The organism is Kitasatospora sp. NEAU-69 (assembly GCF_057158765.1).
The window spans coordinates 1-56662 of record NZ_JBWXUE010000033.1; the positions used below are offsets into that span (position 1 = coordinate 1).

General features: G+C 72.3%; 54 protein-coding genes and 1 pseudogene (1 of these 55 cut by a window edge). 13 read left to right on the forward strand and 42 right to left on the reverse strand.

The features are described from left to right. The first annotated feature begins 210 nt into the window (after nucleotides 1-210). Both AC060L_RS29755 and AC060L_RS29760 read left to right on the forward strand, forming a co-directional pair. The gene (locus AC060L_RS29755; RefSeq protein WP_483802048.1) at nucleotides 211-1260 is read left to right on the forward strand and encodes a C40 family peptidase; all 1050 of its coding nucleotides are present in this window, start codon (nucleotides 211-213) and stop codon (nucleotides 1258-1260) included. Nucleotides 1261-1352: 92 nt separating this feature from the next. Beyond that, the gene (locus AC060L_RS29760; protein ID WP_483802049.1) at nucleotides 1353-1826 is read left to right on the forward strand and encodes a DIP1984 family protein; all 474 of its coding nucleotides are present in this window, start codon (nucleotides 1353-1355) and stop codon (nucleotides 1824-1826) included. Between the two features lie 334 nt (nucleotides 1827-2160). Here AC060L_RS29760 and AC060L_RS29765 read toward each other — a convergent pair whose 3' ends face one another. After that, nucleotides 2161-3102 carry a LysR family transcriptional regulator gene (locus AC060L_RS29765; protein WP_483802050.1) on the reverse strand — a complete coding sequence of 314 codons (942 nt, stop codon included), beginning with the start codon at nucleotides 3100-3102 and terminating at the stop codon, nucleotides 2161-2163. Between the two features lie 153 nt (nucleotides 3103-3255). Here AC060L_RS29765 and AC060L_RS29770 point away from each other — a divergent pair, with 153 nt between their 5' ends. From AC060L_RS29770 to AC060L_RS29780, 3 genes are read left to right on the forward strand one after another with little or no spacing between them, the layout of a single operon-like run. Next, the gene (locus AC060L_RS29770; RefSeq protein WP_483802051.1) at nucleotides 3256-4146 is read left to right on the forward strand and encodes an NAD-dependent epimerase/dehydratase family protein; all 891 of its coding nucleotides are present in this window, start codon (nucleotides 3256-3258) and stop codon (nucleotides 4144-4146) included. A 20-nt stretch (nucleotides 4147-4166) separates the two neighbouring features. Further along, nucleotides 4167-5090 carry an aldo/keto reductase gene (locus AC060L_RS29775; protein ID WP_483802052.1) on the forward strand — a complete coding sequence of 308 codons (924 nt, stop codon included), beginning with the start codon at nucleotides 4167-4169 and terminating at the stop codon, nucleotides 5088-5090. A 58-nt stretch (nucleotides 5091-5148) separates the two neighbouring features. Beyond that, on the forward strand, nucleotides 5149-6030 hold the full coding sequence (locus AC060L_RS29780; protein ID WP_483802053.1) for an alpha/beta fold hydrolase: 882 nt from the start codon (nucleotides 5149-5151) through the stop codon (nucleotides 6028-6030). 45 nt (nucleotides 6031-6075) lie between these two features. On the opposite strand, the gene AC060L_RS29785 is transcribed toward AC060L_RS29780, so the two are convergent. From AC060L_RS29785 to AC060L_RS29795, 3 genes are all read right to left on the reverse strand, one after another. Further along, nucleotides 6076-6741, reverse strand: a complete 666-nt coding sequence (locus AC060L_RS29785; RefSeq protein WP_483802054.1) for a TetR family transcriptional regulator — start codon at nucleotides 6739-6741, stop codon at nucleotides 6076-6078. Beyond that, nucleotides 6738-8399: an MFS transporter gene (locus tag AC060L_RS29790; RefSeq protein WP_483802055.1), complete on the reverse strand. Its 1662-nt coding sequence runs from the start codon at nucleotides 8397-8399 to the stop codon at nucleotides 6738-6740. Before AC060L_RS29790 ends, AC060L_RS29785 begins: the two co-directional genes overlap by 4 nt. A gap of 103 nt (nucleotides 8400-8502) precedes the next feature. Continuing rightward, nucleotides 8503-9129, reverse strand: a complete 627-nt coding sequence (locus AC060L_RS29795) for a PadR family transcriptional regulator (RefSeq protein ID WP_483802056.1) — start codon at nucleotides 9127-9129, stop codon at nucleotides 8503-8505. A 96-nt stretch (nucleotides 9130-9225) separates the two neighbouring features. On the opposite strand from AC060L_RS29795, the gene AC060L_RS29800 reads away from it, so the two are divergent. Beyond that, nucleotides 9226-10473, forward strand: coding sequence for an FAD-dependent oxidoreductase (locus AC060L_RS29800; RefSeq protein WP_483802057.1), 1248 nt, complete (start codon nucleotides 9226-9228; stop codon nucleotides 10471-10473). Between the two features lie 76 nt (nucleotides 10474-10549). On the opposite strand, the gene AC060L_RS29805 is transcribed toward AC060L_RS29800, so the two are convergent. The 3 genes from AC060L_RS29805 to AC060L_RS29815 all read right to left on the reverse strand — a co-directional run bounded on the left by AC060L_RS29805 (nucleotide 10550) and on the right by AC060L_RS29815 (nucleotide 12352). Next, a complete protein-coding gene (locus AC060L_RS29805) occupies nucleotides 10550-10906 on the reverse strand; it encodes a hypothetical protein (protein ID WP_483802058.1) in 357 nt (118 codons plus the stop codon). Nucleotides 10907-10983: 77 nt separating this feature from the next. Further along, nucleotides 10984-11181: a type II toxin-antitoxin system HicA family toxin gene (locus AC060L_RS29810; protein WP_483802059.1), complete on the reverse strand. Its 198-nt coding sequence runs from the start codon at nucleotides 11179-11181 to the stop codon at nucleotides 10984-10986. Between the two features lie 130 nt (nucleotides 11182-11311). Continuing rightward, a complete protein-coding gene (locus tag AC060L_RS29815; RefSeq protein WP_483802130.1) occupies nucleotides 11312-12352 on the reverse strand; it encodes a nitronate monooxygenase in 1041 nt (346 codons plus the stop codon). Nucleotides 12353-12611: 259 nt separating this feature from the next. Between AC060L_RS29815 and AC060L_RS29820 the strand changes: the two genes are divergently transcribed. Then, complete coding sequence (locus tag AC060L_RS29820) at nucleotides 12612-13568, forward strand: hypothetical protein (protein WP_483802060.1); 957 nt, start codon at nucleotides 12612-12614, stop codon at nucleotides 13566-13568. 26 nt (nucleotides 13569-13594) lie between these two features. Here AC060L_RS29820 and AC060L_RS29825 read toward each other — a convergent pair whose 3' ends face one another. Then, nucleotides 13595-14239 (reverse strand): response regulator, encoded by a 645-nt coding sequence (locus AC060L_RS29825; protein ID WP_483802061.1) that lies wholly within the window; start codon nucleotides 14237-14239, stop codon nucleotides 13595-13597. Beyond that, nucleotides 14236-15549 (reverse strand): sensor histidine kinase, encoded by a 1314-nt coding sequence (locus AC060L_RS29830; RefSeq protein WP_483802062.1) that lies wholly within the window; start codon nucleotides 15547-15549, stop codon nucleotides 14236-14238. The genes AC060L_RS29825 and AC060L_RS29830 overlap by 4 nt, the downstream gene beginning before the upstream one ends. 218 nt (nucleotides 15550-15767) lie before the next feature. On the opposite strand from AC060L_RS29830, the gene AC060L_RS29835 reads away from it, so the two are divergent. After that, complete coding sequence (locus AC060L_RS29835) at nucleotides 15768-16841, forward strand: FtsX-like permease family protein (RefSeq protein ID WP_483802063.1); 1074 nt, start codon at nucleotides 15768-15770, stop codon at nucleotides 16839-16841. Continuing rightward, nucleotides 16838-17554 (forward strand): ABC transporter ATP-binding protein, encoded by a 717-nt coding sequence (locus AC060L_RS29840; protein WP_483802064.1) that lies wholly within the window; start codon nucleotides 16838-16840, stop codon nucleotides 17552-17554. Before AC060L_RS29835 ends, AC060L_RS29840 begins: the two co-directional genes overlap by 4 nt. Here AC060L_RS29840 and AC060L_RS29845 read toward each other — a convergent pair. From AC060L_RS29845 to arc, 26 genes and pseudogenes are all read right to left on the reverse strand, one after another. After that, nucleotides 17537-18133, reverse strand: coding sequence for a Uma2 family endonuclease (locus AC060L_RS29845; protein WP_483802065.1), 597 nt, complete (start codon nucleotides 18131-18133; stop codon nucleotides 17537-17539). The genes AC060L_RS29840 and AC060L_RS29845 overlap by 18 nt on opposite strands. A gap of 102 nt (nucleotides 18134-18235) precedes the next feature. Then, nucleotides 18236-18949 carry a GntR family transcriptional regulator gene (locus AC060L_RS29850; protein ID WP_483802066.1) on the reverse strand — a complete coding sequence of 238 codons (714 nt, stop codon included), beginning with the start codon at nucleotides 18947-18949 and terminating at the stop codon, nucleotides 18236-18238. 72 nt (nucleotides 18950-19021) lie between these two features. Continuing rightward, nucleotides 19022-20002, reverse strand: a complete 981-nt coding sequence (locus tag AC060L_RS29855; protein ID WP_483802067.1) for an ornithine cyclodeaminase family protein — start codon at nucleotides 20000-20002, stop codon at nucleotides 19022-19024. Then, nucleotides 19999-20970, reverse strand: coding sequence for a proline racemase family protein (locus tag AC060L_RS29860; RefSeq protein ID WP_483802068.1), 972 nt, complete (start codon nucleotides 20968-20970; stop codon nucleotides 19999-20001). Before AC060L_RS29860 ends, AC060L_RS29855 begins: the two co-directional genes overlap by 4 nt. A gap of 29 nt (nucleotides 20971-20999) precedes the next feature. Further along, nucleotides 21000-22370, reverse strand: a complete 1371-nt coding sequence (locus AC060L_RS29865; protein WP_483802069.1) for an aldehyde dehydrogenase family protein — start codon at nucleotides 22368-22370, stop codon at nucleotides 21000-21002. Then, the gene (locus tag AC060L_RS29870) at nucleotides 22367-23371 is read right to left on the reverse strand and encodes a proline racemase family protein (protein ID WP_483802070.1); all 1005 of its coding nucleotides are present in this window, start codon (nucleotides 23369-23371) and stop codon (nucleotides 22367-22369) included. The genes AC060L_RS29865 and AC060L_RS29870 overlap by 4 nt, the downstream gene beginning before the upstream one ends. A gap of 219 nt (nucleotides 23372-23590) precedes the next feature. Next, nucleotides 23591-24454, reverse strand: coding sequence for a dihydrodipicolinate synthase family protein (locus AC060L_RS29875; RefSeq protein WP_483802131.1), 864 nt, complete (start codon nucleotides 24452-24454; stop codon nucleotides 23591-23593). A 208-nt stretch (nucleotides 24455-24662) separates the two neighbouring features. Next, nucleotides 24663-26129 (reverse strand): FAD-dependent oxidoreductase, encoded by a 1467-nt coding sequence (locus tag AC060L_RS29880; RefSeq protein ID WP_483802071.1) that lies wholly within the window; start codon nucleotides 26127-26129, stop codon nucleotides 24663-24665. Further along, the gene (locus AC060L_RS29885; RefSeq protein WP_483802072.1) at nucleotides 26110-26424 is read right to left on the reverse strand and encodes a (2Fe-2S)-binding protein; all 315 of its coding nucleotides are present in this window, start codon (nucleotides 26422-26424) and stop codon (nucleotides 26110-26112) included. Before AC060L_RS29885 ends, AC060L_RS29880 begins: the two co-directional genes overlap by 20 nt. Nucleotides 26425-26484: 60 nt before the next feature. After that, the gene (locus tag AC060L_RS29890; RefSeq protein ID WP_483802073.1) at nucleotides 26485-27636 is read right to left on the reverse strand and encodes an NAD(P)/FAD-dependent oxidoreductase; all 1152 of its coding nucleotides are present in this window, start codon (nucleotides 27634-27636) and stop codon (nucleotides 26485-26487) included. Nucleotides 27637-27823: 187 nt separating this feature from the next. Beyond that, nucleotides 27824-28732 (reverse strand): twin-arginine translocase subunit TatC, encoded by a 909-nt coding sequence (tatC, locus tag AC060L_RS29895; protein ID WP_483802074.1) that lies wholly within the window; start codon nucleotides 28730-28732, stop codon nucleotides 27824-27826. A 112-nt stretch (nucleotides 28733-28844) separates the two neighbouring features. Next, nucleotides 28845-29162, reverse strand: coding sequence for a twin-arginine translocase TatA/TatE family subunit (locus AC060L_RS29900; protein WP_483802075.1), 318 nt, complete (start codon nucleotides 29160-29162; stop codon nucleotides 28845-28847). Nucleotides 29163-29380: 218 nt separating this feature from the next. Then, nucleotides 29381-29554 (reverse strand): hypothetical protein, encoded by a 174-nt coding sequence (locus tag AC060L_RS29905; protein WP_483802076.1) that lies wholly within the window; start codon nucleotides 29552-29554, stop codon nucleotides 29381-29383. A 49-nt stretch (nucleotides 29555-29603) separates the two neighbouring features. Next, nucleotides 29604-29945, reverse strand: a complete 342-nt coding sequence (locus tag AC060L_RS29910; protein ID WP_483802077.1) for a hypothetical protein — start codon at nucleotides 29943-29945, stop codon at nucleotides 29604-29606. A 1-nt stretch (nucleotide 29946) separates the two neighbouring features. Next, the gene (locus AC060L_RS29915) at nucleotides 29947-30915 is read right to left on the reverse strand and encodes a helix-turn-helix transcriptional regulator (RefSeq protein WP_483802078.1); all 969 of its coding nucleotides are present in this window, start codon (nucleotides 30913-30915) and stop codon (nucleotides 29947-29949) included. Further along, nucleotides 30912-31919 carry a helix-turn-helix transcriptional regulator gene (locus tag AC060L_RS29920; RefSeq protein ID WP_483802079.1) on the reverse strand — a complete coding sequence of 336 codons (1008 nt, stop codon included), beginning with the start codon at nucleotides 31917-31919 and terminating at the stop codon, nucleotides 30912-30914. The genes AC060L_RS29915 and AC060L_RS29920 overlap by 4 nt, the downstream gene beginning before the upstream one ends. A gap of 187 nt (nucleotides 31920-32106) precedes the next feature. After that, a complete protein-coding gene (locus AC060L_RS29925; protein WP_483802080.1) occupies nucleotides 32107-32478 on the reverse strand; it encodes an FKBP-type peptidyl-prolyl cis-trans isomerase in 372 nt (123 codons plus the stop codon). Nucleotides 32479-32674: 196 nt separating this feature from the next. Further along, the gene (locus AC060L_RS29930) at nucleotides 32675-33991 is read right to left on the reverse strand and encodes an FKBP-type peptidyl-prolyl cis-trans isomerase (RefSeq protein ID WP_483802081.1); all 1317 of its coding nucleotides are present in this window, start codon (nucleotides 33989-33991) and stop codon (nucleotides 32675-32677) included. 238 nt (nucleotides 33992-34229) lie between these two features. Then, nucleotides 34230-35213 (reverse strand): FKBP-type peptidyl-prolyl cis-trans isomerase, encoded by a 984-nt coding sequence (locus AC060L_RS29935; RefSeq protein ID WP_483802082.1) that lies wholly within the window; start codon nucleotides 35211-35213, stop codon nucleotides 34230-34232. A gap of 182 nt (nucleotides 35214-35395) precedes the next feature. Next, a complete protein-coding gene (gene pafA, locus AC060L_RS29940; protein ID WP_483802083.1) occupies nucleotides 35396-36757 on the reverse strand; it encodes a Pup--protein ligase in 1362 nt (453 codons plus the stop codon). A 162-nt stretch (nucleotides 36758-36919) separates the two neighbouring features. Then, nucleotides 36920-37729 carry a proteasome subunit alpha gene (gene prcA / locus AC060L_RS29945; RefSeq protein ID WP_483802084.1) on the reverse strand — a complete coding sequence of 270 codons (810 nt, stop codon included), beginning with the start codon at nucleotides 37727-37729 and terminating at the stop codon, nucleotides 36920-36922. 37 nt (nucleotides 37730-37766) lie between these two features. Then, nucleotides 37767-38609: a proteasome subunit beta gene (gene prcB / locus AC060L_RS29950; protein ID WP_483802085.1), complete on the reverse strand. Its 843-nt coding sequence runs from the start codon at nucleotides 38607-38609 to the stop codon at nucleotides 37767-37769. Nucleotides 38610-38677: 68 nt separating this feature from the next. Beyond that, nucleotides 38678-39154 (reverse strand): annotated as a pseudogene (locus AC060L_RS29955) (endonuclease VII domain-containing protein); the annotation flags it as partial. 6 nt (nucleotides 39155-39160) lie between these two features. Continuing rightward, nucleotides 39161-39379, reverse strand: coding sequence for a ubiquitin-like protein Pup (locus tag AC060L_RS29960; RefSeq protein ID WP_483802086.1), 219 nt, complete (start codon nucleotides 39377-39379; stop codon nucleotides 39161-39163). Nucleotides 39380-39615: 236 nt separating this feature from the next. Continuing rightward, nucleotides 39616-41127, reverse strand: coding sequence for a depupylase/deamidase Dop (gene dop / locus AC060L_RS29965; protein WP_483802087.1), 1512 nt, complete (start codon nucleotides 41125-41127; stop codon nucleotides 39616-39618). A gap of 117 nt (nucleotides 41128-41244) precedes the next feature. After that, nucleotides 41245-43011: a proteasome ATPase gene (gene arc, locus AC060L_RS29970; RefSeq protein WP_483802088.1), complete on the reverse strand. Its 1767-nt coding sequence runs from the start codon at nucleotides 43009-43011 to the stop codon at nucleotides 41245-41247. A 255-nt stretch (nucleotides 43012-43266) separates the two neighbouring features. Here arc and AC060L_RS29975 point away from each other — a divergent pair, with 255 nt between their 5' ends. Continuing rightward, nucleotides 43267-43569: a ferredoxin gene (locus AC060L_RS29975; protein ID WP_483802089.1), complete on the forward strand. Its 303-nt coding sequence runs from the start codon at nucleotides 43267-43269 to the stop codon at nucleotides 43567-43569. Between the two features lie 28 nt (nucleotides 43570-43597). Here AC060L_RS29975 and AC060L_RS29980 read toward each other — a convergent pair whose 3' ends face one another. The 3 genes from AC060L_RS29980 to AC060L_RS29990 form a co-directional block, all read right to left on the reverse strand. Further along, nucleotides 43598-44230 (reverse strand): hypothetical protein, encoded by a 633-nt coding sequence (locus AC060L_RS29980; RefSeq protein ID WP_483802090.1) that lies wholly within the window; start codon nucleotides 44228-44230, stop codon nucleotides 43598-43600. A gap of 200 nt (nucleotides 44231-44430) precedes the next feature. Beyond that, nucleotides 44431-45387: a tRNA (adenine-N1)-methyltransferase gene (locus AC060L_RS29985; RefSeq protein WP_483802091.1), complete on the reverse strand. Its 957-nt coding sequence runs from the start codon at nucleotides 45385-45387 to the stop codon at nucleotides 44431-44433. A gap of 49 nt (nucleotides 45388-45436) precedes the next feature. Then, nucleotides 45437-46678, reverse strand: a complete 1242-nt coding sequence (locus AC060L_RS29990) for a site-2 protease family protein (protein ID WP_483802092.1) — start codon at nucleotides 46676-46678, stop codon at nucleotides 45437-45439. 174 nt (nucleotides 46679-46852) lie between these two features. Here AC060L_RS29990 and AC060L_RS29995 point away from each other — a divergent pair, with 174 nt between their 5' ends. Then, nucleotides 46853-47782 carry a RecB family exonuclease gene (locus AC060L_RS29995; RefSeq protein ID WP_483802093.1) on the forward strand — a complete coding sequence of 310 codons (930 nt, stop codon included), beginning with the start codon at nucleotides 46853-46855 and terminating at the stop codon, nucleotides 47780-47782. Continuing rightward, nucleotides 47783-48454 carry a response regulator gene (locus tag AC060L_RS30000; protein WP_483802094.1) on the forward strand — a complete coding sequence of 224 codons (672 nt, stop codon included), beginning with the start codon at nucleotides 47783-47785 and terminating at the stop codon, nucleotides 48452-48454. An 87-nt stretch (nucleotides 48455-48541) separates the two neighbouring features. Here AC060L_RS30000 and AC060L_RS30005 read toward each other — a convergent pair whose 3' ends face one another. From AC060L_RS30005 to metH, 3 genes are all read right to left on the reverse strand, one after another. Further along, nucleotides 48542-50164, reverse strand: coding sequence for an ABC transporter substrate-binding protein (locus AC060L_RS30005; protein WP_483802095.1), 1623 nt, complete (start codon nucleotides 50162-50164; stop codon nucleotides 48542-48544). 331 nt (nucleotides 50165-50495) lie between these two features. Beyond that, entirely contained in the window at nucleotides 50496-51218 is a 723-nt protein-coding gene (locus AC060L_RS30010; protein ID WP_483802096.1) for an HAD family hydrolase, read from the reverse strand. A gap of 92 nt (nucleotides 51219-51310) precedes the next feature. Further along, nucleotides 51311-54832, reverse strand: coding sequence for a methionine synthase (gene metH / locus AC060L_RS30015; protein ID WP_483802097.1), 3522 nt, complete (start codon nucleotides 54830-54832; stop codon nucleotides 51311-51313). Between the two features lie 239 nt (nucleotides 54833-55071). Between metH and AC060L_RS30020 the strand changes: the two genes are divergently transcribed. Continuing rightward, complete coding sequence (locus AC060L_RS30020; protein ID WP_483802098.1) at nucleotides 55072-56181, forward strand: hypothetical protein; 1110 nt, start codon at nucleotides 55072-55074, stop codon at nucleotides 56179-56181. A gap of 163 nt (nucleotides 56182-56344) precedes the next feature. Here AC060L_RS30020 and AC060L_RS30025 read toward each other — a convergent pair whose 3' ends face one another. Next, nucleotides 56345-56662 carry the 3' portion of a mycothiol-dependent nitroreductase Rv2466c family protein gene (locus AC060L_RS30025; RefSeq protein ID WP_483802099.1) on the reverse strand. It continues 309 nt past the right edge of the window, so only the last 318 of its 627 coding nucleotides appear in the window; its start codon lies beyond the right edge, outside the window; its stop codon occupies nucleotides 56345-56347.

Genomic DNA, 56662 nt, shown 5'->3' on the forward strand with positions numbered 1-56662 from the left:
CGGCCCCGGCCGCCCTCGCGGCCGCACCAGCAGCCCCGCACCCCGCCACCCCGTCGGCAAAACTCAACACATAAGGGACAGCCCCTCGGCTACACAGCCAAGGGGCGACCTTTAATTTCAAGCTAAGACAAGCGGTATATGGTCTGACGTCATGCCTTCGTCCGGTCCGACTCATTCGACCGAGCGACCCTCGGGAAGAATGGAGCCGCCGTGGCGAACCACCGCCGACCGAAGCAGCCGAGTCATGCCCGGGTCGTCGTGCTCACCGCCGCCGCAGCAGCCACCGTCGCCCTCTCCGCGCAGGGCGCGTGGGCCGATCCGCAGCCGTCCACCAATGACGTGAAGACGCAGATCGACGGCCTCAACGCGCAGGCGGAGAAGGCCACCGAGCAGTACGACGGCGCGCAGGAGAAGGCGAACGTGCTGCGCCAGCAGGCCTCCCAGCTCCAGGACGAGGTGGCCCGCTCCCAGGAGCGGGTGGACCAGCTGGAGCAGGGGCTGGCCTCGGTGGCCGGTCAGCAGTACATGCAGGACGGGCTCGACCCGTCGGTGCAGCTGATGCTCAGCGCCAGCCCGTCCGGCTACCTCGACCAGGCCTCCTCCCAGGAGCAGGCCGACATCAGCGAGTCCGAGGAGCTGAAGGGCCTGCAGCAGGCGATCCGCAGCCTGAACCAGCAGAAGCAGGACGCCACCGCCACGCTCGCCGAGCTGGACTCCACCACCGCCACGCTGAACGGCGCCAAGGCGCAGGTGCAGGCCAAGCTCCAGCAGTCGCAGTCGCTGCTCAACTCGCTCACCGCGAGGCAGCGGGCCGCGGTGCTGGCGGCCCAGCAGCAGGCCGACGGCGGCGAGGTCTCCCGCAGCAGCACCCGAGCCGACCTCGCGGCCCTGCCGCCGGCCTCCGGCCAGGCGGGCACCGCGCTCCAGGCCGCGCTCAGCCGGATCGGCGACCCCTATCTCTGGGGCGCCACCGGCCCGACCACGTTCGACTGCTCGGGCCTGATGATGTGGGCCTACGAGCAGGCCGGCATCCAGCTGCCGCGCACCTCCGAGGAGCAGGCCACGGTCGGCTCCTCGGTGCCGGGCCTCGCCGCAGCCCAGCCCGGCGACCTGGTGATCTACAACGCTGAGGACGGCCCCGAGGGCCACGTGGGCATGTACATCGGCAACGGCGAGGTGGTGCACGCCCCGCACGCCGGCGCCGACGTGCGGATCATGCCGGCCAACGCGCTCCCCATCGCCACCATCCGCCGGATCTGACGGCCCGCTCACCGCGCCCTCGGTCGTCAGCCGTCCGGCAGCGACGTGCATACTTACCGGACGATCATGAGGACGGCAGAGGTGATGGCACGGTGAAACTGGCTGAAGCGCTCGCGCAGCGCGCGGCTGCGGTGCGGCGGGTGGAGCAGCTGAAGGCGCGTGCCGTCGGCAGCGCCCGCTACCAGGAGGGCGAGGAGCCGGCCGAGAACGCGGCGGAGGTCCTGGACCAGGCCACAGAGGTGCTGGACGAGCTGGAGCGGCTGATCCGTCAGATCAACCGGACCAACTCCACCGCGGTCATCGAGGGCGGCGGCACACTCACCGACGCCCTCGCCCGCCGGGACGTCCTGCGGCTGCGCCACTCGGTGATCACCGCGGCCGCCGACGCCGCCTCCGGACGCGACCAGCGCGGAGGCGTACGGCAGTTGCGGTCCGAACTCAGGATCATCTCCGCCCTGCCGGTCGCCGAGCTCCGCGCCCAGGCGGACCTCCTGGCCAAGGAGATCCGCGAGGTGGACACGCTGATCCAGCGCAGCAACTGGGAGATCGACCTCATCGAGGACTGACAGACTGTCAGAACTGGCAGGGCTGTCAGGGCTGACCCCACAAGCCGGGTGTGGGAAGCAGGTAGTCGTCACGGAGGCGTGCACACACCGCGGTCGGCGGTTTATCCGACCACTGGCGCGTGAAGAGCAACGCACGGGGTTCGAGTCCCCACCGATAAAATGCAGCTCAGCATCGCGTACAGGTGACAGAGCACACCGCACAGCTCACCACCACGTGCAGATCCGGACGACGAGGGCGGGAACGGGGCGCCCCACACCCGGTGCGAGGGCCGTGCACACCAGCACGGCCCTCGCACCATTCCACCCCCGATCCACCTCCGAGCCACTCCGGAAGTCAGCCGACGAGCCGGGCCGCCAGCTCCTCGGCCAGCCGGGCCACCGGCCCGCGACGGCGGCGGGCGAGGGCCAGGCCCAAGTGACGGCGCGGACTCGGCTCCGCGAGCGGCAACGCGACCAGCTCCGGGTGCCGGCCCAGGGCGTTCTCGGGGAGCAAGCCGAGCTCGGGGAGCAGGCCGATCTCGGGGATCAGGGCGATGCCGACACCGGCGCGGACGAGCGACTGCGCGAACTCGTAGTCCGTCGCCGTGCACGCGATCCGCAGCTCCACGCCCGCCAGTTCGGCGTGCCGGGCCAGCTGGCCGGCGGACTTGCGGCAGCCCAGGATCCAGCGCTGGTCGGCGAGTTCGGCCAGCCGCAGCGGCTCGGGCCGGTCCCGGTAGCGGTCGGCGGCGGGGTGACGGCGGGGCAGCACGAGCCGCAGCGGGTCGGCGCCGAGCGGCGTCCAGTCCAGGCCGGAGCGGTCGCCGGGCCGCGCGGGCGGCGGGCCGTCGAGGTGGTAGGCGAGCGCGAGGTCGGCCCGTCCCTCACGGACGGCGGGCAGGCTCTCCTCCGGTTCAGCCTCCAGGATCGTCAGCTCGACCTCCGGGTGGTCGGCGCCGAACCCGGCCAGCGCGGCGGGCAGCAGCCGCCTGCCGCCGCTCGCGAAGGTGGCGATCGTGAGCACGGCGCGCTCGGTGCCCAGCCGGTCGATCCGCTGCTGGGTGTCGGCCAGTTCGGCGGCGATCGCATCCGCGGCCTCCACCAGCAGGCGGCCCGCGTCCGTCAGCGTGACGCCGCGCGTGGAGCGTTCGACCGCGGGCGCGCCGAGGCTCCGCTCCAGCGCGGCGATCTGCTGCGAGACGGCCGAAGGCGTGCAGTGCAGCACCAGGGCCGCCTGGTTGAAGCTGCCGTGCTGGGCCACCTCGCGCAGCACCGCCAGCCGCTGGACGTCGATCAACAGTTCTCCTAATGACGAGGCTCCCTGATCGACACTACCGATAATGATCACGGCCGAACAGACTGATCCCGAGACGCCGGCGGACCAGCCGGCGGACCAGCCGGCGAACCGGCCGGAAACGGGATTCGGAAGATTCGGGAGAGGGGCCACGGCATGGACGTGTGCGTGATCGGCGGAAGCCGCCATTTCGGGCGGCGACTGATCGGGGAACTGTCGGACGCGGGCGCGGCGGTGACCGTCGTCAACCGCGGCTCCTCGCCCGTACCGACGGGCGTGACCCACCTGCGCGCCGACCGCGACGACGAAGCCGCGCTGCGCGCCGCGCTCACCGACCGCTCCTTCGACGTCGTGATCGACCAGGTCTGCTACTCGCCGCTCCAAGCCGCCATCGCCGCCCGGGTCTTCGCCGGCCGCACCCGGCGCTACGTGCTGACCTCGACGACCGAGGTCTACGCCGAGCTCGGCCGGCCGGGCGGGGCACCCCTCGCGGAGGGCGCCGTGGATCCCTCGACCTGGCCGGTGGACCTCGAACTCCCCTGGGCGGACCAGCTGTTCCGCTCGGACCACTACGGCGAGGGCAAGCGCCAGGCGGAGGCGCTGCTCACCCGGCAGGCACCCTTCGAGGTGGCCACCGTCCGCACGGCGCACGTGCTCGGCGGCGCGGACTTCACCGGGCGCCTCGCGCACTACGTCGAACGGATCGAGCGCGGGCTGCCGGTGCTGGTCCACGCCGCACCGCAGCCCGCCTCCTTCATCCACGAGCCGGAGATCGCCCGCTTCCTGGCCTGGGCCGCCTCGGCGGACTTCACCGGACCCGTCAACGCGGCCTCGCACGGCACGCTGGACGCGCGCGAGCTGTGCGCGGCGATCGGCCACGCCACCGGCACCGACCCGGTGCTGCTCACCACGACCGACAGCGCAGTCTCACCGTTCTCCTTCGCCGACTGCTACGCCATGGACACCGGCCGGGCGACCGGCCTGGGCTTCCGGTTCTCCTCGGTCGCCGACTGGCTGCCGCTGGTCGTCAAGGAGGCCCGAGGATGATGACAGGGATGACGATGAGGATGCCGACAGCTGCGACCACGCCGCGCACCATCGGCGGCATCCCGGTGGGCGCCATCGGCCTCGGCGCGATGCCGCTCTCGGTCGAGGGCCGCCCGGACGAGGCCCAGGCGATCGCCACGATCCACGCCGCACTGGACGCGGGCGTGCGACTGATCGACACCGCCGACTCCTACCACTGGCACGCCGACGAACTCGGCCACAACGAACGGCTGATCACCCGCGCACTGGCCGCCTACGGCAGCGGCGCGGCCGAGGTCCTGGTGGCGACCAAGGGCGGCCGGGGCCGGCCCGGCGACGGGTCCTGGACGGTCAACGGCCACCCGCAGCACCTGCGCCGCGCGGCCGAGGCCTCGGCCACCCGGCTCGGCGTGGCCACCATCGACCTCTACCAGCTGCACAAGCCCGACCCGGCCGTCCCCTTCAGCGACTCGGTCGGCGCGCTGCGGGAGCTGGCCGACGCCGGCACGATCCGGATGGTCGGACTCTCCAACGTGGACCGCGAGCAGATCCGCACCGCGCGGGAGATCCTCGGCCCATGTCTGGTCTCGGTCCAGAACCGCTTCTCCCCTGCCCACCAGTCCACCCGGGACACCCTCGACCTCTGCGCCGAGCTCGGTCTGGCCTTCCTGCCGTGGAGCCCGCTCGGCGGGATCTCGCTCAGCGCCGTCGATGATCCGGGAACGGCCGTACCACCGCCGCAGACACCGTTCCACGACCTCGCCCGGATCCACGGCGTCAGCCCACAACAGGTCTGCCTGGCCTGGCATCTCGCCCAGTCCCCCGTCGTGATCCCGATCCCGGGCGCCCGCCGGCCGGCCTCCATCCGCGATTCGGCCGCGGCGGCCGGGCTGGCCCTGTCGCCGGCCGAGCTGCACCTGCTGGACGGTGCCGCGCCCGGCCGAAACCCTGCCGCGCCCGCCTGAAACCAGCCCCATCAGAATCGGGGTGCGCTGCGGCGGCCGGTACTGGGAGAATCCGCGCATGCCGATCGTTGAAGTCTCGCCCGGAGTGTCCATCGCGTACGAGACCTTCGGCGACCCCGCCGACCCGCCCGTCCTGCTCGTGATGGGCCTCGGCGCTCAGCTGCTCGGCTGGCACGAGGACCTCTGCCGCGAACTCGCCGCTCGCGGCCGCTATGTGATCCGGTACGACAATCGCGACTGCGGGCTCTCCACCAAGTTCGACGACCACCCCGTCGACACCGGCCGGTTCTTCACCACCATCGGCTCGGGAGACATCGCCGCCGCGCTCGCCATGATCCCCTACACGCTCCAGGACATGGCCGACGACGGCCTCGGCCTGCTCACCGCCCTCGGCATCGATCGCGCTCACGTGGTCGGCTCCTCGATGGGCGGGGCGATCGCCCAGACGATGGCCATCGCCCGGCCCGAGCGGCTGCTGACGCTGACCTCGATGATGTCCGCCACCGGCGAACCCGAGTATGGCCGGTCCACTCCCGAGGCCCTGGCGGTGGTCTCGGCTCCGAAGCCGACCGACCGCGAGGGCTACATCGCGGCGGCCGAGCAGGAGCTGATCTGGGCCTCCAAGCGCTACGGCGACGCCGCCGTCCTGCGCGAGCTGGCCGCCGCGAGCTACGACCGCGCGTACTACCCGGCCGGAGCCGGCCGCCAGCTCGGCGCGCTGGTCCTCGGCGGCTCACGGGCGGACGCGCTCCGCGAGCTCACGGTGCCGACCCTGGTGATCCACGGCCTGGACGACACCCTGATCGACCCGAGTGGCGGGGAGCGCACCGCCGAACTCGTGCCCGGAGCGAAGCTCATGCTGCTCCCGGACATGGGTCACGACCGCCCCCGCGCACTCTGGCCCGAGCTCATCGACGCCCTCGCGAAGCACACCGGCTGACGGCTGCCCGCGCCGATCTCTTCGGGGCCGCCCGCTACCCGAACGCTAGACGCCCTCTCCGTGAGCCGCCAGGCCGCGCTGCAGGACGGCGAGCGCCTGGTCGAGCAGCTCGGCGAGATCGTCCCGCCCCTCGGAGTCGGCCCAGTACAGCGAGGTCTCCGTCATCGTGGCGGCCAACGCGGCGGCGCCGACCCGCAGTTCCAGCGTGGGCGCCGCCAGGCCGGCCCGCTCGGTCATCAGGTCGAGCAGCAGCTTCCGCACCCCGGCGGTGTCGGACATCCTGGCCCGCAGTGCGGGGACGTCGGCGGCGAGTCGCATCCGGGCCAGCAACTCCTCGCGGTCCTCCTGCTGGATCCGGCGCACCAGGCCGACGAGGACCGTACGACACGAGGTCAGGAACGGCTCGTCCGCAGGGCGGGCGCGCAGGCCCGCGATCATCACCGCGTCGTACTCGTCGGTGAGGATCAGGTCCTCCTTCGTCGCGAAGTAGCGGAAGAAGGTGGACGGGGAGACCTCGGCGGCGGCGGCGATCTGGTCGACCGTGGTGGCGTCGTAGCCCTGTTCCGCGATGAGCCGGAAGGCCTCGTGGCGCAGGGTCTGGCGGGTCTTCAGCTTCTTGCGCTCGCGCAGCGACAACGGCGCCTCGATCAGCTCCGCCACCGAGGCGGCGGATGTGGCGGAGGCGTCCGTTGTGCTGCGAGCTCTGGTCATACGACCGATTCTCCGCGACCGGCGTGATCCACCACCACCGGGCCCACCGCATCGGTCACATCCGCCGCAGCCACGCCATCGGCCACGTCCGCCGCATCGCCCACGTCCGCCGACCGCGTCGATCCCGCCGCACCGGGCAGGTGCGGCATCCGGGCGGCGACCAGCACGGCGGAGAGGATCGCCACCACCCCGGCCACCAGCAGCACCGTGTCCATGCCGTGGACGTACGCGGCGTGCGCCGTCCCGGCGAGGCCGGGGCTGCCGAGCTTCGCGGCGACCGCATCCGCAGCGGTCACCGACTGCCGGGCGGTGGCCGCCGCGCCGGCCGGCAGGTCCACCGTCGTCAGGTGGGACCGGTAGCCCGCGGCGAGCACGCTGCCGAAGGCCGCGACGCCGATCGCCCCGCCGACCTGGCGCAGCGTCTGGATCATCCCCGAGCCGACCCCGGCCTTCGCCGGCGGCAGCGCGAGCAGCGCCGATCCGGTGGCCGTGATCAGCACCAGCCCCAGGCCCGCGCCGAAGAGCGGCAGCCAGATCGCGGTGAAGCCGTAGCCGTCGGCCGGGCCGGTGCGGCTGCCGAGCAGCAGGGCTGCGGCGAGCAGGGCGAGCCCGGCCGTGACGACCGCGCGCGGGCCGGTCCGCTCGACCAGCCGTTCGCCGAGCTTGGCCGCGACCATCAGCCCGAGCATCATCGGCATGATCCGCAGCCCGCTGCCGAACGCGTCAGCGCCGAGCACGTTCTGGAAGTACGGCGGCAGCACGAAGAAGGCGCCGAGCAGCACGACCGAGACCAGCGTGACGGCCACCGCCGACCAGCGGAACATCGGGTCGGCGAGCAGGCCGAGGTCGAGCATCGGGTGCCGCTGCCGACGGCTGCGCCGTACCAGGGCGAGGACGGCGAGCACCGAGCCGACCAGCACCGCCACCACCAGCGGGTCGGTCCAGCCGCGCGAGGCGCCCTCGATGATCCCGTACGTCAGCCCGGCGAGACCGCCCGCCGCCAGCAGCGAGGCGAGCAGGTCGATCCGGGGCGCGGCGGGGTCGCGGGTCTCGGGGAGCAGCAGGGTGCAGGCGACCATGCCGATCAGCACCATCGGCACGTTGATCAGGAAGATCGACCCCCACCAGAAGTGCCGCAGCAGCAGCCCGCCGATGATCGGGCCGAACGGCACGCCCAGCGCCGTCATCGTGGAGAGGATCGTGTTGGCCCGGCGCTGCTCGCCGGCCGGGAAGAGCGCCGGGATGGTCGCCAGCGCCATCGGCATCACGGCCGCGCCGGCCAGGCCCATCGCGGCGCGGGCGGCGATCACCGTCCCGGGGCTGTCGGCGAAGAGTCCGACGGTGGAGGCGAGGCCGAACAGCCCGAGCGCGACGGTCAGCGTGCGGCGCCGCCCGAAGCGGTCCCCGATCAGCCCGGCGGGCAGCATCACGGCGGCGAAGAGCACGGTGTAGGAGTCGACGATCCACTGCTGCTGCCCGGTGGAGGCGTGCAGCTGATCAGCCATGGTGGGCAGCGCCACGTTGAGGATCGTGGTGTCGAAGCCGATGACGAGCACGCTCAGCGCGACCGCGATCAACGCGATCCAGCGCCGTTGGTTCACAGCGGTCGGGCCGGCAGGGCCGGCCGGACCGGTCGTAGCACTCGAAGCAGCGAGCATGGCAGCCCCCTTGAGAGATAGTGTCAAATGACAGTAGCTCTCAAAAGATGCCGAGTGTCAATATTCAGCTGTCCGGGCCCTCCGCCCGCTCACCGCCCCTTACTCACTCGCCCGCCTCCCCCACCTCCGCCTCCCCGCCCGCGAACGCGCTGACCAGCTCCTCGACCGACCAGGTCAGCCGCCCCTCCCGCAGGTCCGCGATCACCGCACGCAGCCAGCGCACCTCCGCCGCCGTGACCTCGCGCAGGTACTCGACCTCCAGCATCGCGACCCGGGGTACCCCACCCGCGCTGTCGGCCAGCATCGCCTCGAAGGCGTCGAGCTTGCCGGTCATCACGCGCAGCCGCCGCTCCAGGACATCCGGGACCTCCTCCGGGAGCAGCAGGAGCAGGTGCGAGAGCGCCGCCGGGAACTGCGGGAACTCCGCCTTCGGCTCGGCGAGCATCTCGATCAGCCACTCGCGCGCGACCGCCCGGCCCTCCTCGGTGACCTCGTAGACGGTCCGCTCGGGGTACGCCTGGTCGCGCTCGGTCTCGCGGACGGCGACCAGCCCGGCCTCCTGGAGGCGCTCGATCGTCCGGTACAGACCGGCCCGCTGGCCCACGTTGATGACCAGGTCCTTGCCCCAGTCCTTGATCAGCCGCTGCACGCCGTACGGGTGCAGCGGCTTGTAGTGCAGCAGCGAGAGGACGGTCAGGGCGAGCGGAGAGCTGCGGTGAGTCGTGGCCATGCCCAGATCCTAGCTTCGAACGGACTAGTTGACTCAAAACTAGTTGCAGTGCAACTATCGAATCAACCACGAAGCCGCCGAAGACAGGACCCGACCATGAACAGCACGAGCAACACGAGCAGCACGACCCGCACCGCCCTCGTCATCGGCGGCGGCATCGCCGGCCCGGTCACCGCCATGGCCCTGCAGAAGGCCGGGATCGAGGCCACGGTCTACGAGGCCCACCAGGGCACCGCCGACGGGGTCGGCAGCGGCCTGACCATCGCCCCCAACGGATTCGCGGCGCTGGACGTGATCGACGTCGGCCGGCTGGTGCGGCCGATCGGCCTCCCGATGACCGGCATCGTGCTCCACGACTGGGCCGGCCGGCCGCTCGCCGAGTTCGGCAACCCGCCCGGCGTGCCGCCGATGCAGTTCGTCTGGCGGCCCGAGCTCTACCGCGCGCTGTACGACGAGGCGACGCGCCGGGGCATCCGCACCGAGCACGGCAAACGGCTGGTCGCCGTCGAGGAGGACCAGGACGGCGTGACCGCGCGGTTCGCCGACGGCACACAGGCCCGCGCCGACGTGCTGATCGGGGCGGACGGCATCCGCTCCACCGTCCGCACCCTGATCGACCCGGCCGCGCCCGGCCCGCAGTACGCCGGCCTGATCAGCTTCGGCGCCCGGGTGGACCGGCCCCCGGTGGCACCGACCGAGGGCAAGATGAACATGAGCTTCGGCAAGCAGGCGTTTTTCGGGTATCAGGTCTTTGACACGTCGTCAGCGGTCTGGTTCGTCAACCTGCCGCACCCCGAACCGATGACGGTGGCCGAGGTCCAGCAGACCCCGGCCACCGACTGGCTGCCGCTGCTGCGGAACGCGTTCGCCCAGGACCGCACCCCGGCCGCCCGGCTGATCGAGGCGAGCGATCCGGCCGAGCTGACGATCGTCGGCCCGATGGAGAACATACCGACAGTCCCGCACTGGAGCCGTGGCCGCCTGGTCCTGGTCGGCGACTCCGCGCACGCCCCCTCCTCCAGCTCCGGCCAGGGCGCCTCGCTCGCCATCGAGAGCGCCGTCCAGCTCGCCCGCTGCCTGCGCGACCTGCCACACCGCGAGGCGTTCACGGCGTACGAGCAGCTGCGCCGCCCACGCGTGGAGCGGGTGATCAAGGAAACCACCCGGAAGAACAGCAACAAGGCAGCCGGCCCGGTCGGACGAGTACTGAACGGCCTCCTGCTGCGCGCATTCGCAAAGCTGGCCAAGCCGGAAAAGTCGGCCTGGATGTTCGACTACCCGATCACCTGGGCCACCCCGGTGACCGGCACCAATCCCGCTCCGATACGGCCGACGAGCGCCTGAGCCGCACGCCACAGCGAGCCACTACACCCGCGCCCGCAACACGGCGCCCCCTGGCGGGCCCGATCTGCGCGCGGATTCAGGCGTTGGTGCGCCCCTTCATCGCGTGAGCAGCACTCTTGGTGGCTTCGGTGAGCTGGCCGAGGATCTGGGAGACACGCTGAGGCGTGATGCCGAGGACAGCGGCGATCTCCCTCCCGGTGAGGCCGAGCTCCCTGAGCCGACCTGCGACGGTGCGCCGCTTGGCAGCAGCACGTTGCTGGGCTGCTTCGGCCTCGCGGTCGGCTTGGCGCAGGTCAAGGAGCTCTCCATCTACGCCGGCCCCGATCTCGGGGCTGACGACCAGACTGAAGGAGTCCTCCGGCACCTCAAGCTCCAGCCCGATGTATTCACGGGCCATGTGCTCGGCGTCCAGCAGGGTGCGGGACTGGGTCACACCGACCCCCTCGATGTGCAGCTCCCAGCCATGCCTCCACCGCTTGGCGACAACGGCGTACGTGGTCGGTTTGTCAGTCACTTGATCCAACCCTTCGGCAGGCAGGCGAGCTTCTTGGCAGTGTCGGCCACCACCCCGGGCGAGACCATGATGTGCCGGGGAATGTTGGCCTGATGCTGGCCGCACGGGCAGATCCATTTGGTATGACTGCCCGCATTGGACTTGATCGTGCAGCCCTGAGCTTTGAGTAGGCGCACCAGATCCCTGAGCTTCATTCCCGCTACCATGACCATTAATCTAGGGGGCCTTGATGCTCACATCTAGGCCCCCTAGATTAATCGTACCGCAGGCTGGGTCGGAGCCGCCGGGGGAACGGAACGGTGCCCCGACCCTGCCGACAGGTCGCTACGGCCACGCCTGCGCGTCCGCCCACAGCTGCGCGGCGATCTCGGCGGCCGGGCCCGGTCGCGTGCTGCGCCATGCCGTGCCCGCCCACAGGTGCAGGCTCTGCAGGTCGCCCCGGCGCGCGGCGGCCGCGCGTAGTGGCGCGGTGAGGTGGTGCACCTCGGGGTAGGCGTGCGGGGCCAGGCCCGCGTAGCGGTCGGTGAAGGCGTTGCGCAGGCCGCGCGCGGTGCGCCCGGTGAACGCGCGGGTCAGCACGGTCTCGGTGAAGCCCGGGTCGGTGAGCGCCGCGCGGTGCGCGGCGGACGTCCCGGCCTCCGTCGCGAGCAGGAACGCGGTGCCGAGTTGGACGGCCTGCGCACCGGCGGCCAGCGCGGCCGCGATCCGGGCGCCGTCCCCGAGCCCGCCGGCCGCGATCAGCGGGAGGTCGACGGCGGCCCGGACGGCCGGCAGCAGCTCCAGCAGCGGCGCGTCGCCCGGCTCGTCGGCGACCGCGTAGGTGCCCCGGTGCCCGCCCGCCTCCGGCCCCTGGACGCAGAGCGCGTCCAGGGCGAGATCGGCGGCCGCCCGGGCCTCCTCGGCGCTGGTCACGGTGGCGACCTGGGCGGTGCCCACCGCGCGCAGTGCGTCCGCCTCCTGACGGGTCGGCAGCCCGAACGTGTAGGAGACCAGCGGCACCGGGTCGGCGAGCAGGGCGGCGATCTTCGCGGCCCAGTCCTCGTCGTCCGGCCCGATCCGCTCCGGCAGCACGGCGCCCAGCCGCTCGGCCTCCGGCAGCAGCCTGGCCCGGTAGTCGGCCAGGCCGACTTTCACCGCATCGGTCGCGGCCGGATCGGTCGCGGACAGGTCGGTCGCGGACGGCACGAAGAGGTTGACGCCGAACGGCCGGTCCGTCAGGTTCCTTACCAGCAGCAGCTGTTCGCGCAGCTGGGCGGCCGACCGGTAGCCGGCCGCGAGGAAGCCGAGGCCACCGGCGGCGTTCACGGCCGCGACCAGCTCGGGAGTGGAGGCGCCGCCGGCCATCGGCGCGGCGACGATCGGCATCGCGAGTGCGGAGAGAGTGAACACGGACCCACCCTAACGACGGTCCCGGTCTGCTGACCGTCTGCTGAACGTCTGCTGACCACCTGTCACTTTCGAATCCGTCACCCCCTCTCCCCCGCCCTCCCCCGAAACAACTCCGTAAATTCTGTCGGGTTGTCATGTCCGAGGTATAGACGCTCCCGAAGCGAACTGGTTGGGTAGCCCGCGGCACCACGCACCTCCCTCACCCCCGCGACCCTTCCAGCTCGGGAGCTCCCACATGCGTATCCGCCGTAACCAGCTTTCCCACACCGGCCGTCGCGCGCTCGCCACGGCCGGTGTCGCCGCCCTGGCCGCGACCGCGTTCGCCGCGACCGCCACCCCGGCCTCCGCCGGTTCCGCGCACTTCGGCATGAAGCCGCTGCACGGCGCCTCGCAGGCCCGGCCGAACGCCACCACCGCCAGCGGCTCGACCCTCGCGGTCGACTCCAGCGGCAGCCAGGGCGTGGTCTCACCGACCCCGAAGGTCTACCTGGTCTTCTGGGGGTCCCAGTGGAAGAACGACCCGGCCGGGGTCGCGCCCGACATGCAGGCGATGTTCAAGGGCCTGTACGGCAGCCAGGACACCTGGGGCACCATCCTCGACCAGTACTGCGAAGGCGTCGCCAAGGGCACCACGACCTGTGGCACCAAGGGCACCCACGTCCAGCACCCGACCAGCACCCCGCTGGCCGGCGTCTGGTTCGACAACGCGGCGGCCACGCCGACCAACTCGACCGCCGCGCAGCTCGCCGCCGAGGCGGTCAAGGCGGCCGGGCACTTCGGCAACAAGACCCAGGCGCCGAACCTGAACGCGCAGTACGTGATCCTCTCGCCGACCGGCACCCACCCGGACGGCTTCCCGAGCTCCGGCTTCTGCGCCTGGCACGACTTCACCACCTCGGCGAGCTACGGCAAGATCGCCTACACCAACCTGCCGTACGTCCCGGACACCGGCGTCGACGGCTGCACCACGCTGACGGACGGCCGGGCGCTCTCCGGCATCGAGTCCACCGAGACGCATGAGTACGCCGAGACGGTGACCGACTTCTGGCCCAGCATCGGCTGGAACGGCGCCAACGGCGAGATAGGCGACGAGTGCGAGAACATGGACGCCTTCGTCCCGCTCAGCACCGGCAGCTTCGACCTGCAGGGCCTCTGGTCGAACTCGGCGAACAAGTGCGTCACCAAGGGCTGAGCACGCACTGAAGCCGCCGGCCGCGTTCAGGCCGGCCTGATCAGTCCGCTGCTCAGGCCGGCCGCGATCGCGGAGGTGCGGCTGTCCACGCCGAGCTTGTCGTAGATGTGCACCAGGTGGGTCTTGACGGTGGCCTCGCTGATGAAGAGCCGCTTGGAGATCTGCCGGTTCGCCAGCCCCTCGGCCAGCAGTTGCAGGATCTCGGCCTCCCGCGGCGAGAGCGTCGGCCGCCCTGCCCGGACCCGCCCCAGCAACCGGGCGGCGACCGGCGGGGCGAGCACCGTCTCACCGCGGGAGGCCGCCTGCACGGCCGCCACCAAGTCCTCCGGCGGGGCGTCCTTGAGCAGGTAGCCGGTCGCCCCGGCCTCGACGGCGGAGAGGATGTCGGCGTCGGTGCTGTAGGTGGTGAGGATCAGCACCGCGGGCGGGCTCGGCCGGGCGGTGATCCGCCGGGTCGCCTCGACGCCGTGCATGCCGGTGCCCATCTGAAGGTCCATCAGCACCACGTCCGGCCCCGGCGCACCGCTCTGCGCGAGCTCGTCGAGCAGGCGCAGCGCTGCCGCGCCGTCGGCGGCCTCGCCGACGGCGGTCAGCTCGGGCAGGTCGTCCACCATCGCGCGCAAGCCCCGGCGGACCACCGGGTGGTCGTCGACCAGCAGCACCCGGATCACCGGACCGCCCCTTCCGCGTGCTGCACACCGACGGCACCAAGCGGCTCGCTGAGCACGCTCTCCGCCGTCTCGATCGCACGCAGCGGCAGCGAGACCGCGACCGCCGTGCCCTCACCGGGCGCCGACTCCACGGTCAGGCTGCCGCCGAGCGCCGCGATCCGCTCGCGCATCCCGTGCAGGCCGAACCCGCCGTCACCATCACCGCCACCAGTGCCACCACGCTCAGCGGCGTCGAAACCGACGCCGTCGTCGAACACGTCCAAGGTCACCTCGTCATCCAGATAGCTCAGCGTCACGGCGATCCGCCGGGCGCCCGCGTGCCGCACCGCGTTGCCCAGCGCCTCCTGGGTCAGCCGCAGCAGCGCCACCTCGGCCTCGACCGGGAGCGGATACGGCTCGCCGTCCTGGTGGTACGCCGCGCCGCGCCCGGCGGCGAGCCGGCGCAGCGCCTCGGTCAGCGTGGTGTCGTCCAGCGCGGGCGGGGTCAGCGCGTGGACGAAGCGACGGGCCTCGGCGAGGTTCTCGGCGGCGGTCTGCCCGACCTCCCTGATCCGCTCGGCGGCCGTCGCCGGATCGGCGGGCAGCGCGCTCTCGGCCGAGCGGGCCAGCAGCACGATGCTGGACAGGCCCTGCGCGAGCGTGTCGTGGATCTCCCTCGCCAGCCGCTGCCGTTCGGCGAGCCGGCCGGCCTCGCGCTGGGTGGCGGCCAGCTCGTCGCGGGTGCGCACCAGGTCCTCGATCAGCCGCTGCCGGCCGCGGCTCTCCCGGTAGAGCGCGACGTAGCCGTAGGCGGTGAGCAGCGCGACGGCCAGGCCGGCCAGCGGGCCGAGCACCTTGGCAGTGGTCAGACCGCCCTCGGTGTGCGCCTGGGCGGCGACCACGATCCCGGTCAGGCCGAGCACGGCGGGCAGCGCGATCCGGGTCGGCAGCAGGTGCAGGCAGGCGAAGTAGAGCGGGAAGGCGAGGTAGCAGAACTCCGGGTGGAGCAGCGTGAGCCCGGTCCAGAGCGCGGTCACCAGGACCAGCCAGCCGCCGGCCCGGCGCCGGTCGGCGCGGACCGCGGGCAGCAGGCCGCCGCCCAGGTAGACCGCGCCGAGCGCCGTCGCCGTCGCCAGCCCGGCCGCGCCGAGCGATCCGTTCAGCACACCGCGGATCCCCAGCACGGCCAGAAGGGTGAAGAACAGCCCGTGCAGGGCGAGGTTCATCAGCCGCAGCGCGGGGGTGCTCGCAGAATGACCGGCGGGCTCGGGGTCGGGCTCGGGCCGGCCGTCGTGTTCGGCGTCTGGTTCGGGGTCGCGGTGCGGGCTCACGCCTCCCGAGGGTACGGGCCGTCCCGCGCGGATCGGCCCCGAGCGGCATCAACCGTTCGATGTATTCGCGGGTGCACCGGTCGATGGGGGCGGGAAGCACACGTCTCCACGATGGCTGCGGGCCCGCCGGTCGGGAGAGTGGAGACGTACTCGCCGACCCAGGACCCCCAGGACCGATGGGTCCATGGCGACAGCCCACCGACAGGAGCATCAGACCCGTGTTCGTCGCCCTGCGTGACATCCGCTTCGCCAGGGGCCGCTTCGCCCTGATGGGCGCCGTGGTCACCATGATCACCACACTGGTGGTCTTCCTGTACGGCCTGACGGGCGGGCTGGCCTCGGCCGCGTCCTCCACGGTCGACGGGCTGCCCGCCGGCCGGATCGTCTTCGGCGCACCGGCCGGCGCCGCGCCGAGCGTCTCGTTCAGCTCCAGCAGCATCTCCGCCGGCCAGCAGGCCGCCTGGGCCGGCGCGCCCGGGATCGCCTCGGCCGAGCCCTTCGGCATCGCGATGACCCGGCTGACCGGTGACGGCGCGGCCGCCTCGGTCAGCGTGCTCGGCGGCTCCGCGGCGCTGCTGCCGCCGCTCGCCTCGGGCAGCGCCCCGCAGGACGGCCAGGTCGTGATCGGCACCGACACGGCCACGGCCGACCACCTGGCCGTCGGGCAGCAGGTCCGGATAGGGCCGAAGACGCTGACCGTCTCCGGCCTGACCGCCGAGCGCTCCTACGCGCACGCCCCCACCGTCTGGACCACGCTCACCACCTGGCAGGCCGTCGGTGGCCAGAGCCAGCCGACCGCGCTGGCCGTCCGCACCACCGGCGGCGCCGACCTCGGCACGCTCGACAGCGCGCAGAACACCAAGGCCGTCCCGCTCGCCGACGCGCTCGCCGGGATCGACGGCTACGCGGCCGAGCAGGGCAGCCTGCAGATGATCCAGGGCTTCCTGTTCGCGGTCAGCGCGCTGGTCGTCGGCGCGTTCTTCACCGTCTGGACGGTGCAGCGCAAGCCCGACATCGCCGTCCTCAAGGCGGTCGGCGCGAGCAGCGCCTACCTGGTGCGCGACGCGCTCGCGCAGGCGGCCGCCGTGCTGCTCGGCGGCGCGCTGCTGGGCGCGGCAGCCGGCGCGGTCGGCGGCGCGATCGCCTCCGGCGGGGTGCCGTTCGACCTGAGCGTGGCCAGCGTGGCCGTACCGGTCGTCGTGATGGTGCTGCTCGGCCTGGTCGGCGCCGCGCTCGCGGTGCGCCGCATCACCTCCGTCGATCCGATCGCCGCCCTGGGAGCCAACCGATGACCAGCACCGTCCCGCACTCGCCCACGCAGACCCGCACCGGCCTCGCCCTCCACGGCGTCACCCTCACCTATCCCGACGGCGAGCAGCGCCTGACCGCGCTCGACGACGTCTCGCTCGCCGTCGCCCCCGGCGAGTTCACCGCCGTCGCCGGCCCGTCCGGCTCCGGCAAGTCCAGCCTGCTCGCGGTCGCCGCCACGCTGCTGCGCCCGGACCGCGGCCAGGTGCTGATAGACGGCCAGGACGCCGGCTCGCTGAGCGACCGGGAGCGCACCGCGCTGCGCCGGGACCGCCTCGGGATCGTCTTCCAGCAGTCCAACCTGCTCGCCTCCCTGACGGCGGTCGAGCAGCTCCTGGTCCTCGCCGACGTCCGCGGCCGCCGGGTCAGGGACGAGCGCACCCGCGCCGAGCAGCTCCTCGCCTCCGTCGGCCTGGGCCCCGACAAGCAACAGCGCCGCCCCCACCAGCTCTCCGGCGGCGAACGCCAACGGGTGAACATCGCCCGCGCCCTCTTCGGCGACCCGTCCGTCCTCCTGGTGGACGAGCCCACCTCGGCCCTCGACCACGAACGCGGCGCCCAGATCGTGGACCTCCTCGCCGAGGTCACCCGGCTCCACCGCACGGCCACCGTGATGGTCACCCACGACCGCGAGCTACTGGGACGGGTCGACCGGGTCCTGGAGATGGTGGACGGCCGGCTACTCGTCCGGGCCTAGCAGGCTGTCCACGTCGAGCTTCACCGAAGCACCGATGGAGTCGGGGAGTGCGAAGGATTCGCCGGCACGGTAGGGCGCCTGGACCCGGTATTCGCCGTCACGCGGGTCGGTGAGAACGAGGACCCGGCGCCTGGTCCGATCGACGATCACGTACACCGGGATACCGGCTGCCGCGTACGCGAACGGCTTCTTGCGCAGATCGTCGCTCAGGTTGGACGAGGTCACCTCGACGACCAGCCGGAAGACCGCGGGCTCATAGCAGTTGTACTTGACGCGATGGTCCCGGACATCGGCATCGACGACGGCCAGGTCCGGGATCGCATAGTCCGAAGGACCGTCCGGGAGCCAGACGCCGATTCCCTGGTGAACCTTGGTCTCAGCACCTTGCAGGCCGGCTGCCAGAAGCGGGATCATCAGCTCGGTAAGTGAATCGGCGTGTGAGCTGTCGGCGGGGGGCGTCACGGTGATCTGGCTCCCAAGGATCTCGACGCGATAGCCCGCGTGCTCCCGGGAGAACTGCTCAGCGACTTCGAGCAGGGTCATCGAGCCGAACGAGTGCTCTACGGCAGCGGCGGACATCAGCGACCTCCGGTCGGGCCAGGTATCGATGGCATCATCGTAGGCCGCCGTCCCCGCCCGCGAGCGGAACCGGCGGCCTTCACCCGAACGGGTAACGGGCCCCTACCGCGTGCCGAGCCGCAGGGCCGGCTTCTCGTCCTCGGCGCTCTCCTCGCGGCCCTCGGCCCAGAGGGAGCGGATGTGGCCGAGGTGGCGGGCCATGCAGGCCTCGGCCGCGTCGGCGTCGCCGGCGACCATCAGGTCGAGGAGTTCCAGGTGCTCCTCGGCGGAGGAGACGAGTTCGCCGCGCTGGTCGAGGCGGGTGAGGCCGTAGAGGCGGGAGCGCTTGCGCAGGTCGCCGACGACCTCGACGAGGTGGGCGTTGCCGGCCAGGCCGAGCAGGGTGAGGTGGAACTGGCGGTCGGCTTCCAGGTAGCCGATCAGGTCGTGCCGGCGCGCGGCCGCGACGATCTGCTGGGCGACCGGGCGCAGCGCTTCGAGCTGCTCGGTGCCGGCGGTGCGGGTGACCCGGCCGACGGTGGGGACCTCGATCAGGGCGCGGATCTCGGTGAAGTCGTCCAGGTCGCGCTCGGTCATCTCGGTGACCCGGAAGCCCTTGTTGCGCACCGCCTCGACCAGGCCCTCGCGGGCCAGGTCGAGCATCGCCTCACGGACCGGGGTGGCCGAGACGCCGAAGTCGGCGGCGAGCGCCGGTGCGGAGTAGACCACGCCCGGGCGCAGCTCACCGGAGATCAGCGCGGCCCGGAGCGCGTGGGCGACCTGGTCACGCAGGCGCTCCTGGACGGAGATGAGAGGGCGGGGCTTCGACTCGGTCACTGCGGTCCTCCGGAGGGTGCGGAGCACCAGCGTACAATGTCACGTTTCTTCCACTTGGTAGCGGATCCCCCATCATCCACCCTGACCCACCGTCAGGGGAATGCCCCCGGCGGCGCCGGTATCCGCCGGGGAGCCCGGCGCGCCCTGGCGGAGCCGGTGGCGCCGGTGGATCTCGGCGGCCACCGCGAGGTCCTGCCAGGCCATGCCGACGCTCTTGAAGAACCGCGGCCGGTCGAACGAGACCTCCGGCTTCCCCGTCCCGGTGACCAGTTCGGCGAGGTTGACCCACTCCCCCGCAGCCTCCGGCGGCAGCGCGAGCAGCAGGTCGCCCGCCTCGCGCAGCGCGACCGCGCGCGCCTCCACGTAGCAGGCCGAGCGGCGCACCAGCTCGCCGTCCACCTCGCGGCCGGTCGGCGAGTGCGAGCCGACGGCGGCGACCGCCGCGTGCGCGGGCAGCAGGGCGCCGTCGAAGAGCGGTTCGGTCGCGGTGGTGCAGCAGACCACCAGGTCCGCGGTGGCCACCGCGTCCGGCGTGCCGGCCTCGGCGGCCAGGCCGAGCCCGCGCGCGTGCTCGACCAGCTGCTCGGCCGGCCCGGCGCGCCGGGCCACCACCGTGACCCGCTCCAGCGGCCGGACCGCGCGCACCGCCGCGAGGTGCCCGTACGCCTGCGGGCCGGTGCCGAAGAGCACCAGGTGCGCGGCCTGCGGCACCGCCAGCCGGTCCAGCGCGACGGCCGTGACGGCGGGCGTGCGCAGCGTGGTCAGCTCGGCGCCGTCCAGCAGCGCGAGCGGGAGCAGCGTGGCGCCGTCCAGCAGCAGGTAGCTGCCGGTGATCCGGGGCAGGCCGCGGTCGGCGTTGGCCGGGGCGACCCCGGCGATCTTGACGCCCGCGTAGCCGTCCGCCGCGGCCGGCATCAGCAGCAGTTCGCCGGCCGGCACCGGGACGTTCGAGCGGGCCGGGCAGCTCTCCGGGTCCAGCCCGCTGCGCAGCGCGGCCGTGATCGCCTCGATGGCCGCCGGGAACGACAGGTCCACGGGGAGGAGTTCGGTCACAGCAGGAACCCCGTTCCGAGCTCGTCCGCCGCGTCCAGTTCGAAGCGGTGCTCGCCGGTGCGGAACGCCTGGCCGGTCACCTCGGTGATCAGCCCGTCCGGGTGCGCGCCGGCCAGCCGTCCGGTGAAGACGGTGCCGATCACCGACTCGTGGCGCAGCTCGTCCCCCGCCGTGATCAGCCCGTCCGCCGCCAGCAGCGCGAGCCGGGCGGAGGTGCCGGAGCCGCACGGCGAGCGGTCGATCTGGCCGTCCGCGAAGACGGTGACGTTGCGCTGGTTCGGCCCGGTCGGCGTGTCGGGCAGCTCCTGATGGAAGATCACGCCGTACAGGTCGTACTCCGCGACCAGCGCGGCGCGGATCTCGCGGCCGAGCGCGGTCAGCTCCGCCAGCGTGCCGAGCTCGACCGCGGGGACGGCCAGCGAGGCGTAACAGGCGCCGGAGTCGGCCAGATCGACTTCCAGCGTGCCGCGCGAGGTGGCCACCGCCAGCTTGCGGGCCACCACCCGGGTCGGCACGTTGCGGAAGGTCACCGCGGTGGTGCGCCCGCCGGCGCGATGCACCGCCGCGGTGACCCTGCCGGACGGCACGTCGATGCGCACCCGCGCCGTGCCGTCGTCCGGGGCCGCGACCAGGCCGCTGTCCACGGCCCACGCGCCGAGCGCGATGGTGCCGTGGCCGCAGGCGGTCGAGTAGCCGTCCTTGTGGAAGAAGAGGACGCCGAGCTGCGCCTCGTTGTCGTCGGGCGGGACGACGAAGCCGCCGTACATCCCGGCGTGCCCGCGCGGCTCGTGGGTGAGCAGCCGGCGCACGGTGTCCAGCCGGCTCGGGCGCGGCGCGGTGGCCGAGCCGCCGGCGCCGAGCGCGATCGCGCGGCGCTCGGCGACGGTGTCCCCGGCCACCACCGGCAGGCCGCCGGTCACGATCCGGAACGGCTCACCGGCGGTGTGATAGTCAACGGTGCTGACCACGCCGGCCAAACCACCGACCCCACCTACGGTCACCGCGAGCTCCCCGCCGGCAGCAGCGAGACGGTGCGGCTCGCGGTGTAGAAGTCGAGCGCCGCCTGCCCCTGCTCGCGCGCGCCGTGGGAGGCCGCCTTCGCCCCGCCGAACGGCAGGTGGAAATCGACGCCGCTGGACGGCGCGTTGACCCGGATCATGCCCGCGTCCAGCCGGTCGGCCGCAGCCAGCGCGGTGTCCAGGTCGCGGGTGTGCACCGAAGCGGCGAGCGTGTGCGGGGTCGCGTTGGCCAGCGCGATCGCCTCGTCCAGATCGGCGGCCGGGATCAGCACCGCGATCGGCCCGAAGAACTCCTCGTCCAGCAGCGGGTGCCCCTCGGCGACCTCGGCCAGCAGCGTCGGCTCGATGAACCAGCCCGGCCCGTCGGGCACCTGGCCACCCGTCAGCAGCTCGGCGCCGCCCGCGACCGCGGAGTCGATCGCCCAGGTCAGCCGCTCCCGCGCGGCCTGCGAGATGACCGGCCCGCTGTCCGCGGCGGCCGCCGCGAGCGCCTTGACCAGCGCCGCGCGCAGCGGCTCCAGCGCCGCGCCGACCGCGATCACCCGGCTGGTCGCGGTGCACTTCTGGCCCGCGTAGCCGGCGATCGCGAACGCCAGGTGCGCCGCGGCCTGCTCGATGTCGGCCTCCGGCAGCACGATCGCCGTGTTCAGCCCGCCCATCTCCGCCTGGACCGGCACGCCGCGCTCGGTGGCCGCGCGGATCACGGCCCGGCCGGTCGTGGTGGAGCCGGTGAACGAGACCACGTCGGCCGCCGAGACGAGCGCCGCGCCCTCCTCGCCACCACCGGGGACCACGGTCAGCACGTCCTGCGGCAGCGCGAGCAGCTCGGCCAGCCGCAGCGCGCAGGCGGTCGCCTCCGGCGCGGGCTTGAGCACCGCGGTGTTGCCGACGGCCAGCGCCGGCGCGGCCTTCCAGACCGGGATCGCGAACGGGAAGTTCCACGGCGTCACGAGCCCGGCCACGCCGTACGGGCGGCGCCGGGTGAGCAGCAGCCCCTCCCCGGCGGCGGTCTCGTGCACGGCGCCGGACGCCGCGAACGGCGCCTGCGCGTAGTAGCGCAGGATCGCGACGGTCCGGGCCACCTCGCCGCGGGCCTCGGCGAGCGGCTTGCCCACCTCGCGCACGGCGAGCGCGGTCAGCTCCTCGGCGTGCGCCTCGACCGCGTCGGCGGCCCGGCCGAGCGCGGCAGAGCGGGCGGCGCTGCCGGCGGCCAGCCAGCCGGGCTGCGCGGCCCGGGCCCGCTCGACGGCGGCGGCGGTCCCGAAGGCCCCGGGGACGGGCACCTCGACCACCAGGTCGGCGGGGTCGGCGGGGTTGTGGGAGGCGATGGAGGCGATGGTGCTGGTCACAGGAGGAACCCTCCGGGGAACGGGTCGGTCGGGTCGAGGAAGTACTGCGCGGTGCCGGTCACCCAGGCCCGGCCGGTGACGGTCGGCACGACCGCCGGGCGCCCGGCCACCTCGGTCTCCTCGACCAGGCGGCCGATGAACCGGGTGCCGATGAAGGACTCGTTGGTGAAGTCCTGGCCGATCGCGAGCTCACCGCGGGCGTGCAGCTGGGCCATCCGGGCGCTGGTGCCGGTGCCGCAGGGCGAGCGGTCGAACCAGCCGGGGTGGATCGCCATCGCGTGCCGGCTCAGCTCGGCGTTCGAGCCGGGCGCGAGCAGGTTGACGTGGTGCACGCTGTGGAACGACGGCTCGAGCGGGTGCACCGGCCGGTCGTCGGAGGCGTTGATCGCGTCCATCAGCGCGAGTCCGGCGGTCAGGATCTCCTGCTTGCGCTCGCGCTCGAACGGCAGGCCGAACTCCGCCAGCGGCAGGATCGCGTAGAAGTTGCCGCCGAAGGCCAGGTCGTAACTGACCGTGCCCCAGCCGGGGACGTCGATCTTCTGGTCCAGCGCGACCGAGTACGAGGCGACGTTGCGGATGGTCACGGCGGTGGCCGCGCCGTTCTCCACCCGCACGTCCGCGACGACCAGCCCGGCCGGGGTGTCGAGCCGCACGGTGGTGACCGGTTCGACGACCGGCACCATCCCGGTCTCCACCAGCACGGTGGCCACGCCTATGGTGCCGTGCCCGCACATCGGCAGCAGGCCGGAGACCTCGATGAAGAGCACCCCGTAGTCGGCGTCCGGTCGGGTCGGCGGCTGCAGGATCGCGCCGCTCATCGAGGCGTGCCCGCGCGGCTCGTACATCAGCAGCGTGCGGAACTCGTCCAGGTGCTGCTGGAAGTGCACCCGGCGCTCGGCCATCGTGGCCCCGGGGACCACCCCGAAACCACCGGTGATCACCCGGGTGGGCATGCCCTCGGTGTGCGAGTCGACGGCGTGGAAGACGTGGCGCGTACGCATCGGTGCCCCTTCATCGGCTGATGGACAAAACGATCGGGACGGTCGCAATGATCCGGCCGCCGCGATCGGGCCGCAGCGATCCGGCCGGACCGGGCCGCCGGGAACGGCCCCGGCCGCCGGAGCGGCCGGGAACCAAGGACCAGGGCCTGTCCGGCGACAGGCCCTAGGCGCCGGGAACCGGCCCGCGGACGGGCGGGCCGGTTCGGCGGCTCGGTCTGCTCAGCCCAGGCCCTCGGCCAGGGCCTTCTCGGTGGCGGCGCGGACCGCCGCCTCGATCTCGGGCGAGAGCGGCAGTCGCGGCGCCCGGGTCGGGCCGCCGGGCAGCCCGGCGATGTCCATCGACAGCTTGATCGCCTGGACGAACTCGGTCTTGGAGTCCCAGCGCAGCAGCGAGTGCAGCGCCTTGTAGAGCGGCAGCGCGACGTCCAGGTCGTGCCCGACCGCGGCCTGGTAGAGCGCGACCGAGGCCTGCGGCAGCGCGTTCGGGTAGCCGGCGATCCAGCCGACCGCGCCGGCCAGGGCCAGCTCCAGCAGCACGTCGTCGGCGCCGATCAGCAGGTCCAGGCCCGGCGCGAGCTCGGCGATCTCGTACGCCCGGCGGACGTCGCCGCTGAACTCCTTGACCGCCACGATGCTGCCGTCCGCGTGCAGGTCGGCGAGGAGCGAGGGGGTGAGGTCGACCTTGGTGTCGTACGGGTTGTTGTACGCCACGATCGGCAGACCGGCCTTGGCGACCTCGGCGTAGTGCGCGCGGACCGCCGCGGCGTCCGCCCGGTAGGCGTTCGGCGGCAGCAGCAGCACCGAGCCGGCGCCGGCCGCGGCGGCCTGCTCGGCCCAGCGGCGGGACTCCGCGCTGCCGTACGCCGCGACGCCCGGCATCACGCGGGCGCCGTCACCGGCCGCCTCGACGGCGGTCTCGACGACCTTGGCGCGCTCCTCGGCGGTGAGCGTCTGGTACTCGCCGAGCGAGCCGTTGGGGACCACGCCGTCGCAGCCCGCGTCGATCAGCCGGCGGACGTGCTCGGCGTAGGCGTCGTAGTCGACGGAGAGGTCGGTGCGGAACGGCAGCGTGGTGGCGACCATGATGCCGTGCCACGGGCGGGTGCGGTCAGGTGTGGGGTGCGTCACGGACGGTTCTCCTTGGTGGGATGTGACATTTTATAGATGCGCGGACGGTGGGCGCAAGAACCTCGGCACTGGGCTGGTCCGGAGGAGTCGGCCGAGGCTGCGCGGTGGACGTCGAGTGGTCGATGGGTGATCGGCGGGTGATCCGGCGGGTGGCCCGGGTTCGTCAGGCCTCGGCCTCCGCGGGCAGCGCCGCGAGTTCGCCGAGCGGGACCGGACAGGAGAGCGGACGGCGGTCGGCGGCCGGCTCGGCCGAGCCGGCGAGACAGGACACAGCCGCGCCGCACATCCGCCCCTGGCACCAGCCCATACCGGCCCGAGTGAGCAGCTTGACCGTCCGGGCATCGGTCGCGCCGAGCTCCTCGACCGCCTCGGTGATCTTCGCCGCCGGCACCTCCTCGCAGCGGCAGACCTCGGTCTCCGGCCGCAGCCAGTCGGTCCAGCCGGCGCCCGGGCGGTGCGCCTGCGCCATCAGCTCGGCGAAGGCCCGCAGCCGGCGCCGCCGGGAGAGCAGCGCGCGCGGCGCGGCGCCACCGGCGACCGCGATCGCGGCCAGCTCGCCCTCGGCGGCGGCCAGCTCCGCACCGCCGACGCCGCAGGTCTCGCCCGCCGCCCAGAGCCCGGCCACGGTGGTGCGCTGGCGGCCGTCCACCCGCAGCGCGAGCGTGCCGTCCGGGACGGTCCTGGTCGCCGCGCCGAGCTCGGTGGCGAGCTCGATCTGCGGGATCAGCCCGTGGCCGACCGCGAGCGCGTCGCACTGGATCCGCCGCTCGGTGCCGGGGACCGGGCGCCAGTCGGCGTCCAGCCGGGCCACCGTGACGGCGGTGACCCGGTCGGTGCCGTGCGCCTCGATCACCGCGCTGCCGCGGCGCAGCCGCACGGCGTGGCGGGCGAGCGCGGCGCCGTGCACCGCGCCCTCCAGCAGCTTGCCGGGGACGGCACCGAGCACCTCGGGGCGGCGGGCGTAGCCGAGGTAGTCGCCCGCCTCCACCACCGCGGGCACGCTCGCCCCGGCGGCGGTCAGCGAGGCGGCCGCGGCCAGCAGCAGCGGGCCGCTGCCGGCCACCACGACCCGGCGGCCCGGCAGCACCAGCGAGGCCTTGAGCATCGCCTGCGCGCCGCCGGCGGTGACCACGCCGGGCAGCGTCCAGCCCGGGAACGGCAGCTGCCGCTCGTACGCGCCGGTCGCGAGCAGCACGGCGGCCGCCCGCACGATGGTGCTGCCGCCGCCGTCCGCACCGGTCGCGGCGTGCAGCCGCCAGTGCGCGGCGGCTGAGGCGCCGGCCTGAGACTCACCCGACTGCCGCTCCCCCGGCGGCCGCTCCAGCAGCCAGACGTGGTGCTGGATCAGGTGGGTGACCCGGCCGGTGGCCACGTGCGCGGCGAGCCGGTCGGCCAGTGAGCTGTAGACGGCCCAGTGGTGGTGCAGGCGGTCCGGCCGGGCGGCACGCAGCTCGGGGGCCGGGTGGCGGTAGTACTGACCGCCCGCGCGGGCACCGGCGTCGAGCAGCGCACAGCGCAGGCCGCGGTCGGCGGCGGCGACCACGGCGGCGAGTCCCGCCGGGCCGGCCCCGATCACCGCGAGGTCGTAAGCCCCGGCGGCAGCAGCGCCATCAGATCGCGAGGTCGGCACGGCCGTGGCCCTCCTGGGTGGTGACGGTGTCCCCGGGGTTGGCCGGGAGCAGGCAGGTGCGCTGGTTGGGGCTGCCGTTGACGGTCGCCAGGCAGTCGTAGCAGGCGCCGATCCCGCAGAACGCCCCGCGCGGGCGGCCCGTCACCCGGGTCCGTCGCCAGGCCATGATGCCCTGGGCCCAGAGCGCGGCCGCGATGGTCTGCCCGGGCAGCGCCGGGATCGGACGGCCGTCGAACTCGATCGTGTGGGCCGGGCTGGGGTCGGCCGCAGCGAGTGCGGCGGGCGTGCGGCGCATGGCAGGGGTCCGTTCTCGGTCAGCTGGGCAGGCTGGGCAGGTCGGGTGGCTACGGATGGGTCAGGCGGTGAAGCGGTCCGGCCGGAACGGCGTCAGATCGGTGGTCGACTGCTTGCCCGTCAGCTGCTCGGCGATCAGCAGCCCGGTGACCGGCGCCAGCCCGATGCCCGCGCCCTCGTGCCCGCAGGCCTGGTAGAGGCCGGGCGCGCGCGGGTCGGCGCCGATCGCCGGCAGGTGGTCGGGCAGGTACGGACGGAAGCCCCGGTACGCGCGCAGCACCCGCACCCCGGCGAGCACCGGGAAGAGCGCGGCGGCCTGCCCGGCCAGCCGGCGCAGCACCTCCACCGACATGTCGCGGTCGAAGCCGACCCGCTCCCGGCTGGCACCGATCAGCACCGGCCCGGACGGCGTGCCCTCGACCACGCCGGAGGTCTGCAGCGCGGCCGAGCCGCTCGCGACGTCGGCGACGTAGTCGGCGGCGTAGACCTTGTGCCGCACCAGGCGCGGCAGCGGCTCGGTGACCAGCACGAAGCCGCGCCGCGGCAGCACCGGCAGGTGCACCCCGGCCAGCGCGGCCACCTCACCGCCCCAGGTGCCGGCCGCGTTGACCACCGCCGCGGCGGCGAGTTCGCGCCGGGCCGTGCGCACCCCGCGCACCGCGCCGTCCGCGCCGGTCAGCAGCGCCTCGACGTTCTCACCGAGCAGCACCTCGGCGCCGGCCTGCCGGGCAGCGCGCAGCAGGTGCGCGGCGGCCAGCGCCGGCTGCACCTGGGAGTCCTGCGGGTAGTGGAAGCCGCCGGCCAGGTCCGGAGCCAGGTGCGGCTCCAGCTCCGGCAGCTCGTCGGCGGCGATCTCGCGGGCGAGCACCCCGGCCGCCTGCTGGGTGGCGGCGAAGGCGCGCAGCGCGTCCAGTCCGGCCGGATCGGCGGCGACCACCAGGCCGCCCTTGGCCTCGTACTCGATCGCCGCGGGCAGTTCCCCGGCCAGCTCGCGCCAGAGCTCGGCGGAGAGCTGAGCCAGTGCCAGCTCGGGGCCCGGTGCCTTGTCCGAGAGCAGCAGGTTGCCCTCGCCGGCGCCGGTCGTCCCGCCGGACACCGGGCCGCGGTCGAGGACGGCGACCGACAGGCCGGCCCGGGCGGCGTAGTACGCGCAGGCGGCACCGACGACGCCGGCGCCGATCACCACGACGTCGTGAGGGGGTCTCGTGAGCACGTCAGTAATATGTCACATTGCGACTGGGCTGCCAAGATGCCACGCACCTGACATTCCACGCAGTACGACCGGCGTGAACGGCGCCCCGGCACAGCCCCTGCACAGCCCCCGCACCCCGGACAGCACCGCGCCCCGGCCCGCACGGTGGCGGACCGGGGCGCAGCACACGACGCGGAGGGGCTCAGCCTCACGTGATGTCGTCGTCGACCTGCTCGCCGCGCGCGGCCGGGACCGAGGCGGTCGGCTGCGCCGAGGCCACCACGGGCGCCGAGGCCTCGACGGCCTCCGGGCCGCCGACCGCGCCCACGCTCAGGTCCAGGTGCGAGGCCTCCTCGTCGGAGAGCCCGGCGTCGGGGTTGCGCCGGTTCCGCCTGCGGTCGTTCATCAGCGCGATGCCGACCGCGACGAAGTAGAGGATCCAGATCGGCGCGGCCAGCGCGAGCATGCTGACCGGGTCGGCGCTCGGCGTGGCGACCGCCGCGAAGATCGTGATGCTCATGACCATCGCGCGCCACCAGCCGAGCATCCGCTTGCCGGAGATCATCCCGGCCATGTTCAGCATCACCAGCAGCAGCGGGAACTCGAAGGCCAGGCCGAAGACCAGCACCATCCGGGTCGCGATGTTCAGGTAGTTCTCGACCGGCAGGATCTGGTGCGCGCCGATCGGGGTGAACGAGCCCAGCACCTCGATGGTGGTCGGCATCAGCAGGAACGCGCAGGCCACACCGGCCAGGAAGAGCGGCGTTCCGGCGGCGAGGAAGACCAGCGAGTACCGCTTCTCGTGCCGGTGCAGGCCGGGCGAGATGAAGGACCACAGCTGGTAGAGCCAGACCGGGACGGCCGCCACCAGACCCGCCGTGAGGCAGACCTTCAGGGTCAGGTTGAACGGCTGCGTCACACCGATGACCGCGATGTCCGCGCAGTGCTTGACCCCGGGCTTGGGGTGGCCCAGGGCGTCGCAGGGGGACAGCGGGGTCATCACGAAGTGCAGCAGCTTGTCCTTGAAGACGAACGCGACGATCGTGGCAACCACGATCGCCAGCACCGACTTGACCAGTCGGTTGCGCAGCTCGCGCAGGTGATCGCCGAGGGACATCCGTCCGTCGGGGTCTTTAGGCGGCTTGGAAGACTTGCTCAACCCCGGTCCTCAGACTCGTACGTCGCGGACCGCCGGTCGGCGGTCCGCAGGTCGGTGACCGGCCGGGCGCTCAGCGCGCGCGGCCGCTCGGCTGTTCGGTGACCGGCCGCGCGGTGGAGGCATCACCGGGCGCGGCCTTGATGGTCCTGACCGTGTCACTGTGGTCCGCCACGCCGGGACGCGCGGCGCGCCGGTCCGCGGACGGCGCACCGGGCCCGTTCACACCCTTGGCGTACTCGTCGGCGAACTCGTCCTTCAGCGCGGCCGTCTCGCTCTTCAGGATCCGCATCGAGCGGCCGAGTGCCCGCGCCAGGTCCGGCAGCCGCTTGCCGCCGAAGAAGACCGCCGCCATCGCGACGATCAGAAGCAGCGCGAGGAGCCTGCCCATGGCGACTTCCTTCTCCTGGTACGCGGCCGACCGGATCCCGGGGGATCCCGCCGCTGGTGGACTGGAACGGTCGGACCCGCCGAGAGCGCGAGTCACGCTGAGAGCCTAACCCGCGCGCGATGGCCGCCGAAGCCCCCGGGGGCCGACCGTTGGCGCACCGCCGGATGAAGTTTTCGGCGCTCCGCCGGCCTCGCGCGCCCCCACGGGCCGCACCGGGGTCAGCTGCGCACCGAGCGGTCCAGCTCCTCGGCCGCCCCGGCCAGCGCTTGGGTCGCGCCGTCCACCTGCTTCGCCAGCCCGCGCACGTCGAGCCACAGGCGCATCGCCAGCACTCCCAGCACCACCAGGCCCGCGGTGGCCAGCACCACCGCCCCGACCATGGTCCACGGCATGTCCGCTCCTCTGCTCACCCGGCCAGTCCCACCGCTGTCACCGGCGCCGTCACCGGCTCTGGCCACCGTCGACGCCTACCAGGCGCATCGTCGAGACGCCCGCCGCGGTCAGCGCCGCGACGATCTTCTCACCGGCCGGCTTGCGCACCGCGGCGCCGCAGGCCGGACAGCTGAAGCTGTAGAAGGTCCGCTCCTTGGTACGCCCGAGCGCCAACCGGAACTCCGAGGCGGCCAGCTCGACCTTCTCCCGGCACTGCGAGCAGTAGACCTTGAACCGGGTCTCCGCCCGGGCCGGGGCCGGCGCCGGCACGGCCGGCGACAACGCCGGGCTCAGCGCCGGGGTCAGCGCCAGGGCCGGCGCCGGCACCGGAACGAGTGACGGTGGCTCCATCTCAGTGCGCCCCGCCCGGTAGCGCGTCCTGGTAACCGGCCAGCGCGGCCCGGGCCGCCGCGCGGGCCTGCTCGGCCAGCGGCGCCGGGGCCACGATCCGGCCGTCCCGGCCCAGCCGCAGCGCCAGCGAACGCAGACTGGACGGATCGGAGCTGCGCATCGTGATCCGCAGGCCACCGTCGGGCAGCTCCTGCGCACTGTCGTGCGGGTAGTACTCGGCGACCCAGCGACCGGCCTGCGCCACCTCGACGACCACCTCGGGGTCGTCGGCGGCCGGGTTGACCAGGCCCTGCGAGAGGTCGCGCGGCTCCAGCCGCGGCGGGTCGGCCGGCTCGTCCAGGATCCGGACCTCCTCGACCCGGTCGAGGCGGAACAGCCGGCGGTCCTCCGAGGCGCGGCACCAGCCGTCCAGGTACGTGTGCCCCTCGGTCAGCAGCCGGATCGGGTCCACCTCGCGCTCGGTCATACCGCCGCGCCCGTGCGAGTAGTAGCGCAGCCAGATCCGCCGGCCCTCGCTCAGCGCCCGGTCGATGTCGGCGAAGACCTGGCCCTCGGCCTCGAAGGTCACCCCGACCCGAGCGCTGCCCTCGGCGCTCTCCCCCGCCGCGTTCTCGATCTTGGCGACCGCGCGGGTCAGCGCCTGCCGGTCGCGCTCACGCAGACCCGGCAGGCCGGCCACCGCGCGCGCGGCGACCAGCAGCGCGGTCGCCTCGTCGGCGGCCAGGCGCAGCGGCTGCGCCACGTCGTCGACGTTGTGCCACCAGATCCGCTCGCCGTCGGTGTCGATGTCCAGCAGGTCGCCGCCGCGGAAGCTGGTGCCGCACATCGGCAGCACGTTCAGGTCGCCGATCAGCTCGCGCTCGGTGATGCCGAAGGCACGGGCCACCTCGGCCACCTCCGCGCCGGGACGCTCGCGCAGGTAGGTGACCAGCGAGAGCATCCGCCGGGTCTGGTCGATCGCGTTGCTCATGCCTGCGCTCCCTGCGAAGCCGTCTCGGAAACCGTCTCGGACGGGCCCGCCACCGCGCGCAGCCGCTCCAGCACCTCGGAGCGCAGCTCCTCGGGTGCCAGCACCACCAGGTCGGGCCCGTACTCGGCCAGGTCCGCGTCCAGCCCGTGGCCGTACGGGACCTCCAGCTCGTCCCACCGCTCGTCCAGCTGACGGACCGCCAGCGCCTTGGCCCGCAGCGGGTAGCCGGTGCCGCGCCGCAGCCGCACGGTCGCGCTCGCGGTCGCGCCCTCGCCGGCGAAGGCGGCCACCGTGGCGCGCACGTCCACGTGCTCGGGCACCGGCGCGGTGAACGCGCCCGCCCGCGCGCGGACCTTGCCGGTGATCCGGCTGAGCCGGAACACCCGGCCCGCCGCGCGGTCGCGGTCCCAGCCGGCCAGGTACCAGTGGCCGCGCCAGCACTCCAGCGCCCACGGCTCCACCGAGCGCGGCTCGGTCGCGGCAGCACCGGCCTTGCGGTACTCGAAGGCGACCGGCCTGCGGTCCCGGGCCGCGATCAGCAGCGGCTCGAAGGCGGCCTCGCGCACCGGGATGTACGGCTCCAGCGCGGTGCTGCCGCCGGCCGCCGGCTCCTCGAACGGCACGCCGGCCGCCCGCAGCTTCTGCAGCGCGCCGCTGGCCGCGCCGGAGAGCCGGGCCTGCTGCCACACCTTGGCGGCCAGGTTCAGCGCGGCCGCCTCCTCGGCGTCCAGCGCGATCTCCGGCAGCCGGTTGCGGTCCGGGCGGGCCAGGTAGCCGGCCTCCCCGTCCAGGGTGTTCTCGTCCACGTCGATCACCAGGCCGAGCTCGCGCAGGTCGTCCTTGTCGCGCTCGAACATGCGGTTGAACGCGTCTTCGCTGCCGTGCTGCCAGGCCTCGCGGTAGGCCTCGATCGACTCCCGCAGCTCCCGCTTGGAGAGCGGTCGTCGGGTGTTCATCAGGCACAGGGCGAGATTCATCAGCCGCTCTGCCTTGGCGATCGCCATCGCTGACCCTTCCGGTGGTGCGCGCCGTGCGCGGGGAGTGCGCTGCCGGGAGGATCACCCGGCGACCTGACCGTACCGGTAGCGGGACTCGGCGCAAAAGCGGAGCCGGACGGACGGCGCGAACGCGGCCGGCCGCACCCCTCGCGCGAGGGGTGCGGCCGGGATGACGCTGCGTCAGACCGTTCGGTCAGACGCCCAGCAGGTCGACCACGAAGATCAGGGTCTCGCCCGGCTTGATCGCCCGGGTCGGCGACTGGTTGCCGTAGGCCTTGTGCGCCGGGATGGTCAGCTTGCGACGGCCGCCCACCTTCATGCCGACGACGCCCTCGTCCCAACCCTTGATGACCCGGCCGCCACCGAGCGGGAAGCGGAACGGCTCGCCGCGGTTCCAGCTGGCGTCGAACTCCTCGCCGGTGCTGAAGGCCACGCCGACGTAGTGCACGGTCACGTTCTGGCCGGGCTTGGCCTCCGCGCCGTCACCCACCGTGATGTCCACGATCTCAAGGTCGGCCGGCGGCTCGCCCTCGGGGAAGTCGATCTCGGGCTTCTCGATGCTCACAACTGCCTCTTCTCGTCGGCCGCCCCAGGGCGGCCCCTCGTCAAAACACAGCACAGCGGCGGACCGCCGTACCGAGTGGCTCCGTCCGGAACCACCGTACGACCGTCCGCCGCCCACGCTGATCAGGCCCGGCCGCGGGTCGCCCCGATGGCCAGTCCACCATTATGGATCACGCAGTCACGCGTGGCGATCGACCTTACTGATCCGCCGAGCCGACTCCGGCGTCCAGGATGTCCACCACGAAGACCAGCGAGGCGTTCGCCGGGATGTTGCTGCCGGCCGGCGGCTGGGCGCCGTAGGCGAGCGCGGCCGGGATCACCAGCTCGATCCGGCTGCCGACGTTCTGGCCGACGATGCCCTTGTCCCAGCCCTGGATCACGCTGCCGCCGCCGGTCACGAAGCTGAAGGCCTGGCCGCGGTCGAGCGAGGAGTCGAACTTCTTGCCGTCCTTCAGCGTCACGCCGGTGTACTGGACGACGACCTTCTCGCCGCTCTCCACCTTCGGGCCCTTGCCCTGGATCAGCACCGCGGTCTTCAGGTCGGCCGGGTCGGCGACGTTGGCCGGCGGGGTGATCTCGTCCGCCTTGCCGGGGACCTCCTTGACCGACGGGAAGTCGGCCGGCGGCGCCGTCACGTCGCCGCTGACCCGCGCGTTCGGCGCGCTGACCCGCTCGACGTCGATCACCAGCACCAGGTTGTCCTTCGGGCCCAGACCCAGGCCCGGGTTGCCCTGCGAACCGAAGGCGGCGGCCGGCGGGGCGACCACCAGCAGCCGGCTGCCGGCCTTGTGGCCGACCACCGCGGAGTCCAGCGCCGGGATCAGCTGCCCGGCACCGGCCTGGAACAGCTGCGGCTTACCGCTGTCGTAGGAGCCCTGGATGTCCTTGCCGGTCGTCCAGTCCTTGAGGGTGAAGTCGGCGGTGACCCAGTTGCCCTTGTCCGCCTTGGCGCCGTCGCCCTCGATGACCGGCTTGACCACGAAGGAGCCGTCCGGCTGCTGACCCTGCGGCAGCGTGATGGTCGCCTTCTTGCCGAAGTCACCGCTGACCGTCGGCAGCACCTTGGCATCGGTCTTGATCGGCGGCACCGGCGGGGCGCTCGGAGGCGTGCTCGGCGCCGCGGTGGCGCTGTCCGAGGCCTTCGTCGAGCTGCCGTCGTCCTTGTTCACCAGGTAGAGGCCGACGCCGCTGCCGACCAGCAGCACCGCCAGCACCACGCCGAGCACCACGCCGAGCCGGCCGGTGCCGCCCACGTTCTCGTAGTCGGCCTCGGAGATCTCCTGCTTGCGCACGGTGGACGCGAAGACCTGCGGCTCCTCCGGCTTCGGCGCGGCCGAGGCGGGGACCGGCTCGACCGGGCTCGTCCAGCCCGCCTGCTGCTTGAGAACCGAAGGCGGGATCACGATCGACTCGCCCTGTCCCGGCAGCGGACCGCCGGGCCTCGCGGCCGACGGGTCGGCAGCCGCGCCACTCGCGGTGTCGGCCTCGCTCGGGCCCGACGGATTCTCAGCCATGACTTCCCATCCTCGCCATCAGTTAGCTCGCCAGATCGCTCGCCGCACGCTCGCCCGAGTTGCTCGCCGCTGTGCGAATCGGCAGCAGTATGTCAGTTCACCATGAGGGCGGGCACTCATCGAGTGTGCATGACACTCGAGGAGTACCCGCCCGAATGACGAGCAGTCGCTGCCCGCGGTCCCGGCCGCGCGGCTTCACGGCTTCACCGCTGCGCGGCACGACCGGCTCGGGGTACGACTAGACAGCTTCCAGGATGTCGATCACGAAGACCAGGGTCGAGTTCGCCGGGATCCCGTTCTGCGCCTGATCCTTGTAGCCGAGCGCCGGCGGCACGACGAGCATCACCCGGCTGCCCACGGTCTGACCCACCAGCCCCTGGTCCCAGCCCGCGATCACCGTGCCGGCCCCGATCTGCAGCGCCTGCGCTCCACCGTGGCTCCAGGAGGAGTCGAACTGCTGCCCGTTGCTCCACAGCACGCCGGTGTACTGGACCAGCACGCTCTGGCCCGCCTTCACCGCCTTGCCGTCACCCTTGATCAGCACCGAGGTCTGCAGCGAGGTCGGCGCCGGCGTGTTCGGCGGGATCGTGATCGTCGGCGCCGCCTTGCCGTTGTCCTTCACCTGCGGCAGGTTCGCCGCCGCCTGCGTCATCGTGCCGGTCACCACCGCGTCCTGCGGGACCGACTCCACGATGTCCAGCGCGAAGACGACCGTGTCGCCCTTGTTCACGCCCAGCTGGCTGCTGCCCTGGTCGCCGAAGGCCGCCGAAGGCGGGGCCACCACGAGCACCCGGCTGCCCACCTTCTTGCCGACCACGCTCTGGTCGAAGGCCGGCAGCAGGTTCCCGGTCCCCGCCTGGTACAGCTGCGGCTTCTGCCCGGAGTCGTACGAACCCGGCACGTCCTTGCCGGTCGTCCAGTTCTTCGCGGTGTAGTTCACCGTCACCCAGTCGCCGTGGTTGACGGTCGCCCCGTCGCCCTCGATCACCGTGCTCACCACGAACTGGCCGGACGGCTGGCCCGGCGGCAGGTTGATGGTCGCCTTGCTGCCGACCTCGCCGGAGACGGTCGGCATCGGCGAGGCGGAGCTCACCGGGCTCGGCACCGCGGGCGCCGAGCTCGTCGGCGCCGCGGACGGCCCGGTCTTCACGGGCGAACTGCTGCTGCACGCCGCCAGCACCAGCATCGGCAGGACGACGAGCAGGCCGGCGGTGCGTCGCACGGGATCCTCACAGTGGGTGGGTCGAGTCGAGCTCGGTCAACTCGACCCACCCTAGATGCTGATCACCGGCGCGCGGTGGAAGGCGGGGCCAGGATGCTGCGATGAGGTGATCAATCACACCCGAACACACTCGAACGCTGCCCCGGCCGGGCCTCCACCGGCAGCGCCGGCGACCCGCGGCATCACATGCCGGCGATGAGCTTCTCCACCCGCTCGTCCACCGAACGGAACGGGTCCTTGCAGAGCACCGTGCGCTGGGCCTGGTCGTTCAGCTTCAGGTGCACCCAGTCGACCGTGAAGTCGCGCCGCTGCTCCTGCGCCTTGCGGATGAAGTCGCCGCGCAACCGGGCCCGGGTGGTCTGCGGCGGCACCGACTTCGCCTCGAAGACCTTCAGGTCGGTGGTGACCCGCTGGGCCTGCCCCTTGTTCTGCAGCAGGTAGAAGAGCCCGCGGCGGCGGTGGATGTCGTGGTACGCGAGGTCGATCTGCGCGACCCGCGGGTTCGACATGCTCATCTGGTGCTTCTCCCGGTACCGCTCGATCAGCTGGTACTTCATGATCCAGTCGATCTCGGTGCCGGCCTTGTCGAGGTCCTCGGTGCGCACCGCCTCCAGCGTGCGGCCCCAGAGTTCGAGCACCCGGCCCACCGTGCCGGTGTTCAGGCCCTTGCGGTCCGCGAACTCCAGCGCCTTGCCGTAGTACTCCTCCTGGATCTCCAGCGCGCTGGCCTCCCGGCCGTTCGCCAGGCGCACCTGGTGCCGGCCGGTCAGGTCGTGGCTCACCTCGCGGATCGCCCGGATCGGGTTCTCCAGGGTGAGGTCGCGCATCACCACGCCCGCCTCGATCAGGCGCAGCACCAGGTCGGTCGCGCCCACCTTGAGCAGCGTGGTGGTCTCGGACATGTTCGAGTCGCCGACGATCACGTGCAGCCGGCGGTACCGCTCGGCGTCCGCGTGCGGCTCGTCGCGGGTGTTGATGATCGGCCGGGACCGGGTGGTCGCCGAGCTGACGCCCTCCCAGATGTGCTCGGCCCGCTGGCTGACGCAGAACACCGCACCGCGCGGCGTCTGCAGCACCTTGCCCGCCCCGCAGATCAGCTGACGGGTCACCAGGAACGGGATCAGCACGTCCGCCAGCCGGGAGAACTCCCCGTGCCGGGCCACCAGGTAGTTCTCGTGGCAGCCGTAGGAGTTGCCGGCGGAGTCGGTGTTGTTCTTGAAGAGGTAGACGTCCCCGGCGATGCCCTCCTCGTGCAGACGCCGTTCGGCGTCCACCAGGAGGCCCTCCAGGATGCGTTCGCCCGCCTTGTCGTGGGTCACCAGCTCGGTGACGTCATCGCACTCCGGGGTGGCGTACTCCGGGTGCGAACCGACGTCCAGGTACAGGCGGGCACCATTGCGCAGGAAGACATTGCTGCTGCGGCCCCAGGAAACTACGCGGCGGAAGAGGTACCTGGCCACTTCGTCCGGAGACAGACGCCGTTGTCCCCGGAACGTACACGTGACGCCGTACTCGTTCTCCAGCCCGAAAATTCGGCGGTCCATGCATGGACTTTACGCTTTCGCGCGGGTTCTGAAACCGGTTCGGCCGCGGCAATCGGATCACGGTCGGCAACACCCGCCGGAACGACGCGCGCGCCCGTGCGGTGCGGCGCACACGGCGTCGCACCGCACGGGCGCGGGCGGTATTGCTCTTGTCGGATTCTGCTACTTGTCGGTGGCGTCCTCGGACGGGGTCTCGGCGGCGGCACCGGCACTGCCGGAGCCGGTGGCGGAGTCGGAGTCGGCCGCGGAGTCGTCCGAGGCGGCCGTCTCGTCGCCGCTCAGCAGCCGGCTGAGCTGGCCGCCGAGGATCCGCTTGAACTTGCGCTGCTGGGGCCGTGCGCGGTCCAGCACGGCCACCTCCAGCTGCTCCGGCGTCAGGGTGCGCGGCGAGCCGCCGTTGGGGTCGCGGGCCAGCGACTCCACGGCCACCTTGAGCGCCTCCGCCAGGCTCAGGCCCGGCGTGTGACGCTGCCCCAGGTAGGTGCCGATCGAGTCGGCGTTGCCGCCGACCACCACGGTGTTCTGCTCGTCCACCACCGAGCCGTCCGGGGTGAGCCGGTAGATCTGGTCGTCGTCGGGGGTCTTCCCGACCTCGGCCACGATCAGCTCGACCTCGTACGGCTTCTCGCCGACCGAGGAGAAGATGGTGCCCAGCGTCTGGGCGTAGACGTTGGCCAGCCCACGGGCCGTCACATCGGCCCGGTCGTAGGAGTATCCGCGCAGGTCGGCGTAGCGCACGCCGCCGATCCGCAGGTTCTCGAACTCGTTGTACCGGCCGACCGCCGCGAAGGCGATCTTGTCGTAGATCTCGGACACCTTGTGCAGCGCCCGGGAGGTGTTCTCGGCGACGAAGACGATGCCGTCGGCGTAGGTGAGCACGACCACGCTGCGGCCGCGCGCGATGCCCTTGCGGGCGTACTCCGCGCGGTCCGCCATGGCCTGCTGGGGCGAGACGTAGAACGGTGTGGACACCGGCGGTCGTCCCTTCTGGGTAGGAGGAAGTGGCGGACTAGAGGAGCGGGGCCTGCGGCCCGTCGGGCTGGCGGCGGCGGCCCTCGGTGATCGAGACCGCGATCGCCGAGACCTCCTCCTCCGAGAGCCGGCGGAAGCCGTCCTCGGTGATCAGCGAGACGATCGGGAAGATCTTGCGGGCCAGGTCGGGACCGCCGGTGGCCGAGTCGTCGTCGGCCGCGTCGTAGAGCGCCTGGATCACCAGGGTGGCGGCCTCGTCACCGGTCAGACCGGTGCGGTAGAGCTTCTTCATCGACCCGCGCGCGAAGACCGAGCCGGAGCCGGTGGCCGCGAAGCCGCGCTCCTCCGAGCGGCCGCCGGTGACGTCGTAGGTGAAGATCCGGCCGCGGCCGAGGTCGAGGTCGTAGCCCGCGAACATCGGGACCACGGCCAAGCCCTGCATCGCCATGCCGAGGTTGCCCCGGATCATGGTGGTCAGCCGGTTGGCCTTGCCCTCCAGCGAGAGCACGGTGCCCTCGATCTTCTCGTAGTGCTCCAGCTCCAGCTGGAACAGGCGCACCATCTCGACCGCGAGGCCGGCGGTGCCGGCGATGCCGACCGCGCTGTACTCGTCGGCCGGGAACACCTTCTCGATGTCGCGCTGGGCGATCACGTTCCCCATGGTGGCCCGGCGGTCACCGGCGAGCACCACACCACCGTCGAACACCGCCGCGACGATCGTGGTCCCGTGCGGCGCCTCGATGGTCAGACCGGCCGGAAGCTGACGGCCTCCGGGGAGCAGCTCCGGCGAGTGATCCGCCAGGAACTCGATGAACGACGAGGATCCGGGAGTGAGGAAGGCAGCCGGTAGACGCCCGGTGCCACGAGTGTTGGCTTCCACACGATTCCTTCCAGGTAGTCGGCAGCCCGCCGAAGCGCGTCGGGCCGGTCTCGCATCTGCCCCAGCGCCGCGTTGCACGCGAAGCAGAGGATGCCACGGACCCTACCCGTTTCATGGTCGTGATCCACATGCTCGGCGGGTTTGTCCAGACAGATCGGGCAGGTACCGGCCTGCGCTTCGAGCATGGCCTGGAGGTCGGCCTCGGTCATGCCGTAGGTCCGGCGGAAATAGCTTTCCCGGTTTCGCGCCGAACGACAGGGCTTGCAGTAGGGCGCCAGGCCGCTCGGCTGCTTCCTATTCTTGTCCCACTCGGAATGCGGCTTCACTTCGCCGCAATCCGGGCAACGCTTGTGCCCTTCGGGTACCTCGACGCGCGGCCGCGGAATTTTCCCTTTCGCCCGCTGCCGCGCGTCGTAGTACTCAGCCGAACAGACCCGGCAATACGCCTGGAGACCGCTCTTCGCCGACTTGTTGCTCGCGAAAGCGGCACGCTCGAGCGATTGCTGGCATCGACTGCACCATGCCCGATTTTCAAATTCGGACATTCAGGACTATTGCCCACCCTTCTGGACAAATCCTCGAACAAAGTCCTCGGCGTTCGACTCGAGCACTTCGTCGATTTCGTCCAGAACAGCGTCCACGTCGTCGCTCAGCTTCTCCTGGCGCTCCTTGAGCTCCTCGGACTGCTGGGCCTCCGTGGCCTGCTCCTCGACCTCCTCGGAGGAGCGGTTCGCCCGCTGCTGGCCGCCGCCGGTGTCCTTGGTCGCCATGTCCCTCACCCCGCTCGAATTCGTCTGGCACGGTTGATCGGTCCGGGCTTGCTGCTCAGACCCTATACACGGGGTGGCGCGTGGCGCTGCCCGTTTGGGACGTGTCCGCGGGGGTGCCGCGGACACGGTGAGGTTGCCGAGTCTGGTCCACTCTGTAGAACGTCCGGACCGCACCAGGATGATTCCCCGTTCGGGGTGCGTTCACCCTTGGTGATCGACTCGTGACGCACCGGTCGCTAGCCGCCGGAGAGCACCCGGACCAGGTCCTCCGCGGTGCGGCAGCGGTCCAGCAGCTCCTTGACGTGGTTGCGGGTGCCGCGCAGCGGTTCCAGGGTGGGGACCCGCTGGAGCGAGTCACGGCCGGGCAGGTCGAAGATGACGGAGTCCCAGGAGGCCGCGGCGACGTGCTCGGCGTACTGCTCCAGGCAGCGGCCGCGGAAGTAGGCACGGGTGTCGTCCGGGGGCTGGTGGACGGCGCGCTGCACGTCGTCCTCGGTGACCAGGCGCTCGAAGCGGCCACGGGCGACCAGGCGGTTGTAGAGGCCCTTCTCCTGGCGCACGTCGCTGTACTGGAGGTCGACCAGGTGCAGCCGGGGGCTGTCCCAGTCGAGGCCGTCACGCTGGCGGTAGCCCTCCAGCAGCTCCTTCTTGGCGATCCAGTCGAGCTGCTTGGACAGGCTCATCGGGTCGCGCTCGAGCTTGCCGAGCACCTCCTCCCAGCGGGAGAGCACGTCCTTGGTCTGCTCGTCGGCGTCGTGGCCGTAGCGGTCCTCGACGTACTTGCGGGCCAGTTCGTAGTACTCCATCTGGAGCTGGACGGCGGTGAGCTTGCGGCCGTTGCGCAGCGTGATCTGGTACTGGAGCGAGGGGTCGTGGGAGACCCGGTGCAGCGTGCGGACCGGCTGGTCCACGGCCAGATCGACGGCGATGAACCCCTCCTCGATCATGGCGAGCACGAGCGAGGTGGTGCCGAGCTTGAGGTAGGTGGAGATCTCGGAGAGGTTGGCGTCGCCGATGATCACGTGCAGCCGGCGGTACTTCTCGGCGTCGGCGTGCGGTTCGTCGCGGGTGTTGATGATCGGGCGCTTGAGCGTCGTCTCGAGTCCGACCTCGACCTCGAAGTAGTCGGCCCGCTGGCTGATCTGGAAGCCGTTCGCGGAGCCGTCCTGGCCGATGCCGACCCGGCCGGCGCCGGTCACCACCTGGCGCGAGACGAAGAAGGGGGTGAGGTGGCGGACGATGTCGGCGAACGGGGTGGCCCGCTGCATCAGGTAGTTCTCGTGGGTGCCGTAGGAGGCGCCCTTGTTGTCCGTATTGTTCTTGTACAGGTGGATGTTCTGCCCGTTGGGCAGCTCCAGGGCGCGGGCCGCCGCCTCGGCCATGATCCGCTCACCGGCCTTGTCCCAGAGCACGGCGTCGCGCGGGTTGGTGATCTCCGGCGAGCTGTACTCGGGGTGGGCGTGGTCCACGTAGAAGCGGGCGCCGTTGGTGAGGATGATGTTGGCCAGGCCGATGTCCTCGTCGGTCAGCTGGCTGGCGTCGGCCACCTCCCGGGCGAGGTCGAATCCCCTCGCGTCCCGCAGTGGGTTCTCCTCCTCGAAGTCCCAGCGGGCGCGGCGCGCCCGGTGCATCGCCGCCGCGTAGGCGTTGACGATCTGGGACGAGGTGAGCATGGCGTTGGCGTTGGGGTGGCCGGGTACGGAGATGCCGTACTCGGTCTCGATGCCCATCACGCGCCTTACGGTCATGCAGCCCTCCTTGCCCGTCGCCCCGCCCCGAGCGGGCGCGGCACCGACGTCCCTGTTGTTGCACCGCGGCTGACGGACCGTCTGATCCGTCAGCCGCGGGTCGAGCCTAGAGTGCTGTTACAGGTACTGCCCGGTGTTGGCGACGGTGTCGATGGAGCGGCCGGACTCGGCGCCCTGCTTCCCGGTGACCAGGGTGCGGATGAAGACGATCCGCTCGCCCTTCTTGCCGGAGATCCGGGCCCAGTCGTCCGGGTTCGTGGTGTTGGGCAGGTCCTCGTTCTCCTTGAACTCGTCGACACAGGCCGCGAGCAGGTGGGAGACGCGCAGACCGCGCTGACCGTGGTCGAGGAAGTCCTTGATCGCCATCTTCTTCGCCCGGTCCACGATGTTCTGGATCATCGCGCCGGAGTTGAAGTCCTTGAAGTACAGGACCTCCTTGTCACCGTTGGCGTAGGTGACCTCCAGGAAGCGGTTCTCCTCGGTCTCGGTGTACATCCGCTCGACGACGGCCTGGATCATCGCGACCACGGTGGTGTCCACCGAGCCGTCGTGCTCCTTGAGGTCGTCCGGGTGGAAGGGCAGCGAGTTCTTGAGGTACTTGGAGAAGATGTCCTTGGCCGCCTCGGCGTCCGGACGCTCGATCTTGATCTTGACGTCCAGCCGGCCTGGCCGCAGGATCGCCGGGTCGATCATGTCCTCGCGGTTGGACGCGCCGATCACGATGACGTTCTCCAGGCCCTCGACGCCGTCGATCTCGGCGAGCAGCTGGGGAACGATGGTGTTCTCGACGTCCGAGCTGACGCCGGAGCCGCGGGTGCGGAAGAGCGACTCCATCTCGTCGAAGAAGACGATGACGGGCGTGCCCTCGCTCGCCTTCTCCCGGGCCCGCTGGAAGACCAGGCGGATCTGCCGCTCGGTCTCGCCGACGTACTTGTTGAGCAGCTCGGGGCCCTTGATGTTGAGGAAGTAGCTCTTGCCCTGCGGCCGCCCGGTGACCTCGGCGACCTTCTTGGCCAGCGAGTTGGCGACCGCCTTGGCGATCAGCGTCTTGCCGCAGCCGGGCGGACCGTAGAGCAGGACGCCCTTGGGCGGGCGCAGCTCGTACTCCTTGAACAGGTCGGCGTGCAGGTAGGGCAGCTCGACCGCGTCGCGGATCTGCTCGATCTGGTTGGCGAGGCCGCCGATCTGGCGGTAGTCGATGTCCGGGACCTCTTCGAGGACGAGTTCCTCGACCTCGGCCTTGGGCACGACCTCGTAGACGTAGCCGGAGCGCGGCTCCATCAGGAGGGCGTCGCCGGGGCGCAGCGTGATGCCGCGCAGCGGCTCGGCGAGGCGGACGACCCGCTCCTCGTCGGTGTGGCCGGTGACCAGGGCGCGCTCGCCGTCCTCGAGGACCTCCTTGAGGGTGACGATGTCGCCGATGGACTCGAAGGCGAAGGCGTCGACGATGTTGAGTGCCTCGTTGAGCAGGACCTCCTGCCCGCGGCGCAGCTCGTCCAGGTCGATGGTGGGACTGACGTTGACGCGCAGCTTGCGTCCGCCGGTGAAGATGTCGGCGGTGCCGTCCTCGTTCTGCTCGAGGAAGGTGCCGAAGCCGGCGGGGGGCTGGGCCAGCCGGTCCACTTCCTCCTTGAGGGCCACGATCTGGTCGCGGGCCTCGCGCAGGGTGGTGGCGAGCCGTTCGTTCTGGGCGGTGACACCGGCCAGGTTGGTCTGGAGCTCGACGATCCGGTCTTCGAGGACTCTCGAAGAGCGCGGCGAGTCGGCCAGCTTGCGACGCAACACGGCGATCTCCTGCTCGAGGTACGAGACCTGTGCGGCCTCGTCGGAACCACGAGCGGGCTTGCCGGCGCTGCGGTTGTAGTCGTCATCGTGGGCTGCCACGGTCCTCACCTCCTCCTGGGGAGCGGGATGCTTCCAGACCCTACCTGCACTAGGGGCCGTGTAAACCCCATAGATCAAGAAAGACGGAAGGGGTGTGTCCGATCTTCACCCGTGTGTGCTTCCCCTCTGCGAAGGAGATACCCACCGCGCACCCTCGGAAAGCGGCCGGAGGTAGGGTCGGACGAGTCAATACCCGATCGTGACCGTTCTGCCTGGACGGATCGTCGGATCAGCGGACAGAAACGGCAGGAGTGGATGTCAGTGACCAGTGGGGCGCCGGCCGGCGAGCCGCTCGAGGTGTGGATCGATCAGGACCTGTGCACGGGCGACGGGATCTGCGTCCAGTACGCGCCCGAGGTGTTCGAGCTGGACATCGACGGTCTCGCCTATGTGAAGGGCGAGGACGACGAGTTGCGCCAGCAGCCGGGGGATGTGGTTCCGGTTCCGCTGACGGTGCTTCAGGATGTGATCGACTCGGCGAAGGAGTGCCCGGGCGACTGCATCCACGTCCGCCGGGTGGCGGACCGGGTGGAGGTCTACGGTCCGGACGCCGACTGAGTCCGCGCGCCGCGCCGCTGTCGCCCCGTCAGGCCTTGGCCGACGGGGCGCTGCTCTGGGTGCGGGTGTAGGAGGCGCCGTGCCGGGCCCAGTTGAGGCTGACGGTGAGGTCGGGGCAGCAGCGCGGGACGTCGGCGGTGGAGTAGCCGAGCGCGCTCGCGGTGATGGCGCCGTCGCTGCGCAGCGCGAGCCGGGTGACGGTGAAGCCCTCGTGCCAGTCGAGCAGCGTGTCGCGGACCACGGGGGTGCCGTCGGCTCCGGCGGTGAGGACGAAGACGCCGTCCGGGGCGGTGCCGGAGCCGGCGTCGCAGTGGGCGGCGGCGACCGTGCTGGGGGTGCCGTCGCCGAGGTCGGCGGCGAAGCTGATCGAGACGACGGCGGGCAGTGGTCCGCAGTCGAGCGGCAGGGCGGCCTTGGCGGCGTCGGGGGCGCTCGCGGTCGGGACGGCCTTGGGCGTGCCGGTCGGTGCGGCGCCGGGCTGTGCGGCGGCGACCGGCTGCACGGCGGGGCCGGCGGCGGTCACGACGGCGACCAGCACGGCACAGGCGGCCGCGACGGCGGCCCAGTGCCAGGGGCGGGTGCGGGCCCGGGCGGCGGCGTCCGGAACGGACGGCTCGTGGGCCTGCGGGGTGCTCTCCGGTGCGCCTGCTGCGTCCGCCAAAAGGGGTCCCCTCCACCGGCCCGGGTGTACGTGTGTGGGGAGCATCGTCGCATATCAGCGGCGTGTGGTCGGCGGCGGGGCGCCCGTCGGCGCGTGGGCGCCGAGGCGCGCCGGTGTGGGTGGCGAGGCGGGCGCCGCAACGGCGCCGGGCGGCGCCCCGAGGTGGGGCGCCGCCCGGCGGACGGTGGATCGGTGGAGCGTCAGTCCTGCTCGATGACGGGCGTCTCGGCCTTCGCGACGGCCCGGGCGGCGGCCCGCTCGGCCAGCGTGGGCTCGGGCGCGCCGTTGTCGTAGTCCTCGCCGTAGGCGCCCTTGGCCGGGCGGCGGCGGCGCAGCGGCGGCTCGACGCCGTCCGCGAGCCGGCGGGAGGTGAGCAGGAAGCCGGTGTGGCCGATCATCCGGTGGTCGGGACGGACCGCGAGGCCCTCGACGTGCCAGGTGCGGACCATGGTCTCCCAGGACTGCGGCTCGGTGAACGTGCCGTGCTCGCGCAGCGCCTCGACGGTGCGCGAGAGCTGCGTGGTGGTGGCCACGTAGCAGCAGATCAGGCCGCCGGGGACGAGCGCCTTGGCGGCGACGTCCAGGCACTCCCAGGGAGCCAGCATGTCGAGGATCATCCGGTCGACCTCGGTCTCCACCAGGTTGTCCTGGAGGTCACCGACGGTGAGCTTCCAGGCCGGGTGCGGGCTGCCGAAGTAGCGCTCGACGTTCTTGCGGGCGATGTCCGCGAAGTCCTGGCGGCGCTCGTAGGAGGCCAGCATGCCGGTGTCGCCGATCGCGCGCAGCAGGAAGGTGCTGAGCGCGCCGGAGCCGACGCCGGCCTCGACCACGCGGGCGCCGGCGAAGATGTCGGCCATCGCCAGGATCTGCCCCGCGTCCTTGGGGTAGATCACGGCGGCGCCGCGGGGCATGGACAGGACGTAGTCGGGGAGCAGGGGGCGCAGCGCGAGATAGGGCACGTTCCCCGTGGTGCGCACAACCGTGCCTTCGGGGGCACCGATCAGCTCGTCGTGCGGGAAGGCACCCTTGTGGGTGTGGAAGTTCTTCCCGGCTTCGAGCGTGAAGGTGTAGTGACGGCCCTTGGGGTCGGTCAGCTGAACCTGGTCCCCGACCGAGAATGGCCCCCGCCTGCGGGTGGCACCGGTCGGTTCGGACATGCGGACAATCCTACGGGAACCAGCGCGCCCCCCTTACCACCAGGACCGTTCAGCGGCCGGTGAGCGCCGCGCTGAGCCGGCGCTCGACGTCGGCGACCGAGAGCACGCCGTACACCTCGCCGTCCGGCTCGACCACCAGGTACTCGCTGGCGGGCGTGGCGCGCAGGGCGCCGAGCAGCTGTTCGCCGTCCAGGTCGGTGGTCAGCCGCAGGCCCGGCTCCAGCGAGCGGGAGAGTGAGCCGGCGGCGACCCAGGGGCGCCGGTGCTCGGGGATCTGGAGCACGGCGGCCTCCTTGACCAGCGCGATCGGCCGGCCGAGCGCGTCGTTGATCACCACCGCGCCGGCCTGTGCCTCGCGGGCCCGGCGCAGTGCCTCGGCGAGCGGGGTGTCGGCGGCGACCGCGATCGAGCGGCGGGCGAGCGCGCGCACGTTCAGCTGCGGCAGCGCCTCCTTGAGCCGGGCGTTGCGCAGCGAGCCGCCGGCGCCGTTCCAGATCACCACGGCGAGGACGGCGGCCAGCACCGAGTCGAGCAGTGCGTCGCCGCCGCTGCGCTGGGCGCCGGCCCGGGCCGAGCTGATCGCCGGCAGGCCGAACAGCACGGCGATCGCGAGCACCCGGCCGGCCCAGGCGGCGGCCACCGTGCCGGCCATCGGCCGTCCGGTCAGCGCCCAGACGACCGCGCGCAGCATCCGGCCGCCGTCCAGCGGCAGGCCGGGCAGCAGGTTGAACGCGGCGACCACCAGGTTGGCGACGGTGAGGCCGGCCAGCAGCACGCCGGGCACGGTCTCCAGCTCGACCTGGCGCACCGCGAGCCAGCAGAGGCCGCCGATCACGATCGAGAGCAGCGGGCCGACGAAGGCCAGCCAGAACTCGCGCCCGGGCGTCTCCGCCTCCTTCTCGATCTCGGAGACACCGCCGAAGAACTGGAGCTGGATCCGCCGGACGCCGAGCCGGTAGCGCAGTGCGACCAGGGTGTGCGCCAGCTCGTGGACCAGCACGGAGGCGTAGAAGGCGACCGCGAAGGAGAGCGCGACCAGGTAGCGGGTGTAGCCGAGGCCGGGCAGCACGCTGGAGAGCTGGCTGCCGAAGAGCCAGGTGATCAGCGCGGCGATCAGGAACCAGGACGGGGTGACGTAGATCGGCACGCCGAACGGGCGGCCCATCAGGATGCCGTTGGCCGGGCGGGCCGGTTCCTTCGGCGGCCCCGGGCGCGGTGACGGCCCGGACGGCTGCCCGGATGGCTGCTCGGGTGGCTGCTCGGAGGTCTGCTGCCCCGTGCTGTCGCTCACCGTGACCCCTTCACCGGTTCATCGTCCCCGCCGCGTCCCCGGCCTGGCGGGCGGGTGGCTGCCCACGCTACGTGATCCAACGAGGCGATGGCGGGACGGCCCTCGTTTGGTCTCCTACCCAGTCGGCAGCCATCTGACAGCCGGATGGCAGCGCGACCCCATAGGGTCTGGGGTATGCCGCAGACCGAGACCGCCCGCCAGGCCGTGCCGCCGACCGGGCTCTCCCCCTCCCGTGCCGGGGATTTCCTGACCTGCCCGCTGCTGTACCGACTGCGGGTGATCGACAAGCTGCCGGAGCCGCCGAGCGCGGCGGCCACCCGGGGCACCCTGGTGCACGCCGTGCTGGAGCGGCTCTTCGACCACCCGGCCGCCGAGCGCACGCCCGAACGGGCGCTGGAGCTGCTGCGCCCGCAGTGGGAGCGGCTGCTGGGCGAGCGCCCGGAGCTGGCCGAGCTCTTCCCCGGGGAGCAGGAGGCGGCCGGCGAGCAGCTGGCCCGCTGGCTGACCGACGCCGAGAAGCTGGTCGGCCAGTGGTTCCGGCTGGAGGACCCGACCCGGCTGGAGCCGGCGGAGCGCGAGCTGTACGTGGAGACCGTGCTGGAGTCGGGGCTGAAGCTGCGCGGGTACATCGACCGGGTCGATGTCGCGCCGACCGGCGAGGTGCGCCTCGTCGACTACAAGACCGGCCGGGCGCCCTCGCGGGACTTCGAGGGCAAGGCCATGTTCCAGATGAAGTTCTACGCGCTGGTGGTCTGGCGCTGGAAGGGCGTGCTGCCCAAGCGCCTGCAGCTGGTCTACCTGGGCGGTGGCGGCGACGTGGTCAGCTACGACCCGGACGAGGCGGACCTGCGCTCGGTGGAGCGCAAGCTGCTGGCGCTCTGGGAGGCGATCAGCCGGGCGGTGGCCACCGGTGAGTTCCCGGCCACCCGCAACCGGCTCTGTGACTGGTGCGACCATCAGCAGAGCTGCCCGGAGTTCGGCGGTACTCCCCCGCCGTACCCGCTGCCGCTGCTGCCGCTGGTACCGCTGCAGAAGACCGCCGAGGCAGCTGACGGCCCAGAAGAGAAGAAGTCCGAGACGAGCGCGATGAACAAGGAGTCCTAGGTGACGATCCGAGTGCTGCTGGTGGACGACCAGCCACTGCTGCGCACCGGTTTCCGGATGATCCTGGAGGCCGAGGCGGACCTGGTGGTGGTGGGCGAGGCCGGGGACGGGCAGCAGGCGCTGGAGCAGGTCCGGGCCCTGCAGCCGGACGTGGTGCTGATGGACATCCGGATGCCCCGGATGGACGGTGTGGAGGCGACCCGGCGGATCGTCGGACCCGGCCGCGACGGCCCGGTGAAGGTGCTCGTGCTGACCACCTTCGACCTCGACGAGTACGTGGTCGAGGCGCTGCGCGCCGGGGCCAGCGGGTTCCTGCTGAAGGACGTGCCGGCCGAGGAGCTGGTGCAGGCGATCCGGGTGGTGGCCGACGGCGCGGCGATGCTGGCGCCCTCGATCACCCGCCGGCTGCTGGACATGTACGCCACCCGGCTGCCGTCCGGCGACGAGGCGCCCTCGCCCGCGCTGACCGCGCTGACCGAGCGCGAGATGGAGGTGCTGCGGCTGGTCGCCAAGGGGCTCTCCAACGCGGAGATCGCGGCCGAGCTGTTCGTCAGCGAGACCACCGTGAAGACGCACGTCGGGCACGTGCTGACGAAGCTGGGGCTGCGCGACCGGGTGCAGGCCGCGGTCTTCGCCTACGAGAGCGGGCTGGTGCGGCCGGGCGCGATGTGACCCGCCCGCGGCGCGCAGGACGCCGGGCATGACGAAGGGGCCGTCCGTCCGGACGGCCCCTTCGTCATGCCCGTGCGCGGCGCGCGGTCAGACCCGGCCGATCATCCAGAAGCGGAAGACGCCGGTGGAGTCCACCGTGCCGTCCACACCGGTGATGTTCTGGGCCGAGACGTAGTACGACTTGCTCTGCATCAGCGGGAGCAGCGGGACCTCGGTGGCCAGCGTGTTCTGGATCGTCGCGAAGGTGCCGGCGGCCGCGCTGCGGTCGCTCTGGCTCAGCGTCTGCGGCACCAGCTGCTGACTGATCGTCGGGTCGTCGAAGCCGGTGTGGTAGGCACCGCCGTCGACCACCAGCGGGACGACGAAGTCGTCCGCGTCCGGGTAGTCGGCAGTCCAGCCGACGGTGTAGGCCTGGTAGCTGCCGTTCGCCCAGCCCTTCTGGAAGGCGGTCCAGTCGGACTGCTGCTGGATGGTCACCTGGAACAGCCCGCCGGCCTCCAGCTGCTTCTTGATCGCGTCCACCTCGGCGCTGCCGACGGCCGAGCGCGACCAGGTGAGGGTGAACTTGACCGGCGTGCTGATCTTGGCATTGGCCAGGATCGTCTTGGCCTTGGCGACGTCCGGGTCACCGTACCTGTCGAAGAAGGCGGTGTTGTGGCCGGTGATGCCCTGCGGGACGACCGAGTAGAGCGGCTGGTCGGTGTGCGAGAACACGTCGCGGGCGAGCGCGGTGCGGTCCACCAGCTGGGCGGCGGCCTGCCGCACGGCGGTCTGGCCGACCGTCGCGTCCTTGGTGTTGAAGGCCAGGAAGCTGGTGTCGGTGCCGTCGCTCGCGACGACCTTGTACTTGCCGTTGCCGGTCTGCTGGTCGGTGAGCAGCTGCGAGGAGACCGACGGCTGCAGGCTGTTGTCGGTGAGGTTGACCTCGCCCTTGTCCAGCGCGTCCTTCAGGTCGGTGGCCTGGTTGTAGAACCGCAGCACGAACTTGCTGCTGGTCACCTTGTCGTCGCCCTGGTAGTGGCTGTTCGCCGAGAAGGAGATCTTGCTGGGCGACTGGCTGCCGCCGGAGCCGGTCGTCGAGTCGATCGAGTCGATCTTGTACGGCCCGGAGCCGACCAGCTGGCCGTTGGGCAGCTCCTTGTCGGCCGGGTAGACGCTGTGGTCGACGATCGAGGCGGCCGCGGTGGCGAGCTTGTCGGGCAGCACCGCGTCCGGCTGGGAGAGGTGGAACGTGACGTCGGTGTCGCCCTGCGCCTCGACCGACTTGACGGTGTCGAAGAGGACCGACGGACCGCTCGGGTCCTTGATCTGCTTCATCCGGTTGATCGAGAACACGACGTCCTGCGCGGTGAGCGCGTGGCCGTTGGAGAAGGTCAGGCCCGAGCGCAGCGTGCAGTGGTACGTCATCGAGTCGGTGCCGGTGAAGGCACAGGACTGCGCGGCGTCCGGCTGCGGGGTGCCGCCACCGGCGGGGAAGCTCAGCAGCGTCTGGAAGGTGTTGTAGAGCACCATCCAGGAGCCGGAGTCGTACGCACCCGCGGGGTCGAGCACGCTCGTGGTGTTGGTCGACCCCATCGTGATGGCGCTGCTCCCGCCACCACCGCCGACGGCGGACTTGACGGAGCCGCAGCCCGCCACGGAGACGGCCACCAGGGCCGCGCAGCCCAGGACCGCGAGTCGGCCGGGCGCGCGTCGTATCGCTGAAGTCATGCGTTCCTTCTCCGTGCAGGCCGGCCGTGGGGTTGCCGGTGGGCAGCCGCGGGCGTCCCCGTGCGGGGGCGGTGCCGCACGGGCCGCTCAGGCGTGTCGGGATAGACCGCAGCAGACTGCCATACCGGACCGGCGCCGCCGAGCCGGCGGCGGTGGCCGGTGCGACGAAGTGCCGACGAACACCGCCGACTTGTCACCCAATGCCCGATTTCTCCGGCCTCATGGCGAGCTGATCGGCGGTGTCCCGGCTTGGAACGTGGCGAGCGTCACATTCCCGCCCGCGTTTGGCGCCCGTTGTGCTCGGGCCGGACGGCCGTTCAGACCCTGGCATTCAGACCCTGGCGGCGACCACCGAGTTCAGCAGCTCCAGGTCCAGCTGCTCCAGCGAGCGCAGCACGGTGCGCCCGGGCGCCGGCTCGATCGGCGCCACCGAGGGCACCGCGATCACCGGACAGCCGGCCGCCTCGCCGGCCTGCACGCCCAGCGGCGCGTCCTCGATCACCACGCAGCGCGCCGGCACCGCGCCGAACCGGGCCACCGCGGCGAGGTACGGGTCGGGGTGCGGCTTGGTGCGGGCCACCTCGTCGCCCGCCACCGAGAAGGCGAACGGGTGGTCGCCGAGGTTCTTCAGCACCAGGTCGATGATTCTGCGGTGCGAGGCGGAGACCAGCGCGGCCGGGATCCGCTGCTCGGCGAGCAGCGCGAGCAGCCGGTCGGCGCCCGGCATCAGCGGGGCGCCGCCGTCCAGCAGCTCGACGAAGCGCTGGTTGATCCCCACCGTGAGCTCGGCCGGGCTCAGCTCCAGCCCGGTGACGCCGAGCAGGTAGTCGATCACCCGGGTCATCGGGCCACCGACCACGTGCTCGCGGTGCGACTCGTCGAGCGGGTGGCCGAGCTCGGCGAAGAGCGAGGCCTCGGCCTCCCACCAGAACTGCTCGGTGTCCACCAGCGTGCCGTCCATGTCGATCAGCACCGCCTGGATGCCCCGCCCGTCGTGCCGGCCGAGGTCGGCGCCGGCGGTGGCGGTAGCGGTGGTGGTGTCGACGCTGGTCATACGGCACGCCCCTTTGGCTGGTCGGCCCCGCTCCGGAGGAACGGGGTCGTCCATGGTACGCGCACCTCGGCGAACAGCACGCGATCGGCGGGTTACCGCGCGTTGAAGTACGTGGCCTCCGGGTGGTGGATGACGATAGCGTCGGTGGACTGCTCCGGGTGCAGCTGGAACTCCTCGGAGAGCACCACGCCGATCCGCTCCGGCTTGAGCAGGTCGGCGATCTTGGCGCGGTCGGCCAGCTCGGGGCAGGCGCCGTAGCCGAGCGAGAAGCGCGCGCCGCGGTACTTGAGCGCGAACATGTCCCGGACGTCCTGCGGGTCCTCGTCGCCGAAGCCGAGTTCGAAGCGGACCCGGGCGTGCCAGAACTCGGCCAACGCTTCGGCGAGTTGGACCGACAGGCCGTGCAGCTCCAGGTAGTCACGGTAGGCGTTCGCCTGGAACAGCTCGTTCGCGGCCACCGAGACCCGGTTGCCCATGGTGACGACCTGGAGGCCGAGCACGTCGCGCTCGCCGCTCTCCTCGGGGCGGAAGTAGTCGGCCAGGCAGAGCCGGCGGCCGCGGCGCTGGCGCGGGAAGGTGAACCGGGTGCGCTCGGTGCCGTCCTCGGCGAAGACGATCAGGTCGTCGCCCTTGGAGTTCGCCGGGTAGTAGCCGTAGATCACCGCCGGCTCCAGCCAGCCCTCGGTCTGCAGCCGGTCCAGCCACATCCGCAGCCGCGGCCGGCCCTCGGTCTCCACCAGCTCCTCGTAGGACGGCCCGTCGCCGGCCCGCGCCGCCTTCAGGCCCCACTGGCCCTTGAACAGCGCGTCCTCGTCCAGCCAGGAGGCGTAGTCGGCGAACGGGATGCCCTTGACGATCCGGTCGCCCCAGAACGGCGGGGCCGGCACCCGGTTCTCCACCGAGACGTCCGAGCGGATCTGGCCCAGGTTCGGCTCGTCCGGCTCCACCACCTCGACCCGGGCGTGCCGGCGCTGGCGCAGCTCGGGCAGCGCCGCGCCCGGGACGCCGCGCTTGACGCCGATCAGCGCGTCCATCAGCTTGAGACCCTCGAACGCGTCCCGGGCGTAGCGGACCTCGCCCTGGTAGACGGCGTGCAGGTCCTGCTCGACGTAGGCGCGGGTCAGGGCGGCGCCGCCGAGGATCACCGGGAAGTCGGCTGCCAGGCCGCGCTGGTTGAGCTCCTCCAGGTTCTCCTTCATGATCACGGTGGACTTGACCAGCAGGCCGGACATGCCGATCACGTCGGCCCGGTGCTCCTGGGCGGCCTCCAGGATCGCCGAGACGGGCTGCTTGATGCCCAGGTTGACCACGGTGTAGCCGTTGTTGGACAGGATGATGTCCACCAGGTTCTTGCCGATGTCGTGGACGTCGCCCTTGACGGTGGCGAGCACGATGGTGCCCTTGCCCTCGTCCTCGGACTTCTCCATGTGCGGCTCCAGGTGGGCGACCGCGCCCTTCATCACCTCGGCCGACTGCAGGACGAACGGCAGCTGCATCTGGCCGGAGCCGAAGAGCTCGCCGACCGTCTTCATGCCGTCCAGCAGGGTCTCGTTGACGATCGCCAGCGCCGGGCGGGTGGTCAGCGCCTCGTCCAGGTCGGCTTCCAGGCCCTTGCGCTCGCCGTCGATGATCCGGCGCTTGAGGCGCTCCTCCAGCGGCAGGGCGGCGAGCTCCTCGGCCTTGGAGGCGGCCGAGGAGGCGGCCGAGACGCCCTGGAACAGCTCCAGCAGGCGCTGCAGCGGGTCGTAGGCCGGCTCGTCGCCCTGCGCGGGGCGCCGGCGGTCGTAGACCAGGTCGAGGGCGACCTCGCGCTGCTCGGCCGGGATCCGGGCCATCGGCAGGATCTTCGCGGCGTGCACGATCGCCGAGTCCAGACCGGCCTCGACGCACTCGTGCAGGAAGACCGAGTTGATCACCTGACGGGCGGCCGGGCTGAGGCCGAACGAGATGTTGGACAGGCCCAGCGTGGTCTGCACGTCCGGGTGGCGGCGCTTGAGCTCGCGGATCGCCTCGATCGTCTCGATGCCGTCGCGCCGCGACTCCTCCTGGCCGGTGCCGAGCGTGAACGCCAGGCAGTCCACCAGGATCGAGCCCTCGTCGATGCCGTAGTCGCCGGTCAGCTCCGCGATCAGCCGCTCGGCGATCGCCACCTTCTTCTCGGCGGTGCGGGCCTGCCCGTCCTCGTCGATGGTCAGCGCGATCAGACCCGCGCCGTACTCGCGCGCCAGCGAGGCGATCCGGCCGAACCGCGAGTCCGGCGCGTTGCCGTCCTCGAAGTTGACCGAGTTGAGCACCGCGCGACCGCCCAGCAGCTCCAGGCCCGCGCGCAGCACCTGCGGCTCGGTGGAGTCCAGCACGATCGGCAGCGTCGAGGCGGTGGCGAGGCGACCGGCGACCTCGCGCATGTCGGCCACGCCGTCCCGCCCGACGTAGTCCACGCACAGGTCCAGCAGGTGGGCGCCCTCGCGGATCTGCTCGCGGGCGATCTCCACGCACGCCTGCCAGTCGCCGGCCAGCATCGCCTCGCGGAACTTCTTCGAGCCGTTCGCGTTGGTCCGCTCGCCGATCGCCAGGTACGAGGTGTCCTGACGGAACGGCACCGACTGGTAGAGCGAGGCGGCAGACGGCTCGGGCTGCGGGTCACGGGCGACGACGGCGCGGCCGCGCACCCGCTCGACCACCTGGCGCAGGTGCTCGGGGGTGGTGCCGCAGCAGCCGCCGACCAGCGACAGCCCGTACTCCCGGGTGAACGTGTCGTGCGCGTCCGCCAGCTCCTGCGGGCTCAGCGGGTAGTGGGCGCCGTCCTTGCCGAGCACCGGCAGGCCCGCGTTCGGCATGCAGGACACGCCGATCCTCGCGTTCTTCGCCAGGTAGCGCAGGTGCTCGCTCATCTCGGCCGGGCCGGTCGCGCAGTTCAGGCCGATGTGGTCGATACCGAGCGGCTCCAGCGCGGTCAGCGCGGCGCCGATCTCCGAGCCGAGCAGCATCGTGCCGGTCGTCTCCACCGTCACCTGCGCCAGGATCGGCAGGTCGAGGCCCGCCTCCGCGCAGGCGGCCTTGCAGCCCAGGATCGCGGCCTTGGTCTGCAGCAGGTCCTGGCTCGTCTCGACCAGCAGCGCGTCCGCACCGCCGGCGATCAGGCCCGCCGCGTTCAGCCGGAAGCCCTCGCGGACCACCTCGAAGGTGGTGTGGCCGAGCGTCGGCAGCTTGGTGCCCGGGCCGATCGAACCGAGCACCCAGCGCGGGCGGTCCTCGGTCGCGTACGCGTCGGCGACCTCGCGGGCGATCCGCGCACCGGCCTCGGAGAGCTCGAAGATGCGCTCCGAGATGTCGTACTCGCCCAGCGCGGCGAAGTTCGCGCCGAAGGTGTTCGTCTCCACGCAGTCCACGCCGACGGCGAAGTACGCCTCGTGGACGGAGCGCACGATGTCGGGGCGGGTGACGTTCAGTACCTCGTTGCACCCTTCCAGGTCCTGGAAGTCCGCGAGCGTCGGATTCTGCGCCTGGAGCATCGTGCCCATCGCGCCGTCCGCGACGACGACACGGGTGGCGAGGGCTTCACGCAAGGCACTGGCACGGGCCTGCGGAGCTGCGGACGGGACACTGGTGGCCATGGGGCTACTCCCTGGGTGCGACGGCTGTCGGCTATGCGCTCCCCTCCGAACGGGGATGCACGCGGCCAGCGTATCCGGACCCCGGCGGTAGGACAGTGGGCGTTCCGTATGGTGGGCGGTTCCATGGGCCATCCGTGGCTGTCGGGGGCACGGCAAGGGTCATCGGCGGTGGTGAAAGGGGAGGGGCGGGTTTGCGAGTGCGTGCGGGGCTGGGAGCGGTGTCGGGAACGGTGGGAGCGGTGTCCAGGGCGGTGTCCAGGGCGGTGTCCGGCGCGCTGTCGGGGCTGCCGGGGGTGCTGTCGCGGGGCCTCGGCAGGCCGCGGCGGGCCTGGCGGGGGTGGTCGCGGCGGCGCAGGGTGCTGGTCGCCGGGCTGCTGGTGCTCGCCGTCGCGCTGCTCCCGATCGGGGCGCTGGCGCTCGCGCTGCGCCTGGCCGACGCCGGCGCGCCGTCCCCGCTGGCCCGCTCGCGCGGCCGGGACGCCGCCTGGCTCGGGCACGCCTGGGTGGACGGCCGCAAGGGCCCGGCCGACCTGGCCGCGCTGCCGCAGACGGTCCGCGGCGGCATCCACGACCTGTACGTGCACGCCGGTCCGCTGTCGGACGACGGCTCGCTGCCCGCCGCCCGCTACCCGCAGGCCCGGCAGCTGCTGGACGCGGTGCACCGGGAGATGCCCGGGGTGCGGGTGCAGGCCTGGCTCGGCGATCTGGTCGCGCCGGAGGAGACCGGGCTGCAGCTGGACGATCCGGCCGTGCGCGCGCGGATCACCGCCTCGGCCGGCCAGGTGCTGGACGCCGGGTTCGACGGCGTGCACTTCGACCTGGAGCCGGTGCACTCCGGCTCGGCCGGGTTCCTCACGCTGCTCGACCAGGTGCACGCGGTGACGGCCGCGCGCGGCGCACCGCTCTCGGTGGCGGCGCCGCAGATAGACCCGCTGCCCGACCTGCACTCGGTGGCCGGGACGCTGAACGGGCACCCGAAGTGGTGGTCGCAGCAGTACTTCGGCGAGGTGGCCCGGCGGGTCGAGCAGATCGCCGTGATGTCCTACGACACCGCGATGCCGCTGGAGTCGCTCTACGGGGGCTACGTCGCGCAGCAGACCGCGCTGGCGCTGGCGGCGACGCCGGACCGGGTGGACCTGCTGATGGGCCTGCCGGCGTACTACGCGGACCAGTTCGGCCACCGCGGCTCGGCCGAGACGGTGCCGGCCGCGGTGCGCGGTGTGCGGCTCGGGCTCTCCCGGCAGGCGGTCGGGCGGCAGACGTTCGGGGTGGCGGTGTACGCGGACTTCTCGGCGACCGCGCAGGACTGGGCCGCGTACCGGCGGGACTGGTGCCGGCTGGCCGACTGACGCGGCGGCGGGCGGACGCGGCGGCGGGCGGACGCGGCGGCGGGCGGACGCGGCGGCGGGCGGACGCGGCGGCGGGCGGACGCGGCGGCGGCCGGTGGCTCGTCGGGTGACGGGCCACCGGCCGCCGCCGGTGTCAGGTGGTGTCAGCTGGTGCGAGCCGGTGTCAGCTGAAGTCCAGCCCGCCGGTGCGGGTGCGCTTCAGCTCGAAGAAGTGCGGGAAACCGGCCAGCAGGCGGGCACCGTCGAAGACCTTGACGGCCTCCTCACCACGCGGGATCGAGGACAGCACCGGGCCGAAGAAGGCCACACCGTCGATGTGCAGGGTCGGCGTGCCGACGTCCTCACCGACCGGGTCCATGCCCTCGTGGTGGCTGCGGCGCAGCGCCTCGTCGTACTCGGTGCTGGTGGCCGCATCGGCCAGCTCGGCCGGCAGGCCGACCTCGGCGAGCGCCTCGGCGATCACGGCCGGGAAGTCCTTGTT

Coding starts and splice junctions, on each gene's coding strand:
- AC060L_RS29900 (WP_483802075.1), bottom strand. CDS start 29,162: ATGGGCAGGCTCCTCGCGCTGCTTCTGATCGTCGCGATGGCGGCGGTC.
- AC060L_RS29975 (WP_483802089.1), top strand. CDS start 43,267: ATGTCAGTGACCAGTGGGGCGCCGGCCGGCGAGCCGCTCGAGGTGTGG.
- AC060L_RS29885 (WP_483802072.1), bottom strand. CDS start 26,424: ATGCGCCGCACGCCCGCCGCACTCGCTGCGGCCGACCCCAGCCCGGCC.
- AC060L_RS29810 (WP_483802059.1), bottom strand. CDS start 11,181: ATGAAGCTCAGGGATCTGGTGCGCCTACTCAAAGCTCAGGGCTGCACG.
- AC060L_RS29930 (WP_483802081.1), bottom strand. CDS start 33,991: ATGGCTGAGAATCCGTCGGGCCCGAGCGAGGCCGACACCGCGAGTGGC.
- AC060L_RS29820 (WP_483802060.1), top strand. CDS start 12,612: ATGCGTATCCGCCGTAACCAGCTTTCCCACACCGGCCGTCGCGCGCTC.
- AC060L_RS29920 (WP_483802079.1), bottom strand. CDS start 31,919: ATGGCGATCGCCAAGGCAGAGCGGCTGATGAATCTCGCCCTGTGCCTG.
- AC060L_RS30005 (WP_483802095.1), bottom strand. CDS start 50,164: ATGACTTCAGCGATACGACGCGCGCCCGGCCGACTCGCGGTCCTGGGC.
- AC060L_RS29840 (WP_483802064.1), top strand. CDS start 16,838: ATGACCAGCACCGTCCCGCACTCGCCCACGCAGACCCGCACCGGCCTC.
- AC060L_RS29795 (WP_483802056.1), bottom strand. CDS start 9,129: ATGGCCACGACTCACCGCAGCTCTCCGCTCGCCCTGACCGTCCTCTCG.
- AC060L_RS29800 (WP_483802057.1), top strand. CDS start 9,226: ATGAACAGCACGAGCAACACGAGCAGCACGACCCGCACCGCCCTCGTC.
- AC060L_RS29790 (WP_483802055.1), bottom strand. CDS start 8,399: ATGCTCGCTGCTTCGAGTGCTACGACCGGTCCGGCCGGCCCTGCCGGC.
- AC060L_RS29905 (WP_483802076.1), bottom strand. CDS start 29,554: ATGCCGTGGACCATGGTCGGGGCGGTGGTGCTGGCCACCGCGGGCCTG.
- AC060L_RS29815 (WP_483802130.1), bottom strand. CDS start 12,352: ATGCCGATCGTCGCCGCGCCGATGGCCGGCGGCGCCTCCACTCCCGAG.
- AC060L_RS29770 (WP_483802051.1), top strand. CDS start 3,256: ATGGACGTGTGCGTGATCGGCGGAAGCCGCCATTTCGGGCGGCGACTG.
- AC060L_RS29960 (WP_483802086.1), bottom strand. CDS start 39,379: ATGGCGACCAAGGACACCGGCGGCGGCCAGCAGCGGGCGAACCGCTCC.
- AC060L_RS29775 (WP_483802052.1), top strand. CDS start 4,167: ATGCCGACAGCTGCGACCACGCCGCGCACCATCGGCGGCATCCCGGTG.
- AC060L_RS29875 (WP_483802131.1), bottom strand. CDS start 24,454: ATGGTCGCCACCACGCTGCCGTTCCGCACCGACCTCTCCGTCGACTAC.
- AC060L_RS29870 (WP_483802070.1), bottom strand. CDS start 23,371: ATGCGTACGCGCCACGTCTTCCACGCCGTCGACTCGCACACCGAGGGC.
- pafA (WP_483802083.1), bottom strand. CDS start 36,757: ATGGACCGCCGAATTTTCGGGCTGGAGAACGAGTACGGCGTCACGTGT.
- AC060L_RS29915 (WP_483802078.1), bottom strand. CDS start 30,915: ATGAGCAACGCGATCGACCAGACCCGGCGGATGCTCTCGCTGGTCACC.
- AC060L_RS29845 (WP_483802065.1), bottom strand. CDS start 18,133: ATGTCCGCCGCTGCCGTAGAGCACTCGTTCGGCTCGATGACCCTGCTC.
- AC060L_RS29910 (WP_483802077.1), bottom strand. CDS start 29,945: ATGGAGCCACCGTCACTCGTTCCGGTGCCGGCGCCGGCCCTGGCGCTG.
- dop (WP_483802087.1), bottom strand. CDS start 41,127: ATGACCGTAAGGCGCGTGATGGGCATCGAGACCGAGTACGGCATCTCC.
- AC060L_RS29785 (WP_483802054.1), bottom strand. CDS start 6,741: ATGACCAGAGCTCGCAGCACAACGGACGCCTCCGCCACATCCGCCGCC.
- AC060L_RS29985 (WP_483802091.1), bottom strand. CDS start 45,387: ATGTCCGAACCGACCGGTGCCACCCGCAGGCGGGGGCCATTCTCGGTC.
- tatC (WP_483802074.1), bottom strand. CDS start 28,732: ATGTCCCTCGGCGATCACCTGCGCGAGCTGCGCAACCGACTGGTCAAG.
- AC060L_RS30010 (WP_483802096.1), bottom strand. CDS start 51,218: ATGACCAGCGTCGACACCACCACCGCTACCGCCACCGCCGGCGCCGAC.
- AC060L_RS29780 (WP_483802053.1), top strand. CDS start 5,149: ATGCCGATCGTTGAAGTCTCGCCCGGAGTGTCCATCGCGTACGAGACC.
- AC060L_RS29995 (WP_483802093.1), top strand. CDS start 46,853: ATGCCGCAGACCGAGACCGCCCGCCAGGCCGTGCCGCCGACCGGGCTC.
- metH (WP_483802097.1), bottom strand. CDS start 54,832: ATGGCCACCAGTGTCCCGTCCGCAGCTCCGCAGGCCCGTGCCAGTGCC.